At 47.5% G+C, this 57671-nt stretch carries 47 protein-coding genes, 9 tRNA genes, 1 rRNA gene and 1 other RNA gene (1 of these 58 running past the window's edge); 51 read left to right on the top strand and 7 right to left on the bottom strand.

Annotation, left to right across the window (positions count from 1 at the left end; genetic code table 11):
- From ABXR35_RS13790 to hisJ, 25 genes are all read left to right on the top strand, one after another.
- Nucleotides 1–118, top strand: a 23S ribosomal RNA gene (locus ABXR35_RS13790); the annotation flags it as partial.
- 66 nt (nucleotides 119–184) lie between these two features.
- A tRNA-Ser gene (locus ABXR35_RS13795) sits at nucleotides 185–276 on the top strand.
- Between the two features lie 56 nt (nucleotides 277–332).
- Nucleotides 333–409, top strand: a tRNA-Met gene (locus ABXR35_RS13800).
- A 9-nt stretch (nucleotides 410–418) separates the two neighbouring features.
- Nucleotides 419–494, top strand: a tRNA-Val gene (locus ABXR35_RS13805).
- Between the two features lie 6 nt (nucleotides 495–500).
- Nucleotides 501–576, top strand: a tRNA-Thr gene (locus ABXR35_RS13810).
- A gap of 11 nt (nucleotides 577–587) precedes the next feature.
- Nucleotides 588–663 (top strand) — tRNA-Asp (locus tag ABXR35_RS13815).
- Between the two features lie 52 nt (nucleotides 664–715).
- Nucleotides 716–788, top strand: a tRNA-Phe gene (locus ABXR35_RS13820).
- Between the two features lie 11 nt (nucleotides 789–799).
- A tRNA-Tyr gene (locus ABXR35_RS13825) sits at nucleotides 800–884 on the top strand.
- A 12-nt stretch (nucleotides 885–896) separates the two neighbouring features.
- A tRNA-Lys gene (locus ABXR35_RS13830) sits at nucleotides 897–969 on the top strand.
- Nucleotides 970–1458: 489 nt separating this feature from the next.
- Nucleotides 1459–2664 (top strand): PucR family transcriptional regulator, encoded by a 1206-nt coding sequence (locus tag ABXR35_RS13835; RefSeq protein ID WP_367061497.1) that lies wholly within the window; start codon nucleotides 1459–1461, stop codon nucleotides 2662–2664.
- 475 nt (nucleotides 2665–3139) lie between these two features.
- Nucleotides 3140–4276, top strand: coding sequence for an ABC transporter ATP-binding protein (locus tag ABXR35_RS13840; RefSeq protein ID WP_367061500.1), 1137 nt, complete (start codon nucleotides 3140–3142; stop codon nucleotides 4274–4276).
- A 436-nt stretch (nucleotides 4277–4712) separates the two neighbouring features.
- The gene (gene hprK, locus ABXR35_RS13845) at nucleotides 4713–5651 is read left to right on the top strand and encodes an HPr(Ser) kinase/phosphatase (protein WP_367061503.1); all 939 of its coding nucleotides are present in this window, start codon (nucleotides 4713–4715) and stop codon (nucleotides 5649–5651) included.
- A gap of 14 nt (nucleotides 5652–5665) precedes the next feature.
- Nucleotides 5666–6709 (top strand): prolipoprotein diacylglyceryl transferase, encoded by a 1044-nt coding sequence (gene lgt / locus ABXR35_RS13850; protein WP_367061506.1) that lies wholly within the window; start codon nucleotides 5666–5668, stop codon nucleotides 6707–6709.
- A 6-nt stretch (nucleotides 6710–6715) separates the two neighbouring features.
- Nucleotides 6716–7369: a pyrophosphatase PpaX gene (gene ppaX / locus ABXR35_RS13855; protein ID WP_367061509.1), complete on the top strand. Its 654-nt coding sequence runs from the start codon at nucleotides 6716–6718 to the stop codon at nucleotides 7367–7369.
- Nucleotides 7366–7920: an acyltransferase gene (locus tag ABXR35_RS13860; protein WP_367061511.1), complete on the top strand. Its 555-nt coding sequence runs from the start codon at nucleotides 7366–7368 to the stop codon at nucleotides 7918–7920. Before ppaX ends, ABXR35_RS13860 begins: the two co-directional genes overlap by 4 nt.
- Before the next feature lie 181 nt (nucleotides 7921–8101).
- Entirely contained in the window at nucleotides 8102–9313 is a 1212-nt protein-coding gene (locus ABXR35_RS13865; RefSeq protein ID WP_367061513.1) for an acyltransferase, read from the top strand.
- Between the two features lie 402 nt (nucleotides 9314–9715).
- Complete coding sequence (locus ABXR35_RS13870; protein ID WP_367061516.1) at nucleotides 9716–10906, top strand: ATP phosphoribosyltransferase regulatory subunit; 1191 nt, start codon at nucleotides 9716–9718, stop codon at nucleotides 10904–10906.
- Between the two features lie 42 nt (nucleotides 10907–10948).
- Nucleotides 10949–11587, top strand: a complete 639-nt coding sequence (gene hisG, locus ABXR35_RS13875; RefSeq protein ID WP_367061519.1) for an ATP phosphoribosyltransferase — start codon at nucleotides 10949–10951, stop codon at nucleotides 11585–11587.
- A 27-nt stretch (nucleotides 11588–11614) separates the two neighbouring features.
- Complete coding sequence (gene hisD, locus ABXR35_RS13880; RefSeq protein WP_367061522.1) at nucleotides 11615–12898, top strand: histidinol dehydrogenase; 1284 nt, start codon at nucleotides 11615–11617, stop codon at nucleotides 12896–12898.
- A 64-nt stretch (nucleotides 12899–12962) separates the two neighbouring features.
- Nucleotides 12963–13568, top strand: a complete 606-nt coding sequence (hisB, locus tag ABXR35_RS13885; protein ID WP_367061525.1) for an imidazoleglycerol-phosphate dehydratase HisB — start codon at nucleotides 12963–12965, stop codon at nucleotides 13566–13568.
- A 1-nt stretch (nucleotide 13569) separates the two neighbouring features.
- The gene (gene hisH, locus ABXR35_RS13890; protein WP_367061528.1) at nucleotides 13570–14196 is read left to right on the top strand and encodes an imidazole glycerol phosphate synthase subunit HisH; all 627 of its coding nucleotides are present in this window, start codon (nucleotides 13570–13572) and stop codon (nucleotides 14194–14196) included.
- Nucleotides 14197–14404: 208 nt separating this feature from the next.
- Nucleotides 14405–15136, top strand: a complete 732-nt coding sequence (gene hisA / locus ABXR35_RS13895; protein ID WP_367061530.1) for a 1-(5-phosphoribosyl)-5-[(5-phosphoribosylamino)methylideneamino]imidazole-4-carboxamide isomerase — start codon at nucleotides 14405–14407, stop codon at nucleotides 15134–15136.
- Between the two features lie 27 nt (nucleotides 15137–15163).
- Nucleotides 15164–15922 carry an imidazole glycerol phosphate synthase subunit HisF gene (hisF, locus tag ABXR35_RS13900; RefSeq protein ID WP_367061533.1) on the top strand — a complete coding sequence of 253 codons (759 nt, stop codon included), beginning with the start codon at nucleotides 15164–15166 and terminating at the stop codon, nucleotides 15920–15922.
- Complete coding sequence (gene hisIE, locus ABXR35_RS13905; protein WP_367061535.1) at nucleotides 15922–16674, top strand: bifunctional phosphoribosyl-AMP cyclohydrolase/phosphoribosyl-ATP diphosphatase HisIE; 753 nt, start codon at nucleotides 15922–15924, stop codon at nucleotides 16672–16674. The genes hisF and hisIE overlap by 1 nt, the downstream gene beginning before the upstream one ends.
- Before the next feature lie 38 nt (nucleotides 16675–16712).
- Nucleotides 16713–17537 carry a histidinol-phosphatase HisJ gene (gene hisJ, locus ABXR35_RS13910; RefSeq protein WP_367061538.1) on the top strand — a complete coding sequence of 275 codons (825 nt, stop codon included), beginning with the start codon at nucleotides 16713–16715 and terminating at the stop codon, nucleotides 17535–17537.
- A 282-nt stretch (nucleotides 17538–17819) separates the two neighbouring features.
- On the opposite strand, the gene ABXR35_RS13915 is transcribed toward hisJ, so the two are convergent.
- Nucleotides 17820–18671, bottom strand: coding sequence for an aldo/keto reductase (locus ABXR35_RS13915; RefSeq protein ID WP_367061541.1), 852 nt, complete (start codon nucleotides 18669–18671; stop codon nucleotides 17820–17822).
- A 182-nt stretch (nucleotides 18672–18853) separates the two neighbouring features.
- On the opposite strand from ABXR35_RS13915, the gene ABXR35_RS13920 reads away from it, so the two are divergent.
- Entirely contained in the window at nucleotides 18854–19267 is a 414-nt protein-coding gene (locus ABXR35_RS13920; protein ID WP_367061544.1) for a MerR family transcriptional regulator, read from the top strand.
- 93 nt (nucleotides 19268–19360) lie between these two features.
- Here the strand turns inward: ABXR35_RS13920 and ABXR35_RS13925 are convergent, their stop codons facing one another.
- From ABXR35_RS13925 to ABXR35_RS13935, 3 genes are all read right to left on the bottom strand, one after another.
- The gene (locus tag ABXR35_RS13925) at nucleotides 19361–20632 is read right to left on the bottom strand and encodes an ABC transporter permease (protein ID WP_367061547.1); all 1272 of its coding nucleotides are present in this window, start codon (nucleotides 20630–20632) and stop codon (nucleotides 19361–19363) included.
- Nucleotides 20616–21926 carry an HlyD family secretion protein gene (locus ABXR35_RS13930; RefSeq protein WP_367061550.1) on the bottom strand — a complete coding sequence of 437 codons (1311 nt, stop codon included), beginning with the start codon at nucleotides 21924–21926 and terminating at the stop codon, nucleotides 20616–20618. Before ABXR35_RS13930 ends, ABXR35_RS13925 begins: the two co-directional genes overlap by 17 nt.
- A gap of 96 nt (nucleotides 21927–22022) precedes the next feature.
- Complete coding sequence (locus ABXR35_RS13935; protein WP_367061553.1) at nucleotides 22023–22535, bottom strand: MarR family winged helix-turn-helix transcriptional regulator; 513 nt, start codon at nucleotides 22533–22535, stop codon at nucleotides 22023–22025.
- 227 nt (nucleotides 22536–22762) lie between these two features.
- Between ABXR35_RS13935 and ABXR35_RS13940 the strand changes: the two genes are divergently transcribed.
- The 8 genes from ABXR35_RS13940 (at nucleotide 22763) to ABXR35_RS13975 (ending at nucleotide 31169) form a co-directional block, all read left to right on the top strand.
- Complete coding sequence (locus ABXR35_RS13940) at nucleotides 22763–23710, top strand: ribose-phosphate diphosphokinase (RefSeq protein ID WP_367061556.1); 948 nt, start codon at nucleotides 22763–22765, stop codon at nucleotides 23708–23710.
- A gap of 156 nt (nucleotides 23711–23866) precedes the next feature.
- Nucleotides 23867–25594 (top strand): tetratricopeptide repeat protein, encoded by a 1728-nt coding sequence (locus tag ABXR35_RS13945; protein WP_367061559.1) that lies wholly within the window; start codon nucleotides 23867–23869, stop codon nucleotides 25592–25594.
- Nucleotides 25595–25697: 103 nt separating this feature from the next.
- On the top strand, nucleotides 25698–26651 hold the full coding sequence (trxB, locus tag ABXR35_RS13950) for a thioredoxin-disulfide reductase (protein WP_367061562.1): 954 nt from the start codon (nucleotides 25698–25700) through the stop codon (nucleotides 26649–26651).
- Between the two features lie 205 nt (nucleotides 26652–26856).
- Nucleotides 26857–27804 carry an ROK family glucokinase gene (locus ABXR35_RS13955; RefSeq protein ID WP_367061565.1) on the top strand — a complete coding sequence of 316 codons (948 nt, stop codon included), beginning with the start codon at nucleotides 26857–26859 and terminating at the stop codon, nucleotides 27802–27804.
- 101 nt (nucleotides 27805–27905) lie between these two features.
- Nucleotides 27906–28799, top strand: coding sequence for an RNase adapter RapZ (gene rapZ / locus ABXR35_RS13960; RefSeq protein ID WP_367061568.1), 894 nt, complete (start codon nucleotides 27906–27908; stop codon nucleotides 28797–28799).
- Nucleotides 28800–28811: 12 nt separating this feature from the next.
- Nucleotides 28812–29804, top strand: a complete 993-nt coding sequence (locus ABXR35_RS13965; RefSeq protein ID WP_367061571.1) for a gluconeogenesis factor YvcK family protein — start codon at nucleotides 28812–28814, stop codon at nucleotides 29802–29804.
- Between the two features lie 5 nt (nucleotides 29805–29809).
- Nucleotides 29810–30748, top strand: coding sequence for a DNA-binding protein WhiA (whiA, locus tag ABXR35_RS13970; protein WP_367061574.1), 939 nt, complete (start codon nucleotides 29810–29812; stop codon nucleotides 30746–30748).
- 151 nt (nucleotides 30749–30899) lie between these two features.
- Nucleotides 30900–31169: an HPr family phosphocarrier protein gene (locus tag ABXR35_RS13975; protein WP_188778021.1), complete on the top strand. Its 270-nt coding sequence runs from the start codon at nucleotides 30900–30902 to the stop codon at nucleotides 31167–31169.
- A gap of 121 nt (nucleotides 31170–31290) precedes the next feature.
- Here the strand turns inward: ABXR35_RS13975 and ABXR35_RS13980 are convergent, their stop codons facing one another.
- Nucleotides 31291–31812, bottom strand: coding sequence for a stalk domain-containing protein (locus ABXR35_RS13980; RefSeq protein ID WP_367061578.1), 522 nt, complete (start codon nucleotides 31810–31812; stop codon nucleotides 31291–31293).
- A 291-nt stretch (nucleotides 31813–32103) separates the two neighbouring features.
- On the opposite strand from ABXR35_RS13980, the gene ABXR35_RS13985 reads away from it, so the two are divergent.
- The 6 genes from ABXR35_RS13985 to ABXR35_RS14010 all read left to right on the top strand — a co-directional run bounded on the left by ABXR35_RS13985 (nucleotide 32104) and on the right by ABXR35_RS14010 (nucleotide 40678).
- Nucleotides 32104–32859, top strand: coding sequence for an SIMPL domain-containing protein (locus tag ABXR35_RS13985; RefSeq protein WP_367061580.1), 756 nt, complete (start codon nucleotides 32104–32106; stop codon nucleotides 32857–32859).
- Nucleotides 32860–33266: 407 nt separating this feature from the next.
- Nucleotides 33267–34445 (top strand): PdaC/SigV domain-containing protein, encoded by a 1179-nt coding sequence (locus tag ABXR35_RS13990; protein ID WP_367061583.1) that lies wholly within the window; start codon nucleotides 33267–33269, stop codon nucleotides 34443–34445.
- Nucleotides 34446–34766: 321 nt separating this feature from the next.
- Nucleotides 34767–35981: a PdaC/SigV domain-containing protein gene (locus ABXR35_RS13995; protein ID WP_367061586.1), complete on the top strand. Its 1215-nt coding sequence runs from the start codon at nucleotides 34767–34769 to the stop codon at nucleotides 35979–35981.
- Nucleotides 35982–35999: 18 nt separating this feature from the next.
- A complete protein-coding gene (locus tag ABXR35_RS14000; RefSeq protein ID WP_367061589.1) occupies nucleotides 36000–37175 on the top strand; it encodes a stalk domain-containing protein in 1176 nt (391 codons plus the stop codon).
- A 261-nt stretch (nucleotides 37176–37436) separates the two neighbouring features.
- The gene (locus tag ABXR35_RS14005) at nucleotides 37437–38633 is read left to right on the top strand and encodes a PdaC/SigV domain-containing protein (protein WP_367061591.1); all 1197 of its coding nucleotides are present in this window, start codon (nucleotides 37437–37439) and stop codon (nucleotides 38631–38633) included.
- 263 nt (nucleotides 38634–38896) lie between these two features.
- The gene (locus ABXR35_RS14010) at nucleotides 38897–40678 is read left to right on the top strand and encodes a glycoside hydrolase family 35 protein (RefSeq protein WP_367061594.1); all 1782 of its coding nucleotides are present in this window, start codon (nucleotides 38897–38899) and stop codon (nucleotides 40676–40678) included.
- Nucleotides 40679–40846: 168 nt separating this feature from the next.
- Here the strand turns inward: ABXR35_RS14010 and clpP are convergent, their stop codons facing one another.
- Entirely contained in the window at nucleotides 40847–41443 is a 597-nt protein-coding gene (clpP, locus tag ABXR35_RS14015) for an ATP-dependent Clp endopeptidase proteolytic subunit ClpP (RefSeq protein WP_367061597.1), read from the bottom strand.
- Between the two features lie 382 nt (nucleotides 41444–41825).
- Nucleotides 41826–41900: transfer RNA gene (locus ABXR35_RS14020), tRNA-Arg, on the bottom strand.
- Nucleotides 41901–42145: 245 nt separating this feature from the next.
- On the opposite strand from ABXR35_RS14020, the gene ABXR35_RS14025 reads away from it, so the two are divergent.
- From ABXR35_RS14025 to ABXR35_RS14075, 11 genes are all read left to right on the top strand, one after another.
- Entirely contained in the window at nucleotides 42146–43174 is a 1029-nt protein-coding gene (locus ABXR35_RS14025; RefSeq protein ID WP_367061599.1) for a sugar-binding transcriptional regulator, read from the top strand.
- A gap of 200 nt (nucleotides 43175–43374) precedes the next feature.
- Nucleotides 43375–44379: a type I glyceraldehyde-3-phosphate dehydrogenase gene (gene gap, locus ABXR35_RS14030; RefSeq protein WP_367061602.1), complete on the top strand. Its 1005-nt coding sequence runs from the start codon at nucleotides 43375–43377 to the stop codon at nucleotides 44377–44379.
- A 146-nt stretch (nucleotides 44380–44525) separates the two neighbouring features.
- Nucleotides 44526–45707 carry a phosphoglycerate kinase gene (locus tag ABXR35_RS14035; RefSeq protein WP_367061605.1) on the top strand — a complete coding sequence of 394 codons (1182 nt, stop codon included), beginning with the start codon at nucleotides 44526–44528 and terminating at the stop codon, nucleotides 45705–45707.
- Nucleotides 45708–45750: 43 nt separating this feature from the next.
- Nucleotides 45751–46503, top strand: coding sequence for a triose-phosphate isomerase (gene tpiA / locus ABXR35_RS14040; RefSeq protein ID WP_367061607.1), 753 nt, complete (start codon nucleotides 45751–45753; stop codon nucleotides 46501–46503).
- Complete coding sequence (gene gpmI / locus ABXR35_RS14045; protein WP_367061610.1) at nucleotides 46504–48045, top strand: 2,3-bisphosphoglycerate-independent phosphoglycerate mutase; 1542 nt, start codon at nucleotides 46504–46506, stop codon at nucleotides 48043–48045.
- Nucleotides 48046–48216: 171 nt separating this feature from the next.
- Nucleotides 48217–49521: a phosphopyruvate hydratase gene (gene eno / locus ABXR35_RS14050; RefSeq protein ID WP_367061612.1), complete on the top strand. Its 1305-nt coding sequence runs from the start codon at nucleotides 48217–48219 to the stop codon at nucleotides 49519–49521.
- 693 nt (nucleotides 49522–50214) lie between these two features.
- Entirely contained in the window at nucleotides 50215–50445 is a 231-nt protein-coding gene (gene secG, locus ABXR35_RS14055) for a preprotein translocase subunit SecG (RefSeq protein ID WP_367061615.1), read from the top strand.
- 883 nt (nucleotides 50446–51328) lie between these two features.
- Complete coding sequence (gene rnr, locus ABXR35_RS14060; protein WP_367062777.1) at nucleotides 51329–54058, top strand: ribonuclease R; 2730 nt, start codon at nucleotides 51329–51331, stop codon at nucleotides 54056–54058.
- A 125-nt stretch (nucleotides 54059–54183) separates the two neighbouring features.
- Nucleotides 54184–54660: an SsrA-binding protein SmpB gene (gene smpB / locus ABXR35_RS14065; protein WP_367061618.1), complete on the top strand. Its 477-nt coding sequence runs from the start codon at nucleotides 54184–54186 to the stop codon at nucleotides 54658–54660.
- A gap of 412 nt (nucleotides 54661–55072) precedes the next feature.
- Nucleotides 55073–55438, top strand: a transfer-messenger RNA (tmRNA) gene (ssrA, locus tag ABXR35_RS14070).
- A 269-nt stretch (nucleotides 55439–55707) separates the two neighbouring features.
- Nucleotides 55708–57671: the 5' portion of an HsdM family class I SAM-dependent methyltransferase gene (locus ABXR35_RS14075; RefSeq protein WP_367061621.1), read on the top strand. The gene runs 616 nt beyond the window's last position; the window shows 1964 of its 2580 coding nt (coding positions 1–1964); it begins with the start codon at nucleotides 55708–55710; its stop codon lies beyond the right edge, outside the window.

A 57671-nucleotide genomic window follows, 5' to 3' on the forward strand; every position in this document is an offset into this window, starting at 1 on the left:
CAAGATGAGATTTCCCAGTATGTAAGACCCCTTGAAGACGACGAGGTTGATAGGTTGGGGGTGGAAGTGCAGCAATGCATGGAGCTGACCAATACTAATCGGTCGAGGGCTTATCCAAGATTCTAAATGCGCGATGATTCGTTTCGGATTCAGTTTTCAGGGAACAACTTTGGAAAATTTTCTTGGAGAGATACCCAAGTGGCTATAAGGGGACCCTCTGCTAAGGGGTTAGACTGCGTAAGCGGTGCGAGGGTTCGAATCCCTCTCTCTCCGCCACTAGAATTTTGAATCTTATTCAAGATTTTAGGGCAAACATTGTTCTTTAATATCGTGGCGGTGTAGCTCAGCTGGCTAGAGCGTACGGTTCATACCCGTGAGGTCGGGGGTTCGATCCCCTCCGCCGCTACCATACATACCTGGAGACTTAGCTCAGCTGGGAGAGCATCTGCCTTACAAGCAGAGGGTCGGGGGTTCGATCCCCTCAGTCTCCACCATAATGTGCCGGTGTAGCTCAGTTGGTAGAGCAACTGACTTGTAATCAGTAGGTCGGGGGTTCAAATCCTCTCGCCGGCACCATTTTTTTCTCTGGAACCGTGGTGTAGGGGTTAACATGCCTGCCTGTCACGCAGGAGATCGCGGGTTCAAATCCCGTCGGTTCCGCCATTTTCTTTTTATGAAAATTGGCTATACAGTATATTAACTTAATATACAGTATGGCTCGGTAGCTCAGTCGGTAGAGCAGAGGACTGAAAATCCTCGTGTCGGCGGTTCGATTCCGTCCCGAGCCATCTTTTAATGTGGAGGCTTAGCGAAGTGGCCAAACGCAGCAGACTGTAAATCTGTTCTCTCCGAGTTCGGTGGTTCGAATCCATCAGCCTCCACCAGTTTTTTTATAAGAGCCATTAGCTCAGTTGGTAGAGCACCTGACTTTTAATCAGGGTGTCGAAGGTTCGAGTCCTTCATGGCTCATCTAAAAGAAAGCATCTTACCTTATAGGTAGGATGCTTTTTTGTTATTCTATTTGTTATTCTATCGTGAATTGTATTCTATCTTAGTGTTCTATTTTTTTGTTGTATGTAGGAAGTAGTATTGAAATAAACATGATAACTGGATTGTAAATAGTATGCTGAAGCATATTTTGAAATATGAGGAATACAAGAAGAATGTTAAGAAGAGAGTATAGAGGAATATGGATTCTTAAAATAGAATTTTGGCATCTGTATTTTTACCTATTATAATGTAGGAAGTTGATCGTATGATTAGGTATTTCTGTAATGAAGTATGGTTATAGATGAAAATGATATGAAGTTCAGGTATGAATTATGAAGTTTAATTATCCATCGTTAGAGTTAGTGTACAGATATATGAAACCAGAATACTGTTGATCGAAGAAGGCTGATGAGATAAGGAATGAGGAAAGCTGGAAGTGGAATTTGCGAATGGAAGGGAATTTACTTTATGGATGTAAATGAACTACGGCAGCGGATTGAACAGATTACTGGGTTGAATATGATAGAGCATCGTTTGAGTGAAAAAACGTGGGAGGAAAAGGAGCAGCTATCTACAAAAATGAACACAGCAGGAGAACCGGATGAGTCATTATGGATGATTCCAGTAATGCGTCAGGCTGGGGAAGTGATTGTATGGACGCCCGAACCTTTGAGAGGTCGGCAACATACGGATACGGTTGTTGTAGAAGATATGGGGTTGTCTGAGGGAGTTGTAGCGAAGGACACAAGTTCCTATAATTATGATTTCAATGAAATGCAGCGTATTTATCAGCTGTTGGAGCTGTTGTTGCCTTCGGTAATGGGGTTACAGCCTATGTCTTTAACATCTGTTGTACAGGGGAAGGATCAGCAAGCGCGTGAGTTGGGACAATGGCTGGTTAGACAGGTTAGCTTACGCAATCCATCTGCCGAGATTCCGACCGAGTATGGGATCAGAGAGCGACTGGATTCAGTGATGGTACCTTTTTTGCTGCTGGCGGATAGCTTGCAGGTAGGGACATTGAATCCGAAACAGTTGGAAAAACTACTATCCAGTTATTTTGATCGGGATGTGTTGTTGATTCCATTGCAGGATAACGAATGGCTGGTACTCGCCAAGCATGAGCTGATTGAGGATGAGGAAGATGGACGTGACGCTGGGCATGAGAGTGAGGATACAGAGGAAGATCTGTTGACTGCATTTGCGCTTGGGCTGCATGAACTGGTGGCGAGCGAGTGGGTAGGGAGCTTTCATATTAGTGTAACCCTGCCATTGAATCCGCTGGATGGGTTGGCACAAACGGTATCGCAATTACGGGAAACGATTCATCTGGGACGACTGTTTCAGGTGACGGAGCATATTCATCTGCCATGGGAGCTGCGGTTGGAGAGTTTGCTATATCGCATTCCAGAAGAAGAACGGCAACGGTTTGTGGAATCAGCAGATCATCATTCGCATTTATTTGGAGATGAGGAGACGGTAACAACGCTGGAGACCTTTTTCAAAATGGATTGTAATGTAAGTGAGACTGCCAAGCAGTTATATATCCACCGAAACACATTGCTGTATCGATTGGACAAGATTAAACAGGATACGCAGCTGGATGTACGACGGTTTGAAGATGCAGTATTGATGCGTTTAACTCTGCTATTGTATAAAGTGACAAAAAGCTGATTTTTTTTTTGTGTATTTTGTCGATAGAGCTGGCGAGCAGATTAGGGTAAGATAGAAGCAGATAAAGTAACCGGTTTCAAATGATCAACTACAGGTCATGAAATGGAGCTGTTCTGCGGATTCTTTGGCAGATGGTATAACGCTGAATGGTGATTATATGATCTGTACGTATAAGATCGTGGAAGGCACATGACTCGATTACATGTAATCGATGAACCGGATTATCTTTACTGCTTTGGTCCCTGATTTGCGAGATGCGTCATTTATTGTCAGCCTCATTGTACATAATGACAGTAAAGCGGAATTCGAAACAGGATGATGACCATGCTTTGGCTGCGTGAGAGTATATGGAATCGGATCTAGCCGGTGAAGATGCTCCTCATTTACTAATAAGGTGAATAGCAGCTTCAACCAGCATGATTGTGACAAGCAAGACTGTAAAAAGACCACATTATACTTTGGGAGGTTTTTTATTATGGCAGGTGTACGCTTAGAGCATATTTTCAAAAAGTATCCGGGTTCCGATAAAGCAACAGTAGTTGATGTCAATCTCGACATTAAAGATAAAGAGTTTCTGGTATTGGTTGGTCCTTCCGGTTGTGGTAAATCCACAACACTGCGTATGATCGCAGGTCTGGAAGAAATCTCCGAAGGTAAACTGTACATTGGCGATCGCGTTGTTAACGACGTAGCACCAAAAGACCGCGATATCGCGATGGTATTCCAATCTTACGCGTTGTACCCGCATATGGATGTATACTCCAATATGGCGTTTGGTCTGAAACTTCGTAAGGTGAAAAAAGAAGAAATCGAAAAACGCGTGCGTGAAGCTGCGAAAATTCTGGATATTGAGCATTTGCTGGATCGTAAGCCAAAAGCGCTGTCCGGTGGTCAACGTCAGCGTGTCGCGCTCGGTCGTGCGATCGTTCGTGATCCACAAGTCTTCCTGATGGATGAGCCGCTGTCCAACTTGGATGCAAAACTGCGTGGTCAGATGCGTGCGGAAATCACAAAACTGGCAAAACGTCTGCAAACGACTGTTATCTACGTAACGCATGATCAGATCGAAGCAATGACAATGGGCGATCGTATCGTTGTTATGAAAGATGGTATCATTCAACAAGCTGCTTCTCCAGAAGAGCTGTACAACCATCCTCGTAACATGTTCGTAGCAGGTTTCATTGGTTCCCCAACTATGAACTTTATCCGTGGTACGCTGTCTGAGAAAAACGGTGGTACTGTATTCTCCGCAGCGGGTCTGGAACTGAACCTTCCGGGCGGTAAAGCACAAGTGCTGAAAGATCAAGGCTACAATGGTAAAGAAGTGATTCTGGGTGTTCGTCCAGAAGATATTCACGAGGAGCCTGTATTCCTGGAAGCTTCGCCGAACAGCGTATTTACTGCAAAAGTGGATGTTTCCGAGAACCTGGGTCACGAAACATTGCTGTACCTGAGCGGTATTAGCTCTGACACTGTTATTGCTCGTGTAGATGGTCGTTCCACTACACGTGATAACGCTACGGTAACAATGGCTATCGATATGAACAAAGTACACATCTTCGATCCAGCTTCTGAAGATAACCTGTTCTATAGCGAGCCTGCAACTGTATAATACGTGCGATTCGCTAAATGGGCGAATCCTCCCTATAGCAAGTAAAAAAGACTGCCGAACCGATCAGGTTCTGGCAGTCTTTTTGGTAATCGGTAGAAGGTAATCGGTAGAAGGTAATCGGTAGAAGGTAATCGGTAGAAGGTAATCGGTAGAAGGTAATCGGTAGAAGGTAATCGGTAGAAGGTAATCGGTAGAAGGTAATCGGTAGAAGAGTGCGGTTGCTTACTGCATTAGTGACATATGCGAATTTATAATAAATATAGGCCATAATGTTGCCATGACGAATAAAAACGTCCCCTTCAGCGTCTGAAATCCGGCGCTCTGATTGATTTCGTTTCCATTTTCCATTACCATGGGTACATTGGCATCAATATGTACAACATCACAAATACACTCCTACAAGACAAGTGATCTACTCAGGGAAAGGAAGAACAGAATGGCCAAACATGTAAAGGTTTCGGAATTAGTGCAAATGTTCCAGCTTGAGGTTGTATCCGGGGGACTTGGCTTAAAACGAAACATTACCGTAGATGATCTGAACCGTCCCGGTCTGGAGATGGCGGGTTATTTTGAGTATTATCCAACAGAGCGTGTACAAATCCTTGGACGCACCGAGCTGGCTTTCTTTAAAATGCTAACGCATGAGGAAAAGGCAGAGCGTATGAGCAAGCTATGTCATGAAGAAACGCCTTGTATTGTAGTAACACGTGGACTTGAGATTCCAGAGGAATTGGTGGAAGCGAGTGAGAACCACGGATTGCCTGTATTGCGCAGCAATCTGTCTACTACCATTCTGTCTAGCCGCATTACCAACTTTTTGGAGAAAAAGCTAGCACCGACAGCAACGATTCACGGTGTACTGGTCGACATTTATGGTGTAGGTATGTTGATCACAGGCAGCAGCGGTATCGGTAAAAGTGAAACCGCGTTGGAGCTGGTCAAACGTGGACATCGTCTGATCGCGGATGACGCAGTAGAGATTCGCCAAACGTCGGATAATCAGCTGCACGGTACGGCTCCTGAATTGATCCGTCACCTGCTGGAAATTCGCGGCGTAGGTATCATCAACGTAATGACACTGTTTGGTGCAGGGGCGATTCGCAACAACAAACGAATTACGCTGGTTGTTCGTCTGGAAGCATGGCAGCAGGACAAACAGTATGACCGCATCGGTTTGGATGAAGAGACAACCAAAATCATCGACACGGATGTACCTCTGGTGACGATCCCTGTACGACCGGGACGAAATCTGGCGGTTATTATTGAAGTGGCGGCGATGAATTTCCGTCTGAAGCGGATGGGTTACAATGCAGCTCTCCAATTCACGCACAAGCTGACCGAGACGATTGCTGAAGATCTCGACGAACTGGATTAAGGAGAGGTTACGTTATGGGGACATTGTTGATTAATCCGATTGCTTTTTCTATCGGGGCGCTGGAAGTGCACTGGTATGGTCTGATTTTGGGCTTTGGTGCGCTGATGGGCCTGCTGTTTGTGATTCGTGAAGGCAAACGGTTCGGTATTCCGCAGGAGTTTTTCATGGACTTGCTGCTGTTCGGGGTGCCGTCGGCAATTATCGCAGCACGCATCTATTATGTTGCGTTCCGCTGGCCAGACTACAAAAACAATTTTGTGGACGTTTTTAAAATCTGGAACGGCGGGATCGCTATCTATGGTGCGCTGATTGGTGCGATTATCTGTGCAGTGATCTATACGCGCTACAAAGGCTACAATTTCTGGAGGATTGCGGATATGTGTGCGCCTTCGCTGTTGATTGGACAGCTGATTGGTCGCTGGGGGAACTTTGTTAATCAGGAGGCATACGGCGGTCCAGTGGACGAGTCGTTCCTGCGTGGCAATCTGCATTTGCCGAATTTTATTGTAGATCAGATGAATGTAAACGGCATTTATCATCATCCGACCTTCTTGTATGAGTCGGTCTGGAATCTTGTTGGTGTATTGCTGCTATGCTTCTTGCGCCGTCGTCCGTTTGTGCGTGCGGGTGAGATTTTTATGTCTTATTTTATCTGGTACGGGATTGGTCGCTTCTTTATCGAGGCATTGCGTACAGACAGTCTAACCTTTGACGGTCCGGCATGGCTGGTATCGTTTGTGAATGGACTCTGGTCACCAATGACGCTGTTTGGATTCCAACAAGGTGCGATTGAGCCTGGGTATGGTAATATCCGTATTTCTCAATTGCTGTCGCTGGTGCTGATTATAGTAGCGATTCTGCTCATCCTGATTCGTCGTCGTACAGGTGCATCGAACGTACGTTACAGTGATCCGATTGTCTCAAGCAAGCATGGTCATGAGTTTGCATCCAATACAGATGCAGCCAGTGTAGAGACAGCAGCTACACCAGCTGCAAGTGAACGACAACAGCCGCTGCCTGCGGATGAGGAAAGGGCTCATTCCGAGCGGAAGGAGTAATGAAGCATGATTGATACGGTACTATTTGATCTGGATGGAACGATTGTCGATACGAATGAGCTGATTATTTCTTCTTTTATGAATGTTATGAATCAGCCGGATGTATCGCCGCTCACGCGTGAGCAGATCATTCCGCATATGGGGTTGACGCTAGAGCAACAGCTGCGCACCTTTTCCGGTCAGGACGATGTGACTTCGCTCGTGACAGCTTATCGGGAGTACAGTGCGATTCACCATGATGCCATGGTGGCGCCATTTCCCGAGGTGAATATTGTGCTGGCACGTTTGCAAGCTGAAGGGTTGAAGCTCGGTGTAGTGACAACCAAGATTCGTGCGACTACAGAAAAGGTATTGAAGCTGTTCGAGCTGGATCAATATATGCAGGTCATTATTACACTGGACGATGTGGAGCATCCGAAGCCACATGCACAGCCGATTGAACGGGCGCTAGAAGCGCTCGGTTCATCGCCGGAAACGACACTGATGGTGGGCGATAGCCCTGCCGATCTGAAGTCAGCGGCAGCAGCGGGCGTACGTTCCGCGGGTGTAGCATGGTCGCTAAAGGGCGAAGCAGAATTGTCCAAGTATAAACCGACGTATATTTTACAGCAAATGAGTGATTTGTATGAGCTGGTGCTGGGCGATACGGTAGATCGATGAGAAAGCTGGAGCATTATCCGGTGGATGGCAAGCGCAATGCGCTGCGTCAAATTTATCGTACGGTCAGCCCGTTTAAGGGTGTACGCAATTTTATCTTTATTCAGCTATCGCGATATTGTCCGGTGCTGGAAATGAAAAACTGGATATATCGCCATCTGCTCCGTATGGAAGTCGGCAGGGATACCGCTTTTGGACTGATGGTGATGGTAGATGTGTTTTTTCCAGAGCGCATCAAGATTGGACGCAATTCGGTAATTGGGTACAATACAACCATTCTGGCGCATGAGTATCTGATCAAGGAATATCGCCTTGGCGATGTAGTGATCGGAGACGAAGTGATGATTGGTGCGAATTGTACCATTTTGCCGGGCGTAACGATTGGCGATGGCGCGATTGTAGCAGCAGGCTCAGTCGTACATAAGGATGTGGCGGCAGGCTCTTTTGTCGGGGGGAACCCTCTGCGAGTGCTGTCTGGGCATTCGCCAGTTGCCGAGGTGTCTGCTGATCCAAATTCATCTATACGATCAGATGGAGATACAAGCAGAACATAGAGAGAATGACATAAGCAGCATGATGACAGCAGAGGATAAAGGTAATCCTGTGCTGTCTCTGCATGCTATATTGCATGGATATGGTACATTGTGCATCAACTCTCTACAGGAACGACAAGCCTGGGAACATAGAGGTATTGATCTGGTTGTACCATTCGATATGTAAGGGGATGCTTTAACATTGAATCAACTCAAGAAGGAGCGGCTGCCCCAGCTCGATTTTTTTCGGGCGCTGGCGATCATTGGCGTGCTGCATGTACATTCTACATCAAACGCAACCATTGAAGCTGTGAATACTTCCATTTATTACGTATTTAATTTTCTGAATTTGATGTTCAAATATGGAACACCATCGTTTATCTTTCTGAGCAGCTTTGTGCTGTTTTACAATTATTATGATCGTCCGTTGAATAGCAAGCTGATTACTAGCTTTTATAAAAAACGGATGCTGTACATTTTGCTGCCGTATATTCTGATTTCGGCACTGTATTTCATTTATAAGCTGTATACGCGGGACCGCTTTGACGAGCCGGTCGGGATGTTGGTTATGGATTACGTAGATGCCATTTTCCACGGTTCGGCATGGACACATCTTTATTTTGTATTTATTAGTGTGCAGTTCTACATTCTATTCCCACTGATGCTGTGGCTGCTGAAAAGTCAGCGCTGGATGGCTCGCTGGGCGCTCGTGATCGGGCTTGCCGTGCAATGGGGCTGGGTACTGTGGAACAAGTACGATCTTCACTATGCAAGCAAAGGCAGTATTGCCTTCTCATATTTTGCCTACTATATGATGGGGGCATTTGTAGCGATTTATTTCAAACCATTCCGCAAATGGGTGATGACCAGCTGGAAAGATATGAACGGCGGTCTCAAGCTGATTACGGCGGTTCTGTGGATCGCTTGGCTAGCAACTGGACTGGTGTATGTGCAGATCTGGTATGATGCACGTTTGACGAATGAATGGCTGGATTCGCTCTGGTACGAGCTGTTCTGGAATGTGTATACGATGCTATCAGCGCTGGTATTGTTCCAGTCGGCATTTATACTCAACCGGATTGCGCCGAAGGGTATACTGGCAGTATTGCGCCGATTGGGTGAGGTTTCATTTGCTGTGTATCTGGTTCATCCATTTATTCTTGCTTTTTATCGGGAGACGCAGGATTGGTTCTCGATGGGCACACTGACGTATTTTGTCTGGATCTATGCAGGTTTGATTATTGCACTGGTGGTATCTACCTTGTTTGTGCAGTTTGTGTTCCGGCGCTTCTCGTACTCATGGGTGCTGCTGGGCAGCATTCCGTATTCGCTCTCTGGTCGCCATCGGGAAAAGCGAGCGGAGCGTGAACGGATACGTCAAGATGTGGATGCGGTGCGCCGCACAAATCCGTAGTTTGCCTAGTTAGTTTGGCTCCTAGTCTGGTGATGATATTGTAACCCCTGATTTCCATGTGAATGGAGATTGGGGGTTTTTGCTATATAGAATGTAAGGATAGAGCTAGCATGCAGAACTGGACAACGCGTCAAACAGGATTATGGATGTATAAGAGCGAAAGTAGTGAAGAACAGCGGCTAGTTACATAGATGTATAAGGTTCTATTTTCCGGGAAATATCGTGCGGTGAATACGCATCCTATTAGGGTAATAGAGAGAAGCTATCTGACTTGCTGATGTTGTTAGGCGTGTAATTGACGAGGTAGAGTAGGTATGGTAATATAGCAAATATCCTTTACTTTATTAGCAAAGTACCACTTTAATGTGTTAAAATATATCATTTCAATCAGAGGTGACCGTTTTGTCGAAACCGAAAGGATTTGAAAAGCCGATTGGCGTGCGTGATTATCTGCCGCATGTTGTATCCAAGCTTCGCTATATCGAGCAAAATGTGCTGGATTGCATGTCCCGCTGGGGGTACCGGCAAATCATCACGCCAACACTTGAATATTACGATACGGTAGGTGTGGCAAGCTCCACCTCCGATAGCAAACTGTTTAAAATGCTGAATAACCGCGGTACGACGATGGTACTGCGTTCCGATATGACGACTCCGATAGCGCGTGTCATGAGTTCATTATTACAGCAGGAGGAAGTGCCGGTACGTCTGGCGTATCATGCCAATGTATTTCGTTCCATTGAAGAGGAAGCGGGACGGGAAGCGGAATTTTTCCAAACTGGAGCCGAGCTGGTCGGTGTGGATTCACCGGAAGGGGATGCGGAAGTGATCGCGCTGGCGATCTCATCCTTGCAGGCGGCAGGTGTGCAGAATTTTCAGATTTCGCTTGGTCATGTAGGTTTTCTGAGCGGCATACTGGAAGAAGCTCTGCCGGGTCAAAAGGACAAGCAGGAGGCGCTCAAGGAACGTCTGCTGAATCGTGACTTTGTAGGTTTCCGCGAGCAGCTTCACGCTTTCCAGCTATCGCAGGCGCAAAGTGCGGAGCTAGAAGGGCTGCTGCGATTGCGCGGTGCGCAGGACATCTGCGAACAGGCGCTTGAGATTAGCAGCAACCCGCAGGCAGCTGATGCGATTCGCCATCTGTGTAAGGTATGGGAAGTGCTGGAAGCGTACGATATGTCCGAATATGTGATGATCGATCTGACGATGATCGGTAACTTCTCCTATTATACGGGTATGGTATTCGAGGGCTATGCAGCAGAATTGGGATCGCCGGTATGTAGCGGCGGTCGATATGATAACTTGCTGTCCCAGTTTGGACGTCCGCTGGCAGCGACCGGATTTGCTTTGAAAACAAATCGGATTCTAGACGGTGTGCAACTGCCGGTACCATCCGCACCACAGCCTGTATTGATCGTATACGATGAATTAAGTCGTCATCATGCGTTTGCAAAGGCAGGCGAACTGCGCCAGCAAGGTACGATTGTGGTGACTCGGCATGAAGAAGCAGAAGTTGCTAGCAATGAACAGGAGTCAATCGACGGATACAGTCAGGTGCTGCGCTTTGCACACGGCAAGCCGGTTCTAACCTGATCCTGTCCCAAGTCAAAATGATAACAGGGAGATGCAGACCTGATGAGCCAGATATTAAAAGTAGCCATGCCCAAAGGGCGTATCTATAAAAAAGCTGCCGAAATGTTCCGTGAAGCGGGCATTCCGGTTCCAACCGATGTGGATGATTCACGCAAGCTGATCGTAGAACTACCGGAAGCAGGGATGGAATTTATTCTCGCCAAGCCAGTTGACGTACCGATCTATGTAGAGCACGGTGTCGCCGACATTGGTATCGTTGGTAAAGATGTACTGATGGAGGAAAACCGCGATGTATACGAGCTGCTTGATCTGGGCATCGCCCGCTGCCGGATGTCGGTAATCGCACTGCCAGACTGGCAGCCGGGCATTCGCCAACGGGTTGCTACCAAGTACCCTAATGTGGCGTCCCAGTATTTTCGCGAACGCGGGCAGCAGGTAGAAGTGATCAAGCTGAACGGCTCGATTGAGCTAGCACCGATGATCGGGTTGGCAGATCGTATCGTCGATATGGTCGAAACGGGTCAAACGCTTCGTGAGAACGGACTGGTAGAAATGGAAGAGTTGTTCGGCATCACCAGCCGCCTGATCGCGAACCGAGTCAGCTATCGCATGAAAAATGAAGAGATTCAGCAATTGTGCGATCATTTACAAAAAGTGATTGGTCAGCCCTCTGCTACGTAACGGGCAGGAGTAAAGGAGAGAGCGGTATTGAAAATAGTATCTGCACGTGATTTTGATCTGCGGCGCGAGGTGGAATACGGCTCGCCGGAGCAAAATGCCGCGGTGAAACAAATTGTTACTGATATTAAACAGCAGGGAAATACAGCACTGCTAGATTATACAAGTCGTTTTGACCGTACCAAGCTGACGGTGGATCAGTTGCGAGTGACGCCAGAGGAATTACAGGCAGCATATGCGCAGGTGGAGCCTTCGTTTATTCAAGCGATTACGCAGGCGGCGGATAATATTCGCCAATTTCACCAAAAGCAAAAGCGCAATTCGTGGATGGATCTACAGCCGGATGGTAGCTTGCTCGGTCAGATTATTCGTCCGCTGAAGCGTGTCGGTGTCTACGTACCCGGCGGCAAAGCGGCGTATCCGTCCTCTGTGCTAATGAATGTTATTCCAGCGCAGGTGGCAGGTGTACCGGAGATTGTAATGGTCACGCCGCCTGCAACAGGCGGAACCGAAGGCATTGATCCGTACATTCTGGTGACGGCAGCTGAAGCAGGTGTAACGGAAATTTACCGTGTCGGCGGTGCGCAAGCGATTGCTGCACTCGCATATGGAACGGAAAGTATCCAGCCGGTTGATAAAATCTGCGGTCCCGGCAATATCTATGTGGCATTGGCAAAGCGCGAGGTGTACGGTGTCGTCGATATCGACAGCATTGCAGGACCGAGCGAAATTGTCGTGCTGGCAGATGAGCAGTCCAATCCAGCGTACATCGCTGCTGATCTGTTGTCTCAAGCTGAGCATGACGAGATGGCATCTGCTATTCTGGTGACTCCATCCCAGCGGATTGCGGACGAAGTATCTGCCGAAGTACAGCGTCAGCTGGAAACCTTACCGCGTCGCGATATTGCGTCAGCATCAGTGAACAATTATGGTGCAATTATCGTTACAGAGGACCTGAACGAGGGCATTAGCGTAGTCAATCGACTCGCACCGGAGCATCTAGAGATTATGGTGGATCAGCCGATGAATATTCTCGGTCTGATCGAAAATGCTGGTGCCATTTTCCTCGGCAATTACAGCTCGGAGCCGGTAGGCGACTATTTTGCTGGACCGAATCATATTATTCCGACAAATGGTACGGCACGTTTCTCATCGCCGGTTGATGTGGATGATTTTATCAAAAAATCGAGCATGATTTATTATAGTAAAGAAGCGCTGCTAGCAAATGGGAATATTATTATGGAACTGGCGCGTCATGAAGGTCTGGAAGGTCACGCACGAGCGATTCAGATTCGCTTGGAGCAAGAAGGGTAAGACGTATCGCGATGCAGGAATGAGGAAATGCTTGTTCATTTAAACATGCTGGGGGAGTAGCCATATGTCAACGGAAAATCAGAGTACACGCCGCGCGGAGGTTAGCCGCAAAACGAATGAAACGAATATCGAGCTTGCTTTTCAGGTGGATGGTACAGGGCAGGCAGCGATTGAGACGGATGTGCCGTTTTTGAATCATATGCTGGACTTGTTCACCAAGCACGGTCATTTTGATCTGACGCTCAAGGCGCAGGGAGACATTGAGATCGACGATCACCATACAGTCGAGGATATCGGTATCTGTTTGGGTCAGACGCTGCGCGAGGCCCTTGGTGATAAGCGTGGCATTAAGCGCTATGCGAATGTGTTTATCCCGATGGACGAGGCGCTAGCGCAGGTTGTGATCGATGTGAGTAACCGTCCGCATTTTGAATATCGTGCGGAATATCCGTCTGCGCAGGTGGGCAGTTTTCAGGTGGAGCTGGTACACGAGTTTCTGTGGAAGCTGGCACTGGAAGCGCGTATTACGCTGCATGTGATCGTGCATTACGGTAAAAATACGCACCATATGATCGAAGCGGTGTTCAAGGCGCTTGGTCGTGCCATTGATGAAGCGACAACCATCGATCCGCGTGTGACAGGAGTGCCTTCGACGAAGGGAGTGCTGTAAGATGGCAATTGCAATTGTAGACTATGGCATCGGTAATTTGCATAGTGTGAGCAAGGCGATTGAGCGTCTGGGCTACGATTACCTCATCACAGGCGACCGGGACGAGATTCTGGCGGCGGATGGCGTGATTTTGCCGGGCGTGGGTGCGTTTGGTGATGCGATGAATCATATTCGCGAAGGCGGCATGGATCATGTGGTGCAGGAGGTTGCTGCTAGCGGTAAGCCGCTGCTCGGCATTTGTCTCGGTATGCAGCTGTTGTTCAGCGAGAGTGAGGAGTACGGCAATCATCGTGGGTTGGATATTTTACCGGGCAAGGTTGTGCGCTTTGCGGAAGGGGAATATAAAGTGCCGCATATGGGCTGGAATCGGCTGGAGTACAAGCAGCCAGATCACGCACTGGTGCGCGATCTGTATGCAGGTCATGCGTATTTTGTCCATTCGTATCATGTGCTGCCAGAGCATTCAGAGGATCTGATTGCCGTGACCGAGTACGGTCATCCAGTAACCGCGATTGTCGGACGCGACAATGTATATGGCATGCAGTTCCACCCAGAAAAGAGCGGAGAGCTGGGCAAGCTGCTATTGCGTAATTTCCTAGCATTGTGTGTAGGCGAGCGAGTACAGTGACGTTGCAATGTGCAACAAAGCAGAAGTGAACAAAGCAGAAGTGAACAAAGCAGAAGTGAACAAAGCCAAAGCGAAAAGGGCGTTTATACTTGAGAAGTCCAACTGCGACCGTATGGTTGCAATAAGATAAAATCGATATAGGCTATGGCAAATAAGCAATCGAAGCGCATGATGTGCTTCACCATGTATCTACTAAGGAGGAAATGCGTTGTCTTCTTTTACTATTTATCCGGCAATTGATATTCGTGGCGGTCGCTGTGTGCGGCTGATTCAGGGCGATTATAATCAGGAAACAGTATACAATGACGATCCGACGGCAGTGGCGGCGGGTTTTGCAGAGCAAGGAGCTTCCTTTGTGCATCTGGTCGATCTGGATGGTGCGAAGGCAGGGCATCCGGTCAATCATGAGCTGATCGGTCGTATCGCTAGCCAATTGCAGGTGCCTGTACAGATTGGCGGCGGATTGCGTACGTTTGCGGATGTAGAGCAATTGCTTGGACTAGGCGTTAGCCGCGTCATTATCGGAACAGCGGCGATTGAAGATCGTGAATTTACCGAATCAGTGCTAGGCACCTATGGGGATCGGGTCGCAATTGGTATTGATGCACGCGATGGGTATGTCGCGACACGCGGCTGGCTTGAAACTTCGCAGGTCAAGGCGGATGAGCTGGCAACTGAGCTGGCAGCCAAAGGCGCAGAGACGTTTATTTTTACGGACATTTCCCGTGATGGTATGATGCAGGGACCGAATATCGAAGCGATTGCGGCGATTGCCAAGGCTTCTGGTAAAAAGGTAATTGCCTCCGGTGGCGTAACGGTACTGGATGATCTGGTCAAGCTGGCGGAGCGCCGTGAGGAAGGCATCAGCGGAGCGATTGTCGGTAAGGCAATCTACACAGGCAAAATCGATTTGCAGCAGGCGCTGCGTACGATTGGTTAAACAGCCAACCGGAAAGGGGGAGACTACATGCTTGCGAAGCGTATTATTCCGTGTCTGGATGTGAAGGAAGGACGGGTCGTCAAAGGCGTTAATTTTGTGAATCTGCGTGATGCAGGTGATCCGGTGGAGCTGGCGGCACTGTATGACCGTGAAGGTGCGGATGAACTGGTATTTCTGGATATCTCAGCATCGGTCGAAGGACGCGAAACGATGGTGGATGTGGTGCGCCGGACCGCGGAGGAAATCTCGATTCCATTTACCGTTGGCGGTGGCATCTCCTCGGTTGAGGATATGAAAAAGATCCTGCGCGCCGGTGCGGACAAAATCGGCATTAATACCGCAGCGGTTCTAAATCCACAGCTGATCAATGATGGCTCCCAGCGCTTCGGTGCGCAGTGCATTGTTGTAGCTGTGGATGCGCGCTTTAATGAAGAGTGGAGCGACTGGGAAGTGTATACGCATGGTGGTCGCAAGCCGACCGGCATCAAGGCGCTGGATTGGGTCAAAGAAGCCCAGCAGCGCGGTGCAGGTGAGATTCTGCTCACTAGCATGGATGCAGACGGTACCAAGGATGGTTTCGATCTGCCATTAACGCGTGCGGTATGTGAGGCAGTTAGCATTCCGGTGATCGCTTCTGGCGGCGCAGGCTTGCCGGAGCATTTTCAAGAGGTATTCGCCGAAGCAAATGCGGATGCGGGACTGGCAGCAACGATTTTCCATTACAAGGAGATCTCGATTCCAGCGTTGAAAACGGAATTGAGAGCCGAAGGAGTGGAAATTCGCTAATGAGCCAGTCGGACAGTTATAATCAATTTCAAAACGAAATCTTGCAGCAATCTCATTCCTGGGATGAACTGAATGCCAATATCCGCTGGGATCGCGACGGACTGGTGCCTGCGATTGTGCAGGATGCTGACAGCCATATGGTGCTGATGATGGCATATATGAATAGCGAATCGCTGCGCCGCTCGCTGGATTCCGGCGATACGTGGTTCTGGAGTCGTTCTCGTCAGGAGTACTGGCATAAGGGCGGCACATCCGGCAATACGCAGCGCATCACAGCACTCTATTATGATTGCGATGGCGATACATTACTGGTCAAGGTGCGTGCCAATGGACCGGCTTGTCATACAGGACGGATTAGCTGCTTTTACAATGAGGTGAATGAAGTGGATAACAAACCGGTATTTGAAGGATCGAATGAACAACAATCGCAAACGACAAACGGAGCATCCGCTGACCGTTTCGCCATTCTTGGTGAATTGGAGCAGATGATCGCTGACCGTGACCGTGAGCGTCCAGAAGGGGCATATACAACGTATCTATTTGAAAAAGGGATTGATAAAATCCTGAAAAAAGTGGGCGAGGAAACCGCCGAAACGATCATTGCTGCCAAAAATAGCGACAATGATGAGCTGCGCTACGAAGTGAGCGATCTGATCTACCATCTGCTCGTGCTGTTGCAGGAGCGTAAGCTGCCACTGGACGATGTATTGGCAGAGTTGGATCGTCGTCACGAGCGTCCACGTAAGGACTAAGCGAAGCCATACGGTAAGCGACGGAAGGAGCATGAATCATGCTGATTGATTACCATACGCATCATGTTCGCTGCGGTCATGCTGTGGGCGAGCTAGAGGAATATGTACAACGCGGTATTGAGATTGGACTATCCCAGCTGGGCTTGTCCGATCATCTGCCGCTCATTCATGTCGATCCGGCTACCTATTACCCAGAAATGGCAATGCCGATGGATGAGCTGCCGCGGTATGTGGAAGAATGTTTGCGACTCAAGGAGAAGTATCGTCAGGACATCCAGATTCGTGTCGGTCTGGAAGCCGATTATATCGAAGGATATGAGGAACAAATTCGTGACATTCTGGAACGCTATCCATTTGACTATGTAATCGGATCGGTGCATTTTCTCGGGGAGTGGGATATTTCCGATTATCGGCAAACGCACAATTGGGAAGGTCGCGATGTGCTGGATGTATACCGCCAGTATTATGAAGCGGTGCAGAAGGCAGCTGCGACTGGATTGTATGATATTACGGGGCATCTGGATGTGATCAAGCGCTTCGGTCAGGTTCCACCTGTAGAGCAGGAAGCGGAACGCTTTGCGCTAGAGGATGCGGCGCTGCGAGCTGTGAAGCAGGCGGATATGGTCATGGAGCTGAATTCGTCGGGTCTAGCCAAAGTATGTGCGGAGATCTTCCCATCTCGCCGGATCGTGGAGCAGGCGATTGCACTGGGCATTCCACTCACGCTCGGTTCAGATGCGCATGATCCGCTCAAGCTGAGCGACGGTCTGGATCAGGCTCGTGCTCAATTGCAGGAGCTTGGTGTGCAGCAGCTTGCTGTATTTGAGGACCGACAGCGTTCCTTTGTACCCTTGAACGGTTAAACGGTTAAACGGTTGAGCGATGCTTGCCGGATAGCAAATTGTATACGGAACAGAATGGAATGCTGAATGAATGTCCATTTCATTTTTATTCATTCAAAATCGGCAAAATAAAGGACAAGCGTAGGCAGATGCCTTATCGCTTGTCCTTTTTGTTATTTATAGAAGTCTTGCATTGTGTATAGGCATTGTATGATGAATATGAATGTAAAGTGAGAATCGTATAGAGAACGCGGAGGGCAAACATAACCCTTGGTGCGTATGATACGTACTTATACCTTTACTTTACAGCTCGACTTTCCAATTACCCATCATCTTAGCGATTTCCGGGTCCTCATAATTCAAGAATAGACTTTCTCCTGTATCCAGCTTGGCAATCTGCTGTAGATCATCAGCATCTAAGGTAAAGTCGAAAATATTGATATTCTCGATGATCCGCTCCTTGCTGACCGATTTGGGAATCACTACAATATCACGCTGCGCCAACCAGCGCAGCACAACCTGAGCGACCGACTTGTTATACTTGTGACCGATGGCTATTAGTACTTCATTGCGAAATAGATCATTGCGTCCTTCAGCAAATGGTCCCCAAGATTGATGCTGCACCCCCAGTGTACGCATGAATTGAAGCTGATTCTCCTGTTGATAAAATGGATGCGTTTCGACCTGATTAACCGCAGGAACGACTTTGTTATGCATGATCAGATCCATTAGACGATTCGGAGAAAAATTGCTAACGCCGATGGATTTGATTGTTCCTTCCTCATACAACTCTTCCATCGCACGCCATGCGCCGTAATAATCGCCAAACGGTTGATGGATCAGATACAGATCAATATAGTCTAGCTGTAGCTTACTCAGTGACTTGGGAAATGCGAGCTTGGCACGCTCATAGTCTGCATCCTGCACCCAGAGCTTGGTCGTAATAAATAACTGCTCACGTGGAATGCCACTACGCTGGATTGCCCGTCCAACCGCTTCTTCATTCATATAACCTGCCGCCGTATCGATCAGACGATAGCCCGCCATCAGCGCGTCGTAGACCGCGTCCTCGCATTGCTGTGCATCAGGGATCTGGTACACACCAAAACCAATAATCGGCATTTGCACGCCATTATTCAAAGTAACTGTTTGCATATAGATTCCTCCTGAGATATAGAATAGGTAATAGCAAATGGCGGCATATCCCACTGCCAGCAAGAAACGTCATTGTCGGGATGTTGTTTGCTGCGAATTTGCTTTACAATAAGCCTAGCGCTTTCGTCTTACACGAAGTCAAGAGATTTCGCTAATAAAGATTGTCGAGGAGGATGACTGATATGCTTACGGTCAAAGAAGCTGCATTGATGACAGGTCTGACACAGCATGCTGTCCGCTTTTATACGGATAAAGGATTGGTGCCGAGCGTTCAGCGTGATGCCAACAATATCCGCTTGTTTGATGAGGAGTCGATCAACTGGTTATATGGCGTCAAATGCCTCAAGCAATCGGGTATGCCCATCGAAACGATCAAAGTATATGTAGACTTATGTCTAGAAGGCGATTCAACCGTTGCGCAGCGCTGCGAGATGATGATGCAGTACAAGGAAGCCGCACTACGTCAACTAGAGGAAGCCAAGCAACGCGTCGCTCATCTGGAGCAAAAAGCGATCCAATATCAAGCCATTTTAGAGCATCGCATGCCGGATATGACCAATCCGGGCAACTGGAGCAAAATCCGGCAGGATGCCTGAATAACATAGCGGAAACCAAAAAAGAACAATACTACGCGCCTGCAAGATTCTTACAGACGCATGTATTGTTCTTTTTGTTGATGCCCTATAGTATTAGCTCGGATTGGGTTTGGTTGTACCAGAAGTGGGAGCTGGTGCCGGAGCCGTTTTGGTAATTTTGATCCCATCGACGGTTTCCGTTGTGATCACCGTTTCGGTCGAATCCACTGCATCGGTGTGCAGCCCGCCATTTTTTTCCGCTTTGCGAATTTTACGCATTTCATTCAGCATAAGCAGGAAAATGATTAGCAGGAAGCTGGTAATCAAAATCAAGAATCCGCCAATCTCTTGTCCAAAGTATTTCAGATCGCCGCCACGGAAACCGAGTCCGCGTAGGAATTTGAAATGCCAAGACAATGGCAGCGCATGGCTGACGGTTTGCAAAATCGGTGGCAACAGCGCGACCGGAATCTGCGCGCCGCTCAAAATAAACGATGGCAGCAGGATCATCGTGATCCGTCCCGCAGCGCGTGCCGGGTTAGCGGCACTCCAGCCAACGAGCATACATAGCAGCGACAGCGCGATGGTGTACATGAGGAACGGAATCCATAGCTCATATACATTCACTTCAAACCGCAATCCGCCGATCTGCTTCAGACAGCCCATAACCAGATACATGGAAATGGTGGCGATAACCGAATACGGCAGAATCCGCAGCACGAGACTGAGCGGACGACGCAGCGCATCGGCAAGCACGCCTTGCTCACGCATCCGAGGTACGATCCCAAGGGTAGCACCGCCCAGAATAGACAGGAATACGGTATTCAGGAAGCCGATGACGGAGCTCATCAGCGTATTGTTGGTTGGGTTATACAGCAGCCGTGTTTGCAGGCTAAGCCCTGTTGTAAAATTAGCGGCTTGCGCGGAGCTGACACCAAGCCCTACCAGCTTGCTGGCAGCCACGGTAGCATTTTCCGCATTGATTACTTCGGTTACCCCGTTACGCAGATAGGTGGTCGCTGTTGCCAGCGCCGTATCGACGTACAGACCGATATTCACCTGACCACCTTGCGCATGTGCCTTTTCCAGACCCGCAGGCAGATAGATCACGCCAAAATAGTCCTCGTTATACAGGAAGCTATTCGGCTCCATGTAATTGTACGTAATGTACTTAATATCAAGGTACTGATCGGCATCCAGCTTCTCGATCAGCTGTTGACTGTAATCGCTATGATCCATATCGACCACAGCGATGGGCGCTTCGTTCAGCTGGTTGTTTTTGAATACATAGCCGAATGCTGACGAGATAATCAGCGGTGCAATCAGCATGATCCAGATGAATTTGCCGTTTAGAATGAGTTTGATTTCATCAATTATTGCTTTCATCGGTTGGAACCTCCACCGTCATTCCCGGCAGCAGGTCAGATGTACGCTTCACATCCACACGCACGATAAAGGAAGTTGTATCCGCCTGTCCTTTTTCACGGCTCATCCGCAGAGCGGCATATTGCGGCGCGGAAGTGATATAACGAACCGTACCTTGTACATCTTTGCCAAGAGAGATTACATTGGTGCTTACTTTGGCACCCGCTTGGAAGTGTTTGATATTTTCCTCGCCTACATACAGATCGTAGTACATTTTGCCAGTTTCGATGACGACAACTGGTGTACCAGCCGATACATTTTCACCTGTTTTTGGTACGACGCGAGTCACTTTACCATCAGCGGAAGCTGTCAGTACGCGGCGTTCTTTTTGTACCGTCAGATTATCGAGATTGATTTGCAGGGCGTCTTTTTGTTTGTTCAGCAGGTCGATATTGTATTTCCCGTTCGTAATATCTTCCTGACCTTGTTCGATTTGTTTTAGAGCTTGTTGTGCTTGATCCACTTGTACTTGCGCCGCATCGCGGTCTTCGGTAGTCGCACCATTTTTCAGTTTTTCCAGAGCGGTTTCTTGTGCTCTGACCTGATTGCCAGCAACTTCGACTTGCTTTTGCGCGCTTACGAGTTGATCCTGTGTACTTTGCAGCTGCTTTTGTGCGGTATCCAGTGCATTTTGAGCACTGTCTAGGCTCGCTTGTGTTCCCAAGCCGTTATCAAATAGCGACTTCGCACGGTCGTAGTTTGTTTGTGCATAATCGACTGCCTGTTGAGCGGTAGCTACGCCAGTTTGGGCAGCATTCACGCCATTGTTGGCAACTTCGACCGATTTTTTAGCAGAATCGACGGCGATTTCCTGACTTTGAATATCTTCCGGGCGTGCGCCAGTCAGTACTTTTTGCTGAGCGACTTTGGCAGCTTCAATACTCAACTGCGCATTGGCTTTTTGTTCAGCCAGCTTGTGGGCTTGGCTAGTTAGCTCGCTTTGCGCTTGAGCGATTTGTACATCAATCTGGGACATTTGCTCTTTGACGTTTTTGATTTGCAGGTTAACGTCCTGTGTATCGAGCGTCATTAGAACTTGTCCTTTTTTGACGTGATCTTCTTCTTTGACCTTAACGGCGGTAACTTTGCCGGATTGTCCTTCAAAGGAGCTGTTGACGGTATCAATGGTCAGCACGCCTTCCTTTTTTAGGGCAGCCATCGAAACGGCGTCCTTGCCGTGCATCATCAGCAGTGTGCCGCCTACGCCGAGCGCGACAATCAATACGATGATGGGAATAAGTTTTACAATTTTCACTGGGGTTTGCTCTCCTGTCTGTATCAAATCTAAGGTAAAATTTAAAACATTAGCTACCAAATAGTTAGGCGCCGTACAATTAGACCGAAAAAAAATCTATTCCGGTTTTGTCTGCTCAATCCCTGTACGAATTTTATGCAAAAGACCTTTGAGTACGATACGTTCTTCCGATGTCAGATGCGACAACATGCCAGACACGAGATCGCCATAAGCAGGCATTACATTCATCAGCAAGGCTTCGCCCTGTTCCGTCAAATGGATTGCAGTCATTCGACGATCTTCATGAGCACCTCTGCGAATCAGACCGTCTTTTTCCAAACCATTGATCAAGCCAGTCATTGTTGAGCGGGTTACGCCAGCAGACTTGGCAAGTTCGGAGGGAAGCACGAGCTCTTTGCGCAGCAGCAGCGACGCCAGAATGCGTACTTTGCCTTGGGACAAGCCGTTTTCGGTCAGCAAAGAGGCAGACTGATTATACAGATCATGCGACGTACGGATAAGCAGAAACGATGTCAGCAGACAGTCGATATCCATATTGGGAAACAGCGCTGCCAGTTCCTGCAAGCGATCTAGCTTGTGATCCATATGCGATGATTCTAATTTCGGCATCTCATTCACCTTTCGTTAGTTCTTTATGAAAATATTGTACGGCTCCTAACTACTTCTCGTCAAGAAAAAGATATGAAACTTTCAACACAACTTTTGTAAACAGTACATTTTGTGTGATGCAAAGCATTTGGTTTCCATATAAATTTTCAGTCAGAATTGTCTTTGATATACGAACGCGGCGAGATACAATAGGATAAAAGCAGGCTGTTCCATTTACAGGAGGATATATGAAAGAAAAGATGCGAATTTTCTCCGGTTCTTCAAGCCCGGAGCTGGCAGCCACCATTGCCGAACGTCTCGGCCTGTCACTGGGTAAGATCAAGCTGTCCCAGTTTAAAAGTGGTGAAACGTATGTACATTACGAAGAAACGATCCGCAATATGGACGTGTTCCTCGTTCAGTCGTTATCTCATCCCATCAATGAGCTGTTCGTTGAACTGCTCGTTATGATCGACGCTGCCAAACGTGCATCGGCGCGTACAATCAATATTATTGTTCCGTATTACGGATATGCACGTCAGGAACGCAAATCTGCACCACGGGAGCCGATTTCTGCAAAAATGGTTGCTGATGTACTGACTACAGTTGGTGCAGACCGGGTAATTACTATTGATCTCCATGCTTCAGCAATCCAAGGCTTCTTCAATATACCAGTGGATCATCTGACTGCGCTTGATCTGATTAGTGATTATTTGCGTAATCAGTCGATACAGGATGCGGTTGTCGTATCGCCAGATGCTGGACGTGCCTATACGGCAGAAAAGTTGGCGAACCGTCTTGATGTACCGTTTGCGATGATGATCAAAAAGCGTCCTGCCCATAACGAATCCGTGATTACTCACGTGATTGGTGATGTGCAAGGCAGAACACCGATCATTATCGAGGATTTGATCGATACGGGAACAACGATTGTTAACGTGGTCGAGAGTTTGAAAGAGCGTGGGGCCAATGACGCAATCGTTTGCGCAACGCATGGTCTATTTTCGGGCGAGGCGCTAAAACGACTGGATCATCCCGCGATTCGTGAGCTGGTGGTTACCGATTCGATTCAATTGCCGCCGGGTCATCTAGACCGATTGACGGTATTGTCAGTTGCGCCGATGCTGGCTCATGCGGTTCGCATTATTATGGAAGGCGGTTCCATCGCCACCATGTTCAGCGACGCAGGCATCTAATCGGCAAGTAATAGTCGGTAAGCTATCGTTTCCAAACGTTTCCTTTGTCGTTATGCCTTTAGCGTGCCTAGAGGATATGGTATACTAACCGGTACTGATTATATTTTGATGAAGTCATGTGCAAGTGTGAAGCAATAAAGGAGGTGCCTTGATTCGGTGAATGAACATACGCGAAATGTGGAAGCGGCGGAACGGAAAGTGATCAAGCTCAGACTGGATGCCAATTTCTTTTTTGAGCGGGCTGTACGCTCATTAGACCGTTATCGTTATGACAAGGCATTGAAATATTTTCAAAAAGCCGTGGAATATGAACCTGAGAATCCGGTCAATCATTGCAATATGGCTGGGATTTTGTCAGAGATGGGGAATTATGCGGCGTCCAATCAAGTGCTGGAACAGATTCTAGATGAAGTCGACCCGATGATGGTCGAGTGTCATTTTTATATGGCAAACAATTATGCCAATATGGAGCAATTTGCCGAAGCAGAGCAGCAGCTATTGATCTATATGGCTGAGGATCGCGGAGGTCCTTTTGCTCACGAAGCGGAGGAACTGATGGAGCTGATCCATCATGAGCTGATGCGCAGCGGACAACAACCTCAACCCGCACCGGAGCAGCAGCTACAGGCAGATGTTGATGATCTGCATGAGGACGCGCGGCGATTGCTAGAGAATGGGCAGTTGGAGCAGGCATGTGAAGCGCTGAAGCAGGTGTTGATCCAGCAGCCAGAGCATGATGCCGCCCGCAATAATCTAGCAGTAACGTTACAGCATCTTGGGCAATTGTCACAGGCAGCAGAACAGATTCAGCAGATTCTGGAGCGCGATCCGCACAATTTGCATGCGCTGTGCAATCGTGCCATTCTGATGCAGGAATTGGGTCAGCTTGAACCGCTGCAATTGCAGATTATTACGCTGCGTCAATTGCGCCCGATGCATCAGGAGCATCTCTTGAAGCTAGCCATTACGATGGCGATGCTGGGCGAGCATGATATGGCATATCGGCATTTCCGCCGGTTGCTGAATCAGCAGCCGATGCGTCAGCATCAAGAACTGTATCATTATATGGCGGCAGCTGCCTGTTATGTGGGTAAATATGAGCAGGCAGAGCAAATTTGGCGCAATATGCTGCGGTTTGCACCAGAAGAGGAAGTGCCTGCCTTTTACGTCAATCATCTGGACGAATTGAAGCAGGGACAGCTGGAGCCATCGTATCGCTATGTACTGCCGCATGCACCGACATCGAAGTCGCTGCCTGCCGTTCAGGAGCAACATTCGATGGCAGGTGCTCCGCAATCGGTACGCTTGCTGCAAGTGTTGCAGCAGGGAACGGAAGACGAGCAGCTGGCAGCTCTGCAACAGTATCGGATGGATGACAACGCCGAAGTGCAGTATGCGCTGCGTGAGTATGTTAATAGGGAGCAGATTGCAGACTCGCTGCGTGCAGCGGCGGAGCGTTTATTGCGTCAATGGTCAGCTGCTCAGCAGTTACCGGATGATGGATTGATCGATGATCTGGATTCGGTACGAGCGTCGATGCCGATGTGGGATGAGCGCTGGCAGCAGGTGGTGGAGGAATTCCGCCGTTTATCGCCGCGCCGCCATGATAGCCGGATTGAACACGATGTTGAAGCGCTGTGGCTGGAATTTGTAAAACGCTCGTATCCTGAGCTACCGCGCCTGCATCATCCAGAAGGTTGGGCAGCGGCGTTGGATTATCTCGTCGCGCGCATTCGCCGTCAGCCATTGACGTATGCGGAAGTGGCGCACCGTTATGGCAGCACCATTTCGCTAACGAGTCGGTATGCTAGACGGATCAGTCGTCTCTGTCACGTACAGCAAAAAATTCATCCGCTTCATGCGGATAGCACCAGACCGATATAAATTGGTAAAAAGAGGGAAAGTGAGTGTACCATATACGTATTCCTGTTTTTCGTGAATATATCTAATTCAGGAAAGCAACCATTTTCAAGGAGGTTCTTATCACATGTATAAATCGATTATTATCGGAACAGGCCCTGCTGGGCTGACCGCTGCCATCTATCTGGCTCGTGCGAATATGGAGCCGTTGATTATTGAAGGGCTGCAACCAGGTGGTCAATTAACGACAACAACTGAAATCGAAAACTTTCCGGGCTTTACCGATGGAATCATGGGACCGGAATTGATGGATAATATGCGCAAGCAGGCAGAACGCTTTGGTGCCAAATTTAAATCTAGCTGGGTCGAAAAAGTAGATCTGTCCAAACGTCCCTTCAAGGTAACCGTCGAAGGTCTGGGCGAGCTGGAAACAGAATCGGTCATTATTTCTACCGGTGCATCTGCTAGATACCTTGGCATTCCGGGAGAGCAAGACAATATCGGTCGCGGCGTCAGCACATGTGCGACATGTGACGGATTCTTTTTCCGTAACAAAAAGCTGGTTGTGATCGGTGGCGGCGACTCCGCGATGGAGGAAGCTAGCTTCCTGACTCGTTTTGCAACCGAAGTAACGGTTGTAAACCGTCGCGATGAACTGCGTGCGTCCAAAATCATGCAGGATCGTGCACGCGAGAATCCAAAAATCAACTGGGCGCTGAATCGTAAGCCGCTCGAAGTGGTGGCTGGTGACTCTGGTCTGAAAGGGCTCAAAGTACTCAACAACGAAACCGGACAGGAAGAGCTGGTAGAAGCGGACGGCGTGTTCGTCGCAATCGGTCATACGCCGAATACCGGCTTCCTCGGTGGACAGATCAATACCGATGCTCACGGTTATATCGTCGTCACACCGGGCACAACGGAAACGAATATCCCAGGCGTATTTGCTTGCGGCGACGTACAGGATACGCGCTACCGTCAGGCGATCACCGCAGCAGGCAGCGGCTGTATGGCAGCGATGGACTGTGAGAAGTTCCTTGAAGGAACGATGGTACACGACTGGAGCGAAGCGCTGGATAAATAAGCAGACATAGCAGAGAAGGGAGCCACTAGAGGCTCCCTTTTTGCCGAGCTTCTTCAAGACAACAGACCCACGGGTTTCGCTTGACCTGAGAGGGTCATTCGCTTATAGTTGGATACGAACGTTTACATTTGGAAGTAAGCACAAGATACGGACAACATAGACACGGATAAACTTAAATTTTGAGTAGAAAAGGTGGCTCGGTCAAATGTCTGAGAATATTTACGTCGGCGTCGATCTTGGCGGCACTGCCATCAAGGTAGGCATTTGCAATCAGGAAGGAGAACTGCTTCACACCTACGAAGGCCCAACCGAAAAGGAAAAGGGCACGGAGACGGTTATCGACAATATCGTAAAATATGTGCGTTATATCGTCGAGCAGTCGCCTTATGAATGGGAACATGTTGTTGGTGTAGGAGCAGGCGTAGCCGGTTTTACCGATCTGCGTTCTGGAGTCATCCTGCTGGCGCCGAATATTGGATTCCGCGATGTACCGATCCGGGCCATCCTTGAAGACCGTTTAGGCAAAACGATCCGTATTGATAACGATGCCAACGTAGCAGCACTAGGCGAAGCTTGGAGTGGCGCAGGCAAAGGCGTAATGGACTGCGTATGCTATACGCTCGGTACGGGTGTTGGCGGCGGTATCATTATCAATGGCAAAATTTATCAAGGCTTCTCCGGTCTGGCAGGCGAAATCGGTCATATTTCGGTTGTGCCTGATCTGGAAGCGATTCAATGTGGCTGTGGCAAAGTCGGTTGTCTGGAAACTGTCTCTTCTGCAACCGGTATTATTCGGATGGCAGTGGAAGCGGTAGAACGTGGTGACCGTACAAGCCTGTCCAGCATCGAGAAGTTGACAGCGAAGGATATCTTCGACGCAGCGAAGGAAGGCGACGAAGTGAGTGTTCGCATCATCAACCGGGCTGCCTTTTATCTGGGCAAATCGATGGCTGCCATTGCGGCAACACTCAATCCAGAACGCTTTATCGTGGGCGGCGGTGTATCCAAAGCAGGCGACATTCTGTTTAACCAAATTCGTGAAGTATTCGCAGAACTGACACCAGAGCCATTGCAAAAAGGCGTAGAGATTATCCCTGCCAAACTTGGCAATGATGCTGGTATTGTCGGAGCAGCAGGCTTGCTGCTGCGCTAACTGCCTTTAGATTCAACGGTCTTGTGCCGATATAGATGATTCATACGTGAATTTAGCCATTGCGATATTCGAATGCGATGATACAGAGAGGGGACACAAGCATGAGCGTTAGCGAAAATTCAACCCAAGCCACCATGGTCATTATTACGGGGATGTCCGGTGCGGGCAAGACGATTGCTGTGCAAAGTCTGGAGGATCTAGGCTTCTTTTGCGTAGATAACCTGCCACCCGTGTTAATTCCCAAGTTTGCGGAGCTGATCGAACAATCGAACGGTAAAATTGGCAAAGTAGCACTGGTGATTGACCTACGCGGCCGCGAATTTTTCGCCGCCCTCTCCGAATCGCTGAGTTATCTGAAAAATCATGAAACGATTCATACAGAAATTCTGTTCCTTGATGCGGTAGACGCCGTGCTGGTGCAGCGTTACAAAGAAAGTCGTCGTCGCCATCCGTTAGCACCGGACGGCATGCCGCTGGATGGGATTCGCTTGGAGCGCAAAATGCTGGAGGAGCTGAAAACGTCGGCTACGCAGACGATTGATACCAGCACCAGTAAGCCTGTGAAGTTGAAAGAAATGATCATTTCTCGCTTTTCCCATCTAGAAACGAACCAACTGTCGATCAATATTACGTCGTTTGGCTTTAAGTACGGCATTCCGATTGATGCCGATCTGATCTTTGACGTGCGCTTTTTGCCCAATCCGCACTATATCGACACCTTGCGTCCGCATACCGGTCAGGATAGCGATGTGTACGAATATGTGATGAAATGGCCAGAAACGCAGACGTTTCTAACGAAGCTGTTGGATATGCTGCATTTTCTGATTCCTCAATACCGGAATGAAGGCAAAAGCCAGATTATTATCGGTATTGGCTGTACCGGTGGTAAGCACCGTTCGGTCGCTATTTCGGAATATCTGGGTCGCATGCTGGGAACGAGTGAAACCGAAACCGTCCGTGTCAGTCATCGAGATGCTGATCGTGATCGGCATTAAGGAGTGAAAGCTATGTCTATTTCACAACCAGGTTTGCCGGTGCTGCGCCCACGCATTGTCGTGATGGGCGGCGGCACCGGATTGTCTGTTATGCTGCGCGGTTTGAAAGAAAAGCCGCTAGATATTACAGCGATTGTAACGGTCGCTGATGATGGAGGCAGCTCAGGCATCCTGCGGGACGAATTAAAAATGCCGCCTCCGGGCGATATTCGAAACGTACTGACCGCACTGGCGGATGTGGAGCCGCTGCTGTCGGATATGCTCAAGTACCGTTTCCAAAAAGGCGAAGGTCTGGCGGGTCACAGTCTGGGCAATCTGATTCTGGCGGCGATGACCGATATTTCTGGTGATTTTGTAACGGCTGTTCGTGAGCTTAGCCGCGTGTTTGCTGTTCGTGGTGAGGTATTGCCTGCTGCGGAGCAAGCGGTAGTGCTGCATGCCGAAATGGAAGATGGCGAGATCGTAACCGGTGAGTCGAAGATTCCCGAAGCGGGCAAACGGATCAAGCGCATTTTTCTTGAACCGGACCACGTGGAGCCGTTGCCAGAGGCTGTTCAAGCGATTCAGCGTGCGGATGCGATTCTGATCGGTCCGGGCAGTCTGTATACCAGCTTGCTGCCGAATTTGCTCGTGCCTAAGCTGGCGGATGCGGTTCTCGCCTCTAATGCGCTACGTCTGTTCATCTGCAACGTGATGACACAGCCGGGCGAGACAGATGGCTATTCGGTCAGTGATCATCTGAATGCCATTTACGAACATGTCGGTCATCGGCTGTTTGATTATGTACTCGTGAACAACGAACCGATCCCACGCAAAGTGCAGAGAAAGTATGCCGAAAAGGGTGCCAAGCCCGTGCTGCTGGATCAAAAAGTAGTCGAAGACCTTGGATACAAAGTGGTAGCAGACAAAATGGTCATGTACGGAACGTATCTTCGTCATGATGCAGAGATGCTCAGCCATCATATTTATGACCAAGTGAAAAAACATATTTTAGCGAAAGGGTGAGTCCATTGTCATTTGCGGCACAGACCAAAAAGGAATTAACGATGATTGAAGCGGATGATTGCTGCGAATATGCAGAGTTATCAGCGTTGATCCGAATGAACGGTTCGGTGCAGGTATCCAACAAGAAGATCATATTGGATATTTCCACAGAAAATGCCGCAATTGCAAGAAGGATTTATTCCCTGATCAAAAAGCATTTTGCGGTCCATACCGAATTGCTAGTGCGCAAAAAGATGCGGCTGAAAAAGAACAACGTCTACATTGTGCGGATTCCCGCTGGTGTCCAAGAAATTCTGAGTCGGCTGAAGATTGTATCCGAGGGCTTTATGTTCACGCCCGGCATCAATAAGGATATGGTTAGCAAAAATTGTTGCAAACGCGCGTACTTGCGCGGTGCCTTTATGGCAGGCGGTTCGGTGAACAACCCCGAAGGCTCCTCCTATCATCTGGAGATTGCCTCCATGTATGAAGAGCAATGCCAGGCGCTCGTTGATCTGGCGAATGAATTTCAATTGAATGCACGCTGCATTGAACGTAAAAAAGGCTTTATCCTGTATATCAAGGAAGGCGAGAAGATTATCGAATTCCTTAGCATCATCGGTGCGCATCAGGCATTATTCAAATTTGAGGACGTGCGTATCATGCGTGATATGCGCAACTCGGTCAACCGAATTGTCAATTGCGAAACCGCCAACCTGAACAAAACGATCGGTGCGGCAGTGCGCCAGATCGATAATATCCGTCTGCTTCAGCGTCATCTTGGTTTGGAACAGCTGCCGGACAAACTGCGTGAGGTCGCCGAAATCCGGTTGGCACATCCCGATATGAACCTGAAGGAAGTGGGCGAAATGCTCAAGGGCGGCGTCAGCAAGTCCGGCGTCAACCATCGTCTGCGTAAGATCGACGAGCTCGCTGAGAAAGTACGCGGCGAACATCTCGCTTAAAATATCTATAATGCGTAATGATGCTTTATTTTTTTCTGCTAAAGCGCATGTTATAATAATGTAGTATGATGAATAAGTGTCAATATACCAGGCATCAGTGTAGTAAACTTATAAATCGCAATGAATACGTATTGTAGGGGGTAATAATCACATGATCAAACACCCGGTAGTGGTTCGTCTGAAAACGGGATTGCACGCAAGACCTGCGGCACTGTTTGTACAGGAAGCAAATAAATATTCTTCCGAGATTTTCGTGGAGAAGGATGACAAAAAAGTAAATGCGAAGAGCATCATGGGCATCATGAGTCTGGCAATCAGCTCCGGTACTGAAGTATACATCAGTGCAGAAGGTGCGGATGCAGAATCAGCTGTAAACGCTTTAGTTGGACTGGTTAGCAAAGAAGAACTGGAAAACCAATAAAAAGCCCCTCATGATGTCATGAAGGGCAGAGCCGTCACCGATTAGGGTGGCGGTTTTTGGTATGTTTGTATGAGTGGAATAGTGGATGACGCTGTGGTGCGGAGGGAAATTCCGTCTGCTGCTATTCGAGAAAGACGCCTTTTTTAGCAAAGTTTAGTGTCAGCTGAGACGCATTCCATGAGCTTTGATACCCGAATCCATCACGCAACACTGCGAACGGCACATACATACGACCTTTGATAATTTGGGCATTCGGTCCATTCCATTGATGATTGTTCAGTCGAACCGTGACACCGGATGGACCGGTAATCATATCGATCTGATCATCATTTTGAAGTAGAGTGTATGTTTTAACGGCAGCTTCATAACGCAACGTAACACCAATCGAGTCACGCAGCAGCACTACCGGAATCATTGTATTTCCATTGACGAGCAAACCGTTCTGCGGAAGGCGGGTGCCATTCCATTCCAGTTTGACCTCACGAAATGCCGGTGTTGTCGGCGGTGTGGTTGTGGTGGACGATGCCGCTGGCGCAGAAGATGCAGCTGCTGCATTCACTGGTTGTACCGTACAAATGGTGCACAACACCAGAATACTTGCCATAAGCAAAATGGAGTTCCGTAGACGCTTTTTATTCAACATGGTGACGCTCCCCTCTTTCTAATATCCCTGACCCTCCGTCGTTGCTACGCATAGTGGCTGGCTTCGACAGCACGGGATGGCTTTAAAATGTAAACATGGTAATATCGATCTTGACGAAATAGCAGAATCAACGTTCTATACCATCATGAACCCCCTGTAAACGTGGCTTACTCCCTAGAACTGCAACCAGTAGACTCTTCTCTTTTATATACCCCGAATCCGGCGAAAGTGTTGCAACATTACACCAATGTCGGGCGTTTACTAAGTACAAACGCGAAAGGGTGAGTAACAATGAAAAGAAAACAATCACTGGCTTCCATACTTCTGGCAGGTGCATTATTGACAGGTGTGGCGGTAAGCGTAGCACTGCCGACAACTTCCGTATATGCAGCGGAAACGACACAGACAGCAAGCGCAACAGGCGTGATCAATGTGAGCGGAAACGGCAAAATCACAGTGAAACCGGATATCGCTTATGTGTCGATTGGCGTGGAGACTACGGCTACCACTGCCGCCAAAGCACAAGCGGAAACCGCTCAGAAAATGAGCAAGCTGAATACGCTTTTGAAAAATACGTGGTCGATCTCACAAGCAGATATTCAAACTGTTCAGTTCTATGTACAGCCTAACTACAATTATAACGACAAAGACGGGCAAAAAGTTACAGGCTATACGGCATATCATACGCTGCAAGTCAGCTATCGCAATTTGGATAAACTCGGTCAGCTGCTGGACGATGCATCCAAAGCCGGTGCCAACAATCTAGGCTCCGTCAGCTTCGGTATCGAGAATCCACAAACCTATCAAGATCAAGTGATGTCCAAAGCAGTCAATGATGCGGCATCTAAAGCTAGCGCCATCGCCAAAGCAGCCAATCGTACACTAGGCGAACTGCTGTCCATTAGCGAGCAGGGAACCAGCACGCCTCCGGTTGTACTGGAACAAGCGATGACTGCCAAAAGCAGTAGTGCAGACGCCGGGACATCGATCGAACCGGGAACGGTGGAGCTGGACGCAACATTAAATGTACAATACGCGATGAAGTAAACAAAAATCAACTTCAGCGCATTCAGCGATTTGAAGTGATATTTCAAAATTGTAAGAACTGATTCAGCGGTTTGTACGCATGTTCAGCCGAACACTCCTACTATAACGATGACACCGTCAAAAAAGTGTAAACCTATGGAAAGTTACAGGTATATACGGAAATAACGGCCACATCGTTTCAGTATACGCTCTGTTTACCAAACCGCGTATATCCGAAAAATGGAAACTTTCTGTTGACAGCAGCATCCACTGACGACAGAAAGTTTCTTTACATTTTTCTTACTTTTGGCTTCATTGACGTGACTATGTTGTCATTCCGTTTTAAGACGTTTGTAAATTACATAGCATGTAATGGGTATATACTGATATACGTTGTCATGGACTTACAAAACAGGGAGAGATCATTTATGAACAAATTTTACAAGCTTAATAACACTACACATTTGAAAAAGCTAGCAGCGATTGTGCTGGCGAGCAGTCTGGCTGCTGTGGGAACCGTAGCCGTTCTGCCGGGGAACGCCACCGTCGCTCAAGCCGCAACAACAAGTACTACTGCGTCCAAATCGGCGATTCATGTCCAAGTAGAAGGCAAAGCTGTTGCTACTCAAGGCATGTTGAGCAAAACAGGCAAAACACTTGTACCGCTCAAAGATGCTGCCAAAGCATTCGGCGCATCGGTCACCTACGATGCCAAAACACATAGTGTCATTGTAAAAAAAGGAAAATTGTCAGCCACATATCAGGTGTATAGCGGTTCCGACGATAATAGCGTATACGTTTCCTTCAATGGCGGTACAGTCGGCGATAACTACGACGGTCAAGTGGTGAAAGGTGTATCGTATGTGGAGATCAAAGCATTGTCCGAGCCATTCGGCTATCGTGCGCTTTGGAATAATGCAACTCGTACCGTGAATCTGACGCAAGCAGGTATGAACGATGTAACGGTAACACCAACGACATTGAACGCCAAAGCTGGCAATGACTACACCGATATTAGCATCGTGTATCCGGTTGTTTCCGGTCTGGACAATGCTACAGCACAAACAGCGATCAACAAAGCGCTGAAAGCACATTTTGACCAATACCTTGCTGCTGTTCAAAAGCAAGCCAAAGAGTTGGGAGCACCAACAAGCAAAAATATGCGTTATGAGATTGATGGTGGCTACAAAATGACGTACAACCAAAACGGTGTCATTAGCTTCCTGCTAACCGATTATCAATATCTGGGCGGCGCACATGGTGATGATGTGCTGACAGGTATGACCTTCTCGCTCAAAGACGGCAAGCTGCTCAAGCTAGATGACCTACTGAAATCCAATACCAACTATCGCCAAGATCTGAAAAAGCTGCTGCAAGCCGATATTCGCAAGCATGCTGACGATATGGGCGTTTCGCTGGAACAGTTCAACGATCTGAGCAAAAGCTCCAGCAAGTATCTTGAGAATTTCTACCTGACTGCTAGCGGCTTCAATGTATTTTTCCAAAAATACGATATTGCTCCGGGTGCAGCAGGCAATCCCGAATTTGAATTCACGTTCAGCCAGCTGCTGAAATCCGGCAGCAATCCGCTGAGTTCATATAAATAACGTAATCAACTGATTCACATGTTCCGTCGTTCGTCTTCGTTTGCATCACCAATCGTGCATCTGCCTGCACGACAATAACATCCTGATTTGACCTGTGCCTCTTATTTGTAAGAATAGAGGCACAGGTTCTTTTTTTATGGCTTCTGGTATCTAGGGATAGAGTCGGTTATTGCTTCTTTACATTTTTATTACTTTTTATGTATAGACTATGACTATATTGTCAATGGGTTTTAAGAGGTTTGTCAATCATAGGGTTGTTATTCTTACTATACTGATAAAGGCTCAAATACATTCTAACCAATAGAACAGGGAGAGACAATTATGAACAAAACATACAAGCTGAATCATACAGGATATTTGAAAAAACTAGCAGCCCTTGTGCTGGCGAGCAGTCTAGCTGCTGTAGGAACGGTGGCTACTCTGCCAGGAAATACACCTGTTGTTCAAGCAGCTGCGGCAAACAACAGTATGGCGAAGTCCGCTATATACATACAAGTAGAAGGCAAGGCGATTCAGGGGCAAGGATTGACTAGCACAACGGGCAAACTAATGGTGCCTTTAAAAGAGGTCGCCAAAGCGATGGGTGCTTCTATTACTTACGATGCGAAGACACATGATATTACCGTGAAAAAACAAAAGGTGGCGGCGAAGTACAACGTGTACAGTCAGACCAAAGGAAACAAAGTAACCGCCGATGCACAAGATGGCGCCTATGTATATTTTAATGGCGGAGCGACGGGTGACAGCTATGACGGTCAGGTGATCAAAGGCGTAGCATATGTCCAAGTCCAAGCAGTATCGGAGCTGTTCGGTTATCGTTCCGTTTGGAACCATGCGACTCATACCGTTAATCTGACACAAGCCGCAATGAATAACGTAACGATTACCCCAACCTCATTAAAAGGGAATATTGATCATAAGCCGACAACACTCAATATTCTGTATCCTGTTGTATCCGGTCTCGATAATCTAGAGGCACAAGCATCCATCAACAAAGCATTGAAAGCATACTTTGACGATCTGATCACTTCCGCTCAAACGTACGCGAAGGAAATTAACACAGATGCTAGCCTAACAGAACTCAAAAAAACTCCGTTTGAGATTGATGGTGGCTACAAAGTGACCTACAACCAGAATGGGGTTATCAGCTTTATGCTGACTGATTATGTATATCTGGGCGGTGCGCATGGTGATACCAGTCCAGAAGGCATGACCTTCTCACTCCAAGACGGCAAGCTGCTCAAGCTAGATGACCTACTGAAATCCAATACCAACTATCGTCAAGATCTGAAAAAACTGCTGCAAGCAGACATTCGCAAGCATGCTGACGATATGGGCGTTTCACTGGAGCAATTCAATGATCGCTACAAAAACTCCAGCACCTATCTGGACAATTTTTACCTGAATGATAGCGGATTTGATGTATTTTTCCAAACATATGATATTTCACCGGGTGCAGCAGGTAATCCGAAGTTCTCGTATACATTCAACCAGCTGTTAAAATCCGGTAGCAATCCGTTTGGCTTCATCCAATAAGCATAGGAGAGAACAACGATGAACCCCTCAAATACAATGAAATCTACAACCTATTGGAAAAAGCTATCTGCGCTGATGTTGGCGAGTAGTCTGACTGTTGTCGGAACCGTAGCCTTTCTGCCGAGCAATGTCTCTGTCGCGCAAGCAGCCATTTCAAGTACGCATCGTTCTACATCTGCTATTCAGGTGCAGGTGGAAGGCAAGGCAGTGCATACGCAAGGGATGTTAAGCCATACAGGCAAGCTGCTCGTACCTCTCAAAGATGTAGCCAAAGCAACCGGCGCATCGGTCACCTATAACGCCAAGACACATATCATAAGCGTGAAACAAGGTGAGCTGTTGGCGACGTATGAAGTGTATAGTGGGACGGGTGATGATGGCGTATACGTTTCTTTTAACGGTGGGACCGTAGGCGACGCATATGAATCACAGATCATCAAGGGTTTGTCGTATGTTGATATCAAAGCATTGTCCGAAACGTTCGGATATCGCGCCTTGTGGAGTCATACGAATCGTACGGTCAATTTGACCAAAGATGGCGTGAATCAGGTAGCCGTCACGCCCACCACCTTGAACACCCTATCCACTAATAGCAATCTCATTATCCATATGGTGTACCCTGTCGTTTCCGGTTTAGACAATGCCGCAGCACAAGCATCTATCAACCAAGCGCTCAAAGATCACTACGACCAGTTTTTGTCGGCAATGCTGAAGCAAACCCATCCATCGGGCGCATCAGCTAAGATGGATGAGAGCGCTGAGATCGATGGCGGCTACAAAGTAACGTATAATCAGAATGGAGTCATCAGCTTTCTGCTAACCAATTATCTGCTCAATGGCAGTGCAAAAGGCGATGATACACTGACAGGCATGACCTTCTCGCTCAAGGATGGCAAGCTGATCCAACTAGACGACATATTGAAATCCAACCCCAACTATCGCCACGATCTGAAAAAGCTGCTGCAAGATGATATCCGCAAGCATGGCGACGAAATGATGGTTTCGTTGAAGCAATTCAACCAGTTAAGCACAAGCTCTAGCGACTATTTGAACAACTTCTATCTGACGGATCAAGGCTTTACCGTGTGTTTCTCCAAATATGCTATTGGACCGGGAGCTGCGGGTCATCCTGAGTTTGCATTTACCTTCCGTCAACTGCTGAAATCGGGGAATCCACTGCGCTCCTATTCATAATGTCACTCACTGATTCACATATTCTGTTGTTCGTTCACTTTTGCATCACGAATTGTGCATTTGCCTATACGACAATCACCTCCTGACTTAGCCTGTCGCGCATCTTTGCCAGAGGTGCGCGGACAGGCTTTTTTTAGCTTTTGATGCTCATTGGTGACTATGTTGTTACCGTGTTTTAAGAAGTTTTTAAATTACCAACCATGTACTGTCTATATACTGAATGGATGTTGCAATCGACTTATTGAACAAGGAGAGAGATTCATGGACCAATCATACAAGCTCAAACAGACAGGCTATATTCAAAAGATAGCCGCACTCGTATTGGCAAGCAGTCTGGCTGCTGCGGGAACAATCGCCATTCTGCCAAGCAATGCTTTTGCTGCTCAAGCAGCGACAACAAGTACATCGAGTAACACGAGCACGACCCAATCAGTTATTGCTATACAGGTGAATGGCAAAGCAATCCGTGCCTCAGCCATACGAAGCAAAGCGGGAAACACGCTAGTACCACTCAAAGATACACTCAGAGCGATGGGCTATACATTAAGCTATAGCAGCAGAACCCAAATGATCACTGCGACCAAAGGGAAAACATCTGCTACCTATGATCTGCATAATCCACTTAGCTCCGGTGACGACGGCGTATATGTTAGCTTTAACAACGGACTGTTCGGTGAACATTACGATTCCAAAATCGTCAAAGGCGTCGCGTATGTACAGGCGCAAGCATTAGCAGAGCCATTTAACTATCTCGTCCTTTCGAGTCATAACAATCGGACGATCAATCTGACACAAGCAGGGATGAACGATATTACGGTAACGCCGACTGCGTTAACCTCCAAAGTCAGCAATGCTAATGCGTCGATTGATATCACCTATCCGGTCATTACTGGTCTGGACAATACTGCTGTCCAAACAGCGATCAATCACCAATTGAAAGATTATTTTCAACAATTTCTGACGAAGCATCAAAAGAAAATCAAAGCGCTTGGTTCTTCTGTATCCAAGGAGAATCGTTACGATGTGATCAGCGGTTATCGCATGACGTATAACCAGAATGGTATTGTCAGCTTTATATTGAGCAATAATCAATTTTTGGGCAATACACAGGGCGATGTTTTGATGGCAAGTATGAATTTTTCTCTGCGTGACGGCAAATTGATTCCACTGGATGATTTGCTAACATCCAATGCCAATTATGAGCAGACATTGAAAACGCTGATCCAGAAGGAGATTCGCAAATCTACCGATTCTCCTAATGATTCCTTGAAAAAGTTTAATGCGCTGAGTGCCACATCAAATGAGTATATGAATAACTATTATCTGACAGACAGCGGCTTCCATATCTTTTTCCAAATCACGGATATTACATCTGGTATGACTGGCAATCCCGACTTCGGATTTACGTTCAATCAAGTCCTGCCATCCGGCACCAATCCGTTGAACGCATATAAATAATCCTGCTTCATCATATAATATGCGCCTTTCGTATTTGATTGCATCCAATCATCATGCGATTTGCCTGCTTCATGAGAATAGCTATATCCGACCTGTGACGCATTTTCACAATCTACATGCGCACAGGTTTCTTTTTTTCGCTGCATATTGTCGGATGATGGTACAATATATGCAGCCAAACGGGTACATAATCTTACTGTATCTCTCTTCATAAACACGGGTACTCCGCCTGTTTGATTCCCAACATAAAGGAGACTGTAGGCATGACACCATTTGATGTGCGTAATGGATCGTTTGTATGGCACGATGAACCGATAACGATCATTTCTGGAGCAATGCACTATTTTCGAATCGTACCAGAATACTGGGAGGATCGTTTGCTGCGCTTGAAGGCAGCCGGTTTTAACTGTGTGGAAACGTATATTCCTTGGAATCTGCATGAGCCTGCGCCGGGAGCATACAACTTTGATGGTATGGCGGATGTAGGTGCTTATATAGAAATAGCCGCTCGACTGGATTTGTGGGTTATTTTGCGTCCGAGCCCGTATATTTGTGCAGAATGGGAATTTGGCGGATTGCCATCTTGGCTGTTAGCTGATCCAAACATGCGTGTTCGATGCAGCTACCCCGGATATTTGCAGGCAATCGACCGCTATTATGATGAGCTGATTCCACGTCTACTGCCGTATCTATGTACAAATGGAGGACCTGTTCTAGCCGTACAGGTGGAGAATGAATACGGCAGCTATGGTAACGATACCGCTTATCTGAAGTATGTACGCGATGCGTTGATCTCGCGTGGGATAGATGTGCTGCTGTTTACATCCGATGGTCCAGAGCATGAGCTGCTGACTGCGGGTCATGTGGAAGGTACGCTAATGACGGTTAATTTTGGCTCCGAGCCAGAGCAGGCATTTCACAAATTGCGCCAGCATCAGCCGGAGCAACCGTTGATGTGCATGGAGTATTGGAATGGCTGGTTTGATCATTGGGGTGAGGAGCATCATGTGCGTGATGCTGGCAATGTGGGCGATGAATTGCGCCGGATGCTGGAAGCAGGCGCGTCGGTTAACTTTTATATGTTCCATGGTGGGACGAATTTTGGCTTTTATAATGGAGCGAATCATATTCAGACGTATGAGCCAACGATTACAAGCTATGACTATAACGCGCTGCTCAGCGAATCGGGGCAGTTTACTAATAAATATCATCTTGTACGGCAGGTGCTGCACGCTTATCGCGGACTGACACCGCCACCACTGCCAGAGCCTATCAAGTCATATGGATATGGCGAGCTAGAATTTACCGAAAGTGTAGGTCTATTTAGCATATTAGATCTGCTCTGCCCTGAACCGGTGTATTCGCCATATCCACTGACAATGGAGGAGCTGGGGCAAAGCTATGGATTTGTACTATATACGACAACTGTCTCCGGTCCATTGCCGAATACGGAATTGTATATTCAAGAAGTGCGTGATCGTGCACAGGTGTTTGTAGATGGTCGCTATGCTGGTGTCATTGACCGTTCTGATCCAGATGCTCAGTCGCTGAAGCTGGACATCGGAGTACAGGGAGCCAGACTTAGCATTTTGGTAGAAAATATGGGGCGGATCAACTACGGTCCACATCTGCTGGATCGTAAAGGTATTACCGAAGGCGTGCGTTTGGGCAATCAGTTTCTATATGATTGGGTGATCTATTCGTTAGATGGACAATTACCGATAGGAGCGGAGTATGCCGCCATATCGTCACGCAATGCGCTGGATACTATGCTAGAGGCAGAGGGTGAGAAACCTACCTTTTACCGGACGACCTTCGAGGTGTCTCAGCGCCGAGATACGTTTCTTGATATGAAGGGCTGGCAAAAAGGGATCGTATACTTGAATGGCTTCAACTTGGGACGATATTGGAATCGTGGACCACAGCGAACGCTGTATATTCCAGCGCCTCTGCTAGTGGAAGGGACGAATGAGTTGATCATATTAGAGCTGCACGGTTCGCATCGTCATCGTGTGCTGCTCACCGACGAGCCGCTTCTGGGCTAATGTAATGTATGAATGTGATGATTCCTATGCAGGTTAGAATATAGAGAGTCATGAATGATATAGCCAATGAAGATTAGCTGCTATTACACTATACGATATACAAAACGACATGCAAAAAAGCTGCAACGGCATCATGCCATTGCAGCTTTTTATATTCCAGCCAGCGTATTACACGCCTTGTGGAGGTGTTTTTTCGATTACCTTATCAATCAGGCCGTATTCAGCAGCATCAGCAGCACTCATGAAGTAGTCACGGTCTGTATCGCGTTCGATACGTTCCAGCGGTTGACCAGTACGATCTGCCAAGATTTTGTTCAGCTTATCGCGCATTTTCAGAATGCGGCGAGCACGGATTTCGATGTCCGTTGCTTGACCTTGCGCACCACCGAGTGGTTGGTGAATCATTACTTCACTGTTTGGCAGCGCGAAGCGTTTGCCTTTAGCGCCTGCATTCAGCAGGAATGCGCCCATACTTGCAGCCATGCCGACACAGATTGTGGACACGTCCGCTTTGATGAATTGCATTGTATCATAAATAGCCATGCCCGCCGTAATGGAACCGCCTGGGCTGTTAATGTACAGATGAATATCTTTTTCTGGGTCTTCGGCTTCCAGGAACAGCATTTGTGCAATAATCGCGTTTGCCACCATATCATTGACTTCGGAACCGAGGAAAATGATACGATCTTTCAACAAACGGGAATAGATATCATAGGCGCGTTCACCGCGGCTGCTCTGTTCAACGACCATTGGGATATAACTCACTAGAAACCCTCCTTAAAATTACGATCATCGTAAATGTTATGAATATAGTGGAATCATAGTCCAAACAATATAAATAATCAATTGTTCTTACCACATTATAGGGTAGTTCAAACTAAAAGTCAAAGAAAGTCAAACTATCCTCTGCAAAAATGCCTAATTTACCTGAAAATGGGTTAATGAAGAAAAGGGCAGCGTTGCAATGTGCTCCTTTTTCCATGGAACCAGTATCATTAGCCGCATAGTAGTGCTGCTTTACCGGCAGATCATACAAAAATAACCAGCATCTGCTGGTTACGTGAATATCTTCTATATAATAATACAGGCTTAACAATTGTCTGATATAACAGTAGAGGGAATGCAATATGTATAAAGTAGAAAGCAATGGCGCGCCCGCCAAGAATCGAACTTGGATCTCAGGCTTCGGAGGCCTACGTCATATCCATTGGACCACGGGCGCATATGAAACAACAGCAAGACTGATTATAGAATAGATAAGTTTAAAAAGCAAGCAATGACCCTGTGAAAAGTGTAACGTAAACCTGCCATAAATAGTTATCGTCTAGACTTGATTCTAAGCCGGAAATTGGTTAATATAGTAGTGGGACTTAAAAAGTTATGCCGGGACGTTTTGAGTCCATATACCCAGCCTGGTTGAAATGAACCAGATTACACTGAGCGAGATAAGTTGCAGGAGTGGAAAGCATGCGAAAATTACTTGAAATACAGAAGCAGCTTCTGCCCGATCTCACCGACGTACTCAAAAAGCGATATGCCATTTTACATCAGGTCATGCTGACGGGATTGGTCGGACGAAGAGCACTTGCATCGTCTCTGGGCATGACGGAGCGCGTCTTGCGCGCCGAAACCGATTTGCTCAAGTCCCAGGGACTGCTGGAGATCGAGAGCACCGGAATGAAAGTCAGCGAAGCGGGCAGACAACTGCTTGACGAGCTGGAACCTATTATGGAAGAATTGCTGGGACTGTCTGCACTGGAGGAACGCATCCGCGATGCCTACGGGTTGCAGCAGGTGGTCATTGTGCCCGGCGATTGCGACACATCTGCAAGTACCAAGCAACATCTTGGACGGGCAGGCGCAAGGGCGCTGCTCAGTGTGATGCGCGAAGATGATATCGTAGCGGTCACCGGCGGTTTTACATTGGCTGAAGTTGCTGAGCAACTCAGTCCGACACTGCCGGCTCCGCTCAAAAATGCCTGGTTCGTTCCGGCAAGAGGCGGACTTGGCGAAAACATGGAATACCAAGCGAACTCCATCGTATCGACGATGGCGAAGCGGGTTGGCGCGCAGTACCGGCTGCTGCATGTGCCTGATCTGCTGCGCAGAGATGCCTACGAGCTGCTGTACGAGGATGAAAATGTACGTGAGATCGTCGAGTTTATCCGGCGCGCACGCATTATCATTCACGGTATCGGTGATGCCATGGAAATGGTACGCCGTCGCCGCTTGGACCCGCAGCTTGTACAGGAAATCCGCAAAGCGGGTGCCGTCGCCGAATCGTTCGGTCACTATTTTAACGAGCAAGGCGAAACGGTCCACCATATGCTGACCCTTGGGTTGCAGCTGGAGGATATCGCCAATGCAGAGGTAGTGATTGGCATCGCTGGTGGTAAGAGCAAGGCACAGTCCATTCATTCCGTGCTCAAATTTGGTCAGGAAGATATTCTGGTCATCGACGAAGCTGCTGCTAGGGAGATCGTCAAGGAACTGTAGTTTCTTCTATAGAGTAAGAACACAGTACCTTTATCCGGCAGCAGCAGGGAAACATTTCCCGATTATACGTACAACGCACTAGGCGTTTGCAGGGTCAAACGCAATCCTATTCTATCATTATCACTGTCTCGACAGATTCAAGCGAATCTTGTCTTGATTGCATAAATTTCATCAAACTTATTTCTGGGAGGAATTCACTCATGGTTAAAGTTGGTATTAACGGTTTTGGACGTATCGGACGTCTGGCATTCCGTCGTATTCAAGACGTAGCAGGTATCGAAGTTGTAGCAATCAACGATTTGACAGATGCTAAAATGCTGGCACATCTTTTGAAATATGATACTACTCAAGGTAAATTCAACGGTGATGTTGAAGTACACGATGGTTTCTTCAAAGTAAACGGTAAAGAAGTTAAAGTTCTGGCTAACCGTAACCCTGAAGAACTGCCATGGGGCGACCTGGGCGTAGACATCGTTCTGGAATGTACTGGTTTCTTCACAACCAAAGAAAGTGCTGAGCTTCACCTGAAAGCTGGCGCTAAACGTGTTGTTATCTCCGCTCCAGCAACTGGCGACATGAAAACAATCGTTTACAACGTAAACCACGAAATTCTGGATGGTACTGAAACAGTTATCTCCGGCGCATCTTGCACAACAAACTGCCTGGCACCTATGGCAAAAACACTGCAAGACAAATTCGGCGTTGTTGAAGGTCTGATGACAACAATCCACGCTTACACTGGCGACCAAAACACACTGGATGCTCCACATGCGAAAGGTGACTTCCGTCGTGCTCGTGCAGCGGCTGAGAACATCATCCCTAACTCCACTGGTGCTGCGAAAGCAATCGGTCTGGTAATCCCAGAACTGCAAGGCAAACTGGATGGTGGCGCACAACGTGTACCAGTAGCAACTGGTTCCCTGACTGAGCTGGTAACTGTTCTGGAGAAACATGTAACAGTTGACGAAGTAAACGCAGCAATGAAAGAAGCTTCCGATCCAGAAACTTACGGTTACACTGAAGACGAAATCGTATCTTCTGACATTAAAGGTATGACTTTCGGTTCCCTGTTCGATGCGACTCAAACTCGCGTTCTGACAGTTGGCGACAAACAGCTGGTTAAAACGGTAGCTTGGTACGACAACGAAATGTCTTACACAGCTCAACTGGTTCGTACGCTTGAGTTCTTCGCGAACAAAGGCTAATACCAGCCATACGCTGAAATAAATATTAATTCCATAAAGCGGAAACAGATCTTATTTGTTTCCGCTTTTTCTAAGTTACGTGCTGTACATAGTGCAGCCGGTTCCGATTTGGTAAAGCTTAAAATTACGGGCATGGAGGTAAGACAATGAACAAAAAAAGTGTGCGTGATGTAGAAGTAGCTGGCAAAGTAGTATTCGTACGTGTAGATTTCAACGTACCTATGGAAGATGGCAAAATCACGGATGACAAACGTATCCGCGAAACGCTGCCAACCATTAACTACCTGATCGAAAAAGGCGCAAAAGTCCTGCTGGCGAGCCACTTGGGTCGTCCAAAAGGTGAAGTAGTGGAGTCCATGAGACTGACTGCTCCAGCTGAGCGTCTGTCCGAACTGCTGGGCAAACCGGTAGCAAAAGCAGATGAGTCGACTGGTGATGCAGTCAAAGCTCAAATCGCTGAACTGAAAGACGGCGACGTTCTGGTATTGGAAAACGTTCGTTTCCATGCAGGCGAAGAGAAAAACGATCCAGAACTGGCAAAAGCATTCGCTGAGCTGGCTGACCTGTTCGTAAACGACGCATTTGGCGCGGCTCACCGTGCACATGCGTCCACAGAAGGTATCGCGCATCACCTGCCAGCAGTAGCTGGTCTGCTGATGGAGAAAGAACTGGATGTACTGGGTAAAGCCCTGAACAATCCAGAGCGTCCTTTCACAGCAATCGTTGGTGGTTCCAAAGTAAAAGACAAAATCGATGTGATCGACAACCTGCTGAATCTGGCAGACAACGTAATCATCGGTGGCGGTCTGTCCTATACATTCATGAAAGCTCAAGGTCACGAAGTAGGTCAATCCCTGCTGGACGAGAGCAAACTGGATGTAGCACTGGGCTTTATTGAAAAAGCAAAACAACTGGGCAAAAACTTCTACCTGCCAGTAGATATCGTAATCTCCGACGACTTTAGTGCAGATGCAAACACAAAAATCGTTGAAGTTGGCGACATCCCAGCTGATTGGGAAGGCATCGACATCGGTCCCAAAACACGTGAGATCTATGCTGACGTGATCAAAAACTCCAAACTGGTTGTTTGGAACGGACCAATGGGCGTATTCGAAATCGAGCCATTCTCCCACGGTACTCGTGCAGTAGCAGAAGCTTGCGCAACAACAGATGCTTACACTGTTATCGGTGGCGGTGACTCCGCAGCAGCAGCTGAGAAGTTCCACCTGGCTGATAAAATGGACCATATCTCCACAGGCGGCGGTGCTTCCCTGGAGTTCATGGAAGGTAAAGCACTTCCTGGCGTTGTGGCACTTAACGATAAATAAGTTTACAATATAGGCAGTATGGAATAGAAGGAGTGATACAGCAGTGAGAACACCAATCATTGCCGGCAACTGGAAAATGTTTAAAACCGTTCCAGAAGCGAAAGCATTCATCGAAGATATCAAAGGCAAAGCAGAAGTGGAAGGCGTAGAGAGCGTAATCTGTGCACCATTCACCAACCTGCCAGCTCTGGTAGAAGCGGTAAAAGGCACTTCTATCAAAATCGGCGCGCAAAACCTTCACTTTGAAGACAATGGCGCATTCACTGGCGAGATCAGCGGCGTTATGCTGAAAGATCTCGGCGTGGACTATGTAATCATCGGTCACTCCGAGCGTCGTCAATATTTTGGCGAAACCGACGAGATCGTAAACAAAAAAGTACTTGCTGCATTCCGTCATGACCTGACGCCAATCGTCTGCGTAGGCGAAAAGCTGGAAGAGCGCGAAAGCGATCAAACCAAGGATGTATGTAAAGTACAAACCGAAGGCGCATTTGCTGGTCTGAGCGAAGAGCAAGCAAAAGCAACCGTTATCGCTTACGAGCCAATCTGGGCAATCGGAACGGGCAAATCTTCCACTTCCGCTGATGCGAATGAAGTTATTTCCTACATTCGTGGCGTTGTGAAAGACCTGTACAACGAAGAAGTGGCAAACGCAGTTCGTATTCAATACGGCGGTAGCGTGAAGCCTGAGAACGTGAAGGAGTACATGGGACAAAGCGATATTGACGGAGCACTCGTCGGCGGCGCAAGTCTTCAGCCTGAGTCTTACATTCAGCTGGTTGAGGGGGCGAAGTAAATGTCAGTTCCAAAACCGGTAGCATTAATCATCATGGACGGTTTCGGTCTGCGTCCGGAAGTCGAAGGCAACGGTGTTGCTCAGGCGAAAAAACCGAACTATGACCGTTACCTTCAACAATATCCGCATACGACGCTGACAGCTTGCGGCGAAGCCGTAGGTCTGCCAGAAGGTCAAATGGGGAACTCGGAAGTTGGCCACCTGAATATCGGCGCAGGCCGTATCGTATATCAGGATTTGACCCGCATTTCCAAATCGATTCGTGACGGCGAGTACTTCCACAACGAAGCACTGGTCGGCGCATTCGAAAATGCCAAAACAAACGGCAAAAAGCTGCACCTATTCACGCTGCTGTCTGACGGCGGTGTACACAGTCATATCGACCACCTGTTTGCAACGCTAGAAATGGCGAAAAAACATGACTTTCATGATGTGCTGATCCACGTATTCTTGGACGGTCGCGACGTAGCGCCGGACAGTGGTAAAGGCTTCATGGAGCAACTGGTTGAGAAAGTTAACAGCATCGGTGTCGGCAAAATCGCTACCGTACAAGGACGCTATTACGCCATGGACCGCGACAAACGTTGGGATCGTGTCGAAAAAGCATTCCGTGCCATTGCTTACGGCGAAGGTCCTCAATTCAAGGACCCGCTGAGTGTGGTAACTTCTTCCTACAAAGAAGAAGTGTACGATGAGTTTGTTGTACCAGCTGTTATCGTAGATGCTGAGGGTCAACCGACCGGTACGGTAAGCAGTGGAGATTCTGTCATCTTCCTGAACTTCCGTCCTGACCGTGCGATCCAGCTGTCCCAAGCATTTACACAGCACGACTTTGAAGGCTTCGAGCGCGGTGACTATCCGAAGGAGCTGTACTATGTATGTCTTACCACATACAGTGCAACCGTCGTAGGTCATGTTGCTTTTGGACCGAAAAGTCTGGACAATACGCTGGGCGAAGTACTCGTTCAAAACGGTAAAAAGCAATTGCGTATTGCCGAAACTGAGAAATACCCACACGTTACCTTCTTCTTCAGTGGCGGTCGTGATGTAGAACTGGAAGGCGAGACTCGTATTCTGATCAACTCGCCAAAAGTAGCTACCTATGATTTGCAACCAGAGATGAGTGCGCGTGAAGTGGCGGATGCTTGTATCGCCGAGATCGAAGCGGAACGTCAGGATGCGATCATCCTGAACTTTGCCAACCCGGATATGGTTGGTCACTCTGGTAAGCTGGAGCCGACGATCAAAGCCGTTGAGACGACAGACGAATGTGTCGGTCGTGTCGTGGAAGCGATTCTTGCCAAAGGCGGCGTAGCGCTGATTACTGCCGATCATGGTAACGCTGAAACAGAAATCGACGAAGATGGCCGTCCACAAACCTCGCATACAACAAACCCAGTTCCGTTTATCGTAACGGACAAGAATGTTGTACTGCGTGAAGGCGGTATTCTGGGTGATATTGCACCAACGATCCTTGATCTGCTGCAAATTGCAAAACCAGACGAAATGACCGGTACATCGATCATTTCTAGCCGTAAGTAAGCTTTTTCCTATTGAGATGAACGAGGCTGCGACCGGCAGACGCATTAACATGCTCTGCATGTTCCGCTGAAATCGCCTGCTTTGTTGCAGTCATGCGTTCCTATATATAAAGGTACACAGCCATAGTCGCTGTGACCTGATCAAACCTATTTTAAAGGAGACTTTTAAATCATGACGATTATTACTAACGTGTATGGCCGTGAAGTCCTCGACTCCCGCGGTAACCCGACTGTCGAAGTAGAAGTATATCTGGAATCTGGCGTTGTAGCTAGCGCGATCGTACCTTCCGGTGCATCCACTGGTGCTCACGAAGCTGTTGAGCTGCGTGACGGCGACAAATCCCGTTACCTGGGTAAAGGTGTTCTGAAAGCAGTTAGCAACGTAAACGACATTATCGCTCCAGAAGTAATCGGTATGGACGCTGTTGACCAACTGAGCATCGACCGCAAAATGATCGAGCTGGACGGTACTCCAAACAAAGGTAAACTGGGCGCTAACGCGATCCTGGCTGTTTCCATGGCTGTAGCACGCGCTGCTGCTGAAGCTCTGGACCTGCCACTGTACGCTTACCTGGGCGGATTCAACGCAAAACAACTGCCAGTACCAATGATGAACATCATCAACGGTGGTGAGCACGCGGACAACAACGTGGACGTACAAGAGTTCATGGTTATCCCTGCTGGCGCTACATCGTTCAAAGAAGCTCTGCGTACAGGTGCGGAAATCTTCCACAACCTGAAATCCGTACTGAGCAGCAAAGGCCTGAACACAGCTGTAGGTGACGAGGGTGGTTTCGCTCCTAACTTCACTTCCAACGAAGAAGCACTGAGCTCCATCATCGAAGCAATCGAAAAAGCTGGTTACAAACCCGGTGTTGACGTATTCCTCGGTATGGACGTTGCTTCCACTGAGTTCTACAAAGATGGTAAATACGTACTGGAAGGCGAAGGCAAATCCTTCACTTCTGCTGAGTTCGTAGACCTGCTGGCTTCATGGGTAGAAAAATACCCAATCATCAGCATCGAAGATGGTTGCTCTGAAGATGACTGGGAAGGTTGGAAACTGCTGACCGACAAACTGGGCAGCAAAGTACAACTGGTTGGTGACGATCTGTTCGTAACGAACACTGAGCGTCTGGGTCGCGGTATCGAAGAAGGTATCGGTAACTCCATCCTGATCAAAGTAAACCAAATCGGTACGCTGACTGAAACATTCGAAGCGATCGAAATGGCGAAACGCGCTGGTTACACAGCTGTTGTCTCCCACCGTTCCGGTGAGTCCGAAGACAGCACAATCGCTGACATCGCGGTTGCTACCAACGCTGGTCAAATCAAAACAGGTGCACCTTCCCGTACCGACCGTATTGCAAAATACAACCAACTGCTTCGCATCGAAGACCGTCTGGGCGAACTGGCTCAATACCACGGCCTGAAATCCTTCTACAACCTGACTGAGCACCGTGGTCTGACGAAGTAATTTCGGATTCTTCGGAAGTAGAATAACGATAAATCATCGCACGAAATAAAGGGTTTGCAGACAATTGCTTATGGTGCTTGCCTGCGATGCCATCCCTATTTTGGTGAGATCAAGTCATACCCGGTAACGCGTCATGATAGACTGCGATACAAAGAGGTCATCCATTCTTTTCCTACTTTCCTTGCACTCCATAGAATGGATGCGCGTTGCCGATAAGAGAATGGGTTCCGCAGAGAGCGTAGGGCAGGACGAACCTTAACCTAGCATCGGTTATCGACGAAATGTTCATATCGCGATCCTGTCGGAATATCATTTTTATACAACTATATACATCTGACCTTCACCCGGAGCGCTGAATCCGGCTGTGGAGAGCAGATACAGCTGCACAGCATATTCGTATGCTGCAAGCCATCCGTTTGGGGAATGGGCGTCGCGGCTGACCGTGAACACATCGACAACAACGGCCTGAGCCGCTACTTAGCCGTTACAGCCACCATGTTCCCGGACAGCAGCCATCCGTTTCGACGGATGGCTGTTTTTTTATTTGTATATAAAGCGTCATCAGGAAATCGTTGCTATCTGCTTGCCGAATATGATAAACTATAAATGCTGTTTCTATAGAGTGATATGGTTGGATAACCTGTACATATACATTTATAGAGGCTCGGCGAATCCTTCAAGGAGGTGGAAATTATGCAATTAACTTTGCAGATCCTGCTTACTATTATCTCGGTTGCTCTGATTATCGTTGTACTGCTGCAAAAAGGTAAAAGTGCTGGTCTTTCCGGTGCCATCTCCGGCGGCGCTGAGCATCTTTTTGGCAAAACCAAAGCACGCGGCATGGACCTCGTCCTGCAACGCACCACAGCCGGCCTAGGAGCCGCATTCTTCATCCTTGCCATCCTGGTCGCTGTATTCAGATAATAAGACACACCAGCACCACCAACAGCCCTTTCACACGCTATTGCTAGCGGTGAAAGGGCTGTTTTTATATGGATGGCAGCCCAATCCGTTTCCTCCGTTCTGTCATATAAATCAAAAAGCGATACAAAACGCTCAAAACTAAAGTTCATATGATCAAAACCACTAAACAACAGTATAAGATAAGAAGCCGACTACACCACGCAAATCATCTTTACATACTTCCTCTGCTACAGACATAGGCGCGTAGCGCAAGAAACCAGTTTTCACTCCCCCTGTGCATGGTCTTTACACAGGATGCAATCCGCACGTAACGTAGGGAAGGAAATAAGGGAAAAGGACGACTTTGGAGGGGCGAGAATCTACAAGTATCTCCTATTCCATAGATTCTCGCCCCTCCACCGGAGTCCGTTCCCTTATTCCTTCCCGGAGTGCATGCTGCATCCAAATAACCCCCGCAAAAAAACTCGTTTCCCCTCCAGTCTGTTCATATAGAATTCACATACCCCCCGTATAATCAGAACTGTTCCCGAGCTTGTCCATTATTCCCATGTAAGTTGAAGCAAGACCGAAGTCCATGATGTGCAAGACCATTTAGCGGCATATTCGTTCCCCTTAACCAAGGAGAGGGTAACGAGCATGCCGCCCTTTTTTTTGCAGGAATACAGGCAGGGGATTAATTTAGTGTATACTAGGGTATGTGTATACTAAATGAAACATGATCGAAGTGGCTTTCTGAAACGCAGATGTCCGTGCAGATCATGGACAGGTCTGCGTTTTACTCATCCATCACCGACACAGACCAGCGTATAGAGCACATAAAACTAGCAATACATATGAGCCGGATGGGCGTGATCGCTGCTGAAGGTGGGCCGAGGTGAATTCAATGATTACAGAAGAACAATTATTAAACTTTATGCGGGATACCGCTTATAAACCGATGACGTATCAGGAGTTGGAGGAACATTTTCAGATTGAGGATGCTTCGGACTTCAAAGAACTCGTCAAGCTGCTGAACCGACTGGAAGAGTCCGGTGATGTAGTGGTGAACAGCGCCAATCGATATGGCGTACCGGAACGGATGGATCTGGTCAAAGGACGGGTGCAGGCACATGCGAAAGGCTTTGCTTTCCTAATCCCTGAAGACCGTGAGCATGGCGATGTGTATATCCATGCTAATGACCTGAACACCGCCATGAACGGTGATACCGTACTGGTCAAAGTAACGTCTCGCAACGCGTCTGGTGGACGCATGGAAGGCGTCATTGTCCGCGTGCTGGTTCGTAAAAATACCCGCATTGTCGGCGTATTCCAAGGGCTGGACACGTATGGCTTTGTGCTGCCAGATGACAAGCGCATCAACCGCGACATTTTTATTCCGAAGGAGCATTTTAACGGTGCGGTAGATGGCGAGAAGGTCGTTGCTGAGATCGTTAATTATCCCGAAGGACGCGCGGCTGCCGAAGGTCGTGTCATTGAGGTACTCGGACATAAGGATGATCCGGGCGTAGATATTATCTCCATTATCCGCAAGCATCAGCTGCCGGAAGCTTTTCCAGATGAAGTGATGGATGAGGCGCAAGGCGCGCCAGACGAGATTACCGAAGAAGAGATCGTGCAGCAGGGTCGCCGCGATCTGCGTGGCAAGAACATCGTTACGATTGACGGCGAAGATGCGAAGGATCTGGATGATGCGGTCAACGTAGAGCGTCTGGAGAACGGCAATTACCGTCTAGGCGTGCATATCGCCGATGTCGGTTATTACGTGCGTGAAGGCTCCCAGCTGGACAATGAAGCGTACAATCGTGGATGTAGCGTGTATTTGGTTGACCGTGTGATTCCAATGCTGCCACACCGTTTGTCTAACGGTATTTGTAGCTTGAATCCGCAGGTGGATCGTTTGACATTAAGCTGCGAAATGGAATTTGACGCGAATATGAAGGTGGTCAAGCACGACGTCTTCACTAGTGTGATCAAAACCAAAGAGCGAATGACCTACAAAAACGTACGCCGCATTCTGGAGGACGAAGAACCAGAACTGCTGGAGCGTTACGCGCCGCTGATCGACGACTTCAAGCTGATGCGCGAGCTGGCAATGAAGCTGCGCGATAATCGTATCCGCCGTGGCGCGGTCGATTTTGATTTTGAAGAATCCAAAATCTTGCTTGATGAAAACGGCAAACCGGTCGATATCGTCAAACGTGAGCGTTCTATCGCCGAGCAGATTATTGAAGAATTCATGCTGGCAGCGAACGAAACTGTTGCCGAGCATTTCCATTGGCTGAAAGTGCCATTCCTATACCGGATTCACGAAAACCCGGATCAGGAGAAGCTGCAAAACTTCCTCGGATTCGTGCAGAACTTTGGTTATGCGGTGAAAGGTACTGGCAATCTGATCCACCCGCGCGCACTTCAGCAGTTGCTGGACGAAGTGAAGGGTGAAAAAGAAGAGACTGTCATCAGCACCATGATGCTACGGTCGATGAAACAAGCGAAATACTCCGCTGACAGCTCCGGTCACTTTGGTTTGGCTGCGGAATACTATAGTCACTTCACATCGCCAATTCGTCGTTACCCCGATCTGGTCATCCACCGCGTCATTCGCGAAGTAATCGAGAACGGCGGCAACGGACTGACGCCGGATCGTCAAGCATATCTGGAATCTCGTATGCCAGACATTGCCCAGCAATCATCGGAGCGCGAGCGTGTGGCTGTAGATGCGGAACGTGATACCGACCAGCTGAAAAAAGCCGAGTATATGCTCGACAAAGTAGGCGAAGAATTCGAAGGGCTGATCAGCAGCGTAACTGGCTTCGGTATGTTTATCGAGTTGGAAAACACCGTTGAGGGACTGATCCGTCTCGGTATGCTGACTGACGACTATTACCATTTTGACGACAAGCAGATGATCCTGCTGGGCGAGCGTACGTCCCGCGTGTTCCGCATTGGTGACACCGTGACGATTCGCGTAGCTAACGTGAATATGGACGACCATACGATTGACTTTGAACTGACCGATATGCCGAAAAGCAATCGTCGCTCCGACCGTGGAGGACGCAGTGAGAGCGAGCGTCGCGGTGGACGTGGCAGCCGTAGTGGTGGAAATGGCGGTGGTAATGGCGCAGCTAGCGGCGAACGTAAAGGTCGCGGCGGCAGAGGCAAGAACAAAAACGCTAAAAAAGCCGAAGTGTTCGGCAAAGCTGCGAAAAAAGCGAAATCCAAAACAGGCAATGGCAATAGCCCAGCAGCGGGTGGTAACACCAATCCATCAAAAGGCAACAACGCCAACCCATCCACAGCTGTAAACGGTGAAAATAATGGCTCCAGCAAAAATAGACGGAAAAAGGACAAAGGCGTTACCCTGTCTACTCCGGCAAGAAGCGAATCCAGCTCCCGTTCATCTGGATCAGGACGTAGCTTCGCATTCGGCTCTGGCAAAGGCGGCTACAACAGCCCTGAACCCGAGAAAAAGAACAAAGGCAAACGTCGTAAGAAATCTGGCGAAGGTTCGGTAGCACCGACGGCGAACGATACATCCGTATCCGTGAACCCATCCGGTGACGCCAAGCCTAAGCGTAGACGCAAGCCGAAGAAAAAAAATACAGAGAACGAATAAAATAGAGCATATGGGCTGCGGTATGAGATTGATCGGATAGAGTATACCGAGAGGTACAACTAGCCGCCAACTCATCCTCGCAGCCACCCCGTATGGGGGAGCAATGACGGAAGGAGCAATTCCATATGGCGACCAAAAAGAGTGAAAACAAAGTACTCGCCCAGAACAAAAAAGCGTCCCACGATTATTTTATCGAGGACACGTATGAAGCAGGTATGGTACTGACCGGAACCGAGATCAAATCGTTGCGCCGCGCCCGCGCGAACATCAACGATGCCTTTTCCACGATCCGTAACGGCGAAGTATTCCTGCATAACATGCACATTAGCCCGTTTGAGGAAGGCAACCGTAGCAATCCGGCAGACCCAACTCGCACACGTAAGCTGCTGCTGCACAAAGAGCAGATCAGCAAGCTCATCGGCGCATCCAAACGCGACGGCTACACAATCGTGCCGCTAAAAATCTATATCCGTAACGGTTACGCGAAGCTGCTAATCGGTCTGGGTAAAGGTAAGAAGCAGCATGACAAACGCGCCACAGCGGCGAAGCGGGATGCTCAACGTGATATCCAACGTGCATTGCGGGATAATCAAAAGCGTTGATTGCTAGGTATGGATATTGAAGCTTATACCTAACGTTTACAACAAAAGCAGATGATATTGTGAGTGTTGTTAAAGGGATCATATTTTGGGGTAATGGAGATTATCGATGACTGGTAGCTGTCTCTCTTTTACAGCTTGCTGATTGAATGAGCAGAGCGATAGGAGTTGTAAGGCTGCCTTATCTATCGTGGATCAGCTAGTGTAAGCTGGCACTTGCACGTCTATCCATTTGCATCAAAATGTGGTATAATCAAAGTCTGTGAGGAAATGAAATACCGTTGGTTCACACCGATGGGATGAGGACATTTCCCAGTGTAGCCCTTTTTATGGAGGGAAAGGCTGCATCTACAGAACATTTCGGAAGACGAGACTCATGCGCTCGTACCGTATTGATCCAGACCCTTTTTATTAAGGGGGCGTTCTTGGATTCGACGGGGGTAGGTCGGGCATGAGTAGCGGGTAGTGGGGACGCGTCCGCTTTATCAACGCTAAAGCCTATTAAACGGCAAACAACAAACTAACTACGCTTTCGCAGCCTAAGAAACTGTGAAACGTGCTCTCGCCTCGCATCGCCCATGTGCCAGGATGAGGGCCCAACTCTTAGTGGGCTACGCTGTCACATCTCCGCCTGAGGTGTGCTGAATAAGATAATCAGGCTGACCCGAAGGGAATCCGGTTACAGGGAGTCTCTAGGGTGACATCAAATCTGTAACTACACCCGTAGAAGCTTATGTTGCGTTATCTTCGGACAGGGGTTCGACTCCCCTCGCCTCCATTCTAAAAACCCGCTTAAACAGCGGGTTTTTTGCTATGTATCACTTAAGTTGTAGACCAAGTGTAGACGTATCTAACCGAAACTTGTTATTAATGGAAATATGATAGACCACTTGTCTACTTTAAACATTGTTGCGTAGTTAATATTCATTTGACTTCTCTGTAAGAAATGAGAAAATTGGGTATGTAGACAAACTGATTGCAATTAATGTTTTTGAGATTATGAATTACACTAAAAGGAATTAAAAAAATCAATAAAGATGAGGTTAAGATATGGCTACTGAAAAATTAACTTTAATTTGTCCTATAAGAGGAATTTTGAAGGCAACTAAAAAGAGTAAAGATGGGCTGAACCCCACGGAAGAGTACGCACGAGTAGAAGCAATTAAATATCTGATTAAGCAAGGCTATCCAAAAGAAAACTTCAAAATTGAAGCTGTTATAAAAAAATTCGGGAATAGTGGAAGGAATAGTTTTAGGGCTGATTTTATTGTATTAGACAGTCCAGTTTCAACAATTACAGACACCATAGATGAGTTACTTAAACACGCTGTGTTATTATGTGAAGTCAAAAAAAATAATCATAATTATGATTATGTGAAAAACACACAAGTAAAACCAATGTTGGATTTTGCTTCGCAGCAAAAAGCGGTTGGCTTATATTGGGATAATATAGAACAGAGAATATTCTGGCAAGAATGGATTGAGGGGAATAAAGAATATAGGGAAGGTCCACTATCGCTTGTACCAAAATTTGGTTCAAAAATCAATGTAAAACCACTTACTTTAGGCGATACAAAACCAAGCGATTCTTTGATTGAAGTATTTGGACGTATTGAAGATATATTGCATAAGGCTTCCATAGATCCTGAGCAAAGATATGAGGTAATACTTCAACTTATTTTAGCTAAGCTATTCGACGAACATGGGCATTATGGAAACTTATCTCCTTTAGATATTCAAGATTTTACTTTACTTGGGTACAAAGAAGAGGTGGCTCTGGATAAGTTTAACTTGGTCTTGGCACGTGCAGTAACATATTATGAAAAGCATTTACCCAAAAAAATAAATGATAATTTAAATGTTAAGCCTAGTGTGTTAACTGATATATTAAAAATTTTAGCTCCAATTAAATTAACAGCTTCAAAACGAAATGTAGTTCAAACATTCTATATGAAATTTGCTAAGGACTTATATAGATGGGATCTAGCTCAGTTCTTTACCCCCACTACTGTTACTGATTTTATTATTGATGTGTTAAATCCTCAATTTGGAGAGCATATAAAAGATCCTGCTTGTGGGAGTGCTGACTTTCTAACGGCTGCTTTTCACAGAGGAAGAAAGTTTGATCCTAATTATGCTGATAGTATATGGGGAGCCGATAATTCACTTAATGCAGTACAAGTTTCAATACTAAATATGCTCTTAAACGGTGATGGAAAAACTCATATTCTTCATGAGGATTCTCTGGAAACTGTAAATAAGTACAAGGATAAATTTGATATCCTTGTTTGCAACCCACCGTTTGGCACAAGAATTATTGAAAAACGTAAAAGTATACTATCGTTGTTTGATTTAGGACATGAATGGGTTTTAGATCCTAGCAATAATCAATTAAAAAAGTCAGATACAACCTCTAGTAGTCAAGAGGCAGGGATGCTGTTTGTAGAAGTATGTATTAAACAGACTAAGCCTGGAGGGAGAATTGCCATAATACTTCCGAACGGATACTTGGGAAATCGGTCTTTAAAATATCATGTTCTTCGTGAATTTATGTTGAGACACTGTAAAATTGTTTCGATCTGTTCTTTTCCGCGGTTTACATTTAAAACTAGTGGTGCTGATGTAAGTGCGAGTGTTGTATTTTTAGAAAAACGAACAAGTCCATTAATGAATAGCCGGAATGATGATGATTATGAATTTAATGTAGAAATGATACAGAATGTCGGGTGGGAGGTTGGAAACAAGCGGGCAGAACCCGTGTACAAACGTAATGAGGAGGATGGAAGCTTTATTATAAATAACGAGGGTGAAAGGATCATTGATGCTGACTTTGATTTTGCAATAGATGACCTTAGGAACAGTAGCGTTTCTTTACAGTCCCCATGGCTTCTAACTAGTGATACTCATACTGGAGAGGGATGGTCAGTAAGTATCAAAGATGTTCTAAAGGATCAGTCTTTGACATTTGACCCTAAAAGATACTGTTCTAAAATATATACTTTAAGAAAAGAAAT

The organism is Paenibacillus sp. JQZ6Y-1 (genome assembly GCF_040719145.1).
Taxonomy (GTDB): domain Bacteria; phylum Bacillota; class Bacilli; order Paenibacillales; family Paenibacillaceae; genus Saccharibacillus; species Saccharibacillus kandeliae.

Excerpts from the sequence above, each read along its gene's own strand:
- hisB (WP_367061525.1), top strand. The coding sequence starts at position 12,963 with ATGTCAACGGAAAATCAGAGTACACGCCGCGCGGAGGTTAGCCGCAAA.
- ABXR35_RS14000 (WP_367061589.1), top strand. The coding sequence starts at position 36,000 with ATGAACCCCTCAAATACAATGAAATCTACAACCTATTGGAAAAAGCTA.
- trxB (WP_367061562.1), top strand. The coding sequence starts at position 25,698 with ATGTATAAATCGATTATTATCGGAACAGGCCCTGCTGGGCTGACCGCT.
- eno (WP_367061612.1), top strand. The coding sequence starts at position 48,217 with ATGACGATTATTACTAACGTGTATGGCCGTGAAGTCCTCGACTCCCGC.
- hisF (WP_367061533.1), top strand. The coding sequence starts at position 15,164 with ATGCTTGCGAAGCGTATTATTCCGTGTCTGGATGTGAAGGAAGGACGG.
- ppaX (WP_367061509.1), top strand. The coding sequence starts at position 6,716 with ATGATTGATACGGTACTATTTGATCTGGATGGAACGATTGTCGATACG.
- hisG (WP_367061519.1), top strand. The coding sequence starts at position 10,949 with ATGAGCCAGATATTAAAAGTAGCCATGCCCAAAGGGCGTATCTATAAA.
- ABXR35_RS13920 (WP_367061544.1), top strand. The coding sequence starts at position 18,854 with ATGCTTACGGTCAAAGAAGCTGCATTGATGACAGGTCTGACACAGCAT.
- ABXR35_RS13925 (WP_367061547.1), bottom strand. The coding sequence starts at position 20,632 with ATGAAAGCAATAATTGATGAAATCAAACTCATTCTAAACGGCAAATTC.
- ABXR35_RS13940 (WP_367061556.1), top strand. The coding sequence starts at position 22,763 with ATGAAAGAAAAGATGCGAATTTTCTCCGGTTCTTCAAGCCCGGAGCTG.
- ABXR35_RS13975 (WP_188778021.1), top strand. The coding sequence starts at position 30,900 with ATGATCAAACACCCGGTAGTGGTTCGTCTGAAAACGGGATTGCACGCA.
- rapZ (WP_367061568.1), top strand. The coding sequence starts at position 27,906 with ATGAGCGTTAGCGAAAATTCAACCCAAGCCACCATGGTCATTATTACG.
- rnr (WP_367062777.1), top strand. The coding sequence starts at position 51,329 with ATGATTACAGAAGAACAATTATTAAACTTTATGCGGGATACCGCTTAT.
- hisIE (WP_367061535.1), top strand. The coding sequence starts at position 15,922 with ATGAGCCAGTCGGACAGTTATAATCAATTTCAAAACGAAATCTTGCAG.
- hisJ (WP_367061538.1), top strand. The coding sequence starts at position 16,713 with ATGCTGATTGATTACCATACGCATCATGTTCGCTGCGGTCATGCTGTG.
- lgt (WP_367061506.1), top strand. The coding sequence starts at position 5,666 with ATGGGGACATTGTTGATTAATCCGATTGCTTTTTCTATCGGGGCGCTG.
- ABXR35_RS14025 (WP_367061599.1), top strand. The coding sequence starts at position 42,146 with ATGCGAAAATTACTTGAAATACAGAAGCAGCTTCTGCCCGATCTCACC.
- gpmI (WP_367061610.1), top strand. The coding sequence starts at position 46,504 with ATGTCAGTTCCAAAACCGGTAGCATTAATCATCATGGACGGTTTCGGT.
- ABXR35_RS13860 (WP_367061511.1), top strand. The coding sequence starts at position 7,366 with ATGAGAAAGCTGGAGCATTATCCGGTGGATGGCAAGCGCAATGCGCTG.
- ABXR35_RS14035 (WP_367061605.1), top strand. The coding sequence starts at position 44,526 with ATGAACAAAAAAAGTGTGCGTGATGTAGAAGTAGCTGGCAAAGTAGTA.
- secG (WP_367061615.1), top strand. The coding sequence starts at position 50,215 with ATGCAATTAACTTTGCAGATCCTGCTTACTATTATCTCGGTTGCTCTG.
- gap (WP_367061602.1), top strand. The coding sequence starts at position 43,375 with ATGGTTAAAGTTGGTATTAACGGTTTTGGACGTATCGGACGTCTGGCA.
- ABXR35_RS13955 (WP_367061565.1), top strand. The coding sequence starts at position 26,857 with ATGTCTGAGAATATTTACGTCGGCGTCGATCTTGGCGGCACTGCCATC.
- ABXR35_RS14005 (WP_367061591.1), top strand. The coding sequence starts at position 37,437 with ATGGACCAATCATACAAGCTCAAACAGACAGGCTATATTCAAAAGATA.
- ABXR35_RS13995 (WP_367061586.1), top strand. The coding sequence starts at position 34,767 with ATGAACAAAACATACAAGCTGAATCATACAGGATATTTGAAAAAACTA.
- hprK (WP_367061503.1), top strand. The coding sequence starts at position 4,713 with ATGGCCAAACATGTAAAGGTTTCGGAATTAGTGCAAATGTTCCAGCTT.
- ABXR35_RS13915 (WP_367061541.1), bottom strand. The coding sequence starts at position 18,671 with ATGCAAACAGTTACTTTGAATAATGGCGTGCAAATGCCGATTATTGGT.
- smpB (WP_367061618.1), top strand. The coding sequence starts at position 54,184 with ATGGCGACCAAAAAGAGTGAAAACAAAGTACTCGCCCAGAACAAAAAA.
- ABXR35_RS13965 (WP_367061571.1), top strand. The coding sequence starts at position 28,812 with ATGTCTATTTCACAACCAGGTTTGCCGGTGCTGCGCCCACGCATTGTC.
- hisH (WP_367061528.1), top strand. The coding sequence starts at position 13,570 with ATGGCAATTGCAATTGTAGACTATGGCATCGGTAATTTGCATAGTGTG.
- ABXR35_RS14010 (WP_367061594.1), top strand. The coding sequence starts at position 38,897 with ATGACACCATTTGATGTGCGTAATGGATCGTTTGTATGGCACGATGAA.
- ABXR35_RS13935 (WP_367061553.1), bottom strand. The coding sequence starts at position 22,535 with ATGCCGAAATTAGAATCATCGCATATGGATCACAAGCTAGATCGCTTG.
- ABXR35_RS13990 (WP_367061583.1), top strand. The coding sequence starts at position 33,267 with ATGAACAAATTTTACAAGCTTAATAACACTACACATTTGAAAAAGCTA.
- ABXR35_RS13980 (WP_367061578.1), bottom strand. The coding sequence starts at position 31,812 with ATGTTGAATAAAAAGCGTCTACGGAACTCCATTTTGCTTATGGCAAGT.
- ABXR35_RS13985 (WP_367061580.1), top strand. The coding sequence starts at position 32,104 with ATGAAAAGAAAACAATCACTGGCTTCCATACTTCTGGCAGGTGCATTA.
- ABXR35_RS13840 (WP_367061500.1), top strand. The coding sequence starts at position 3,140 with ATGGCAGGTGTACGCTTAGAGCATATTTTCAAAAAGTATCCGGGTTCC.
- ABXR35_RS13835 (WP_367061497.1), top strand. The coding sequence starts at position 1,459 with ATGGATGTAAATGAACTACGGCAGCGGATTGAACAGATTACTGGGTTG.